This is a genomic window from Maribacter sp. Asnod2-G09 (assembly GCF_045063795.1).
Lineage (GTDB): Bacteria > Bacteroidota > Bacteroidia > Flavobacteriales > Flavobacteriaceae > Maribacter.
This window is the reverse complement of sequence record NZ_JBEFOA010000003.1, coordinates 403,699-461,369: the sequence shown is the minus strand read 5'-3', so window position 1 is coordinate 461,369 and position 57,671 is coordinate 403,699. Positions and strand designations below refer to the sequence as shown.

Here is a 57,671-nt window from a genome sequence, read left to right as displayed (position 1 = left end):
TTTAAATAAAGACCTAGCAGTATTCCATTTATCTTCATTGATGCAATACTTTATTTTTGGTGGTTCTAGTTCCCCTTTTATCAGTCCCGCATTTTTCAATTCCTTTAAATGTTGAGAAATTGTAGATTGAGCTAAAGGAAATACGTCTACTAAATCTCCAGTAAAACAGCTAGATTGATCTTTTAGATATTTTAAAATGGCAATACGTGTGGGGTGGCCTAAAGCTTTAGCTAATAGCGCTAACGCTTCGGTATCTTCTTTATATTCTATATGTTTTATACTTCTCTTCATAATTACTATCGCAAATGTACGATGAGTAGTTATGTGGAAATATGACCTAGGTCATAATAGAAGATTTATAAGATATTAATTTTCTTAAATTGAAAATGTTTGGGATGGTTTGGTTGTTTTTAAAAGAAGCTAGATTTTTATATAGTTATTTAAGTTATAAATCTAAATACTAGTTTTCATAGCATAGTTTAAGGTTGTAGTTGAAATGAACCTGCATATAAACTAATGCTATATCAGAAGTCAAAAGTGAAGTGAAAATTACTTAGAAATTAAATGTAGAAAATCAAAATTACGGTTGATGTGAGCTTAAGAATCAATATTCTTCTGCATAAATAATTCGCATATTGTGTTTGCAATTTTTTCAAAAGAGTAGGTGAGGGATTTAGAACTTGGGAAAACACTAATTCTAAAACCTGAAAATCTGCTCAATTGAATGAAGAATTATGAGATAATTTATTTAATGATTGTTTCAAAATGGACTTAGAAAAAAGAATAAAGCCACGACCACGCTACATTTGGTCGTGACTTTATATCTATTATTTAATTTCTACCAGCCATTACTCCACCATCGGTATCCCAAATGGCACCGGTAACCCATGCGGCTTTATCTGATAATAAAAAGACAATACTATTGGCAATATCTGCAGCCTCACCAAAGCGACCTATCGGGTGAAAATTATTAAAGCCAACTAAGGCTTCTTTAGCGGCCTCTTCGCCTCCAAAAACACCATGATATACCGGCGTATTTACTAGGGCAGGAGATACTGCGTTTACACGAATATTATCATCTGCCAATTCCATAGCTAAATGTTGTGTTAAAGAGTGTAAACCAGCTTTTTGCATGGAGTATGCCGATGAGGGAGTAGCTTTTACAGCTTGTTTTGCCCACATAGATCCAACGTTTACAATGGATCCTCCTTTAGTTGCTTTCATCTTTTTAGCTACACTTTGTGTTATAAAAAAGAAACCTCTATTTAGGTCTTGGTAAGAATTGTAATCCTCCATAGTGTGATCTAAAAATGGTTTTGGTCCAAATATACCTGAGGCGTTTACCAAATAGTCTAAGTTATCTAAAGTGTCAATTTTAGACACCAAGGCGTCTACATCAGCAGTGTTGGATATATTAGCTGTATGTTTTATCAAGTTTGGTGCATCTGCGATTTTATCAGTATTTCTGCCAACAACATGTACAGTTGCACCACCTTCTAATAATGCATTTGTAGTTGAATTACCAATACCACTTGTACCGCCAATTACTAAGGCTACTTTGTTTTCAAATTCTTTCATTGCAATTATGTTTAATTATTAAAAAAAATAGACAGACAAGTCTGTCTTTGTAAATTCAAATTTTTTTAGGCTATTATTTTTTCACATAAATTTTTAGATTCATGAATTGGCCAGTTTTCTTGGTGAAGATGACTTTCACCAACTGCACTTTCATATAACAAGTAAATTTGTCTTGCTAAAGAATTGACTTGTTCACTTTTAATTTCACCTAAATTATTAGAGATTAATTTTGAAATAAGCGTTATGAAATCATTTTTTTGAGATTGTATTTCATTTCTAATCATCTCATTATCCTTTGGTATTTCTGATACGGTCTTTATGCACCAACAACCATTAAAATCTTTGTCTTGATAAAACAATTCAAGAAAGTCGAAAATCGCTAAAATTTGAGTTCTTCCTTGTGGTTTAGAACTTATGAAACTTTTAAAATCTTTAAGAAAGTTCATATTCTTATACTGTAGGTATGCTACACAAATCTCCTCTTTAGACTTAAAATGATTGTAGAGGGTTGCCTTGGCGATGCCAGCTTCGGCAATAATTTGATTTATACCGGTAGAATTATAACCATTCTTATAAAATAAAAATGACGCAGTTTCAATAATCTTATTTTTAACCTCTGCATGTTTCATGATGCAAAAGTAATCAAATATTTTGAATACAGACAAGTCTGTCTATTATTTCGTTTATAAGATTTAATTATCCAAAAAAAGTAATGATGTTAACAAGTAGAAGTTGCTACGAATACTGCTGTATGATATTCTTGTAAAATTATTTTATCCCTTTTATTAGAATAAAGGTTTAATAACTTTAAACAGCTTCTTTCTTTTCAGACAGATATTTCCAATAACGCTTTGGTACATGTTGAACATGTAGTTTGTTATTAATACGAGATTTTATAGTTGTGCTTTTGAAGTAATTATTCCAAAGATCTTGATATTCATATTCAGCATCTGTGAAAGCAGCACTTTTCTCCATCCTATTGGTATGAATATCAGATAAATCTAATGAAATGATTTCAACAGTATTTAAATCATAGAATAGTCCGTATTTACGTTTAACATCATAAATAATCCATTGTTGGTCGGCGTAACGATTTCTAAAATGCTTAGAGATTAAAGGCAGTACATCAAAATCTGGTTCTATGTTCGCAAAATAAACATCGTCTTTTGTTAATTGAAACCGTACAAATGCTTCCATACGATGCTTTTCTCTTCCGACCTTATGTGCAAGTTGATTTATCTTTAAAACTCCATCATCACTAAAATCAGTTGCTCCCTTGTGTTTACTTCCCATTAACTTTTGAATATAACGGTAGATTAAAGCTTCCATATTATTCTGTTCGCTCAAGAAGGCAAAATAAATATTTTTAATAGCAGTATTACTTTTGTTCCGTACTCCGTTCCAAACCCGTTGTGCTTTTTCAATATTTGTAAAAATAGTTTCTGTTTCAGCAAAAAGTCCGCTTTGTAATTGCCCTTGTTTCTGAATATCGGCATGTGTAAGCTTTTGTTCAAAGCCTATAAATACAGCAGTTAAAAAACCATTAAAACTACCATCGTAAACTAACGTTTTTGAAGCATTCATAATAACCAGTTTTAGAAGTTGAAGAAAAAGATTCGTGATACAATTTTTAGTCTTTTTTTAATCTTAGTTTTTAATAATACCATTTGGTATCCTATTGCTAATATTTGACTTTGACTACGGTCAATAACAGTATTTGAAATTGAAATATTTGTCGAATTCAATGTGTTATTAATATTTTCCATAGTCATTTGTTTTGATTAAATTATTAGTTTAGTTAAATAAGGATAATTGATTGTTGTATTGATTTTTGAATTTACTATTTTGAGATTGAAGAATCATTCCTTTTATGGTAGCTGCGTCTAAATCTCTACGTTCCCAATCAGAGGAGTTACAGATGATAAAATACTTTGCACGATTTAGTGCAATACCCATTTTTTTTAGATGATCCCAATTTAAACGACGGTATTTTCTTCCGCTTATAATTTTATGAACAGAGCTCATTCCTATACCCGGAATTCTTGCTAACATTCGTGGTTCTGCCTTATTAATATCTATAGGAAAATGATTTAGATTTCGAAGTGCCCACATCAATTTGGGATCGATATCCATATCTAAATTCGGATTATCGGCATCTAAAATTTCATTGACACTAAAGCCGTAAAATCGAAGTAACCAATCTGTCTGATATAATCTATTTTCTCTGAGCATTGGTACTTCAGAACCCAAAGAAGGTAATCTACTGTCTGTGGAGATGGGTACGTAACCAGAATAGTATACTCGCTTCATCTTATAGTTTTTGTAAAAATGAGTTGCAGAGTACATGATATCTTTGTCGCTTTCGCCAGTAGCACCGACAATCATTTGGGTACTTTGCCCTGCAGGAGCATATTTTGCAGTGCTTTTAATGATTTTGCGTTCTTCTTTATAGCGTATAATTTCATTCTTCACCTTCAACATCGGTTTAATGAAATCTTCATGTTTTTTATCAGGAGCTAAAAGTTTAAGGCCGGAGATAGTGGGGATTTCAATATTGACCGATAAACGATCAGCATATAAACCGGCCTCATACATTAATTCATCACTTGCACCAGGTATAGATTTAAGGTGAATGTACCCGTTGAAGTTTTCTTCTTCACGAAGTTTTTTGGCAACGGCTATCAAACGTTCCATAGTATGATCGGCACTTTTAAAGATGCCAGAACTTAAGAACAGCCCTTCTATATAGTTTCTTCTATAAAAATTAATGGTCAAATCGACTACCTCATGAATTTTAAAAGCAGCTCGTTGAATATCATTGCTTTTACGCGTAACACAATAGGCGCAATCAAAAATGCAATGATTGGTCAATAGAATTTTTAATAGAGAAACACAACGACCATCTTCTGTGTATGTATGGCAAATACCATTACCCGTATCACCTAAACCATTATCCTTGTTTTTGCGGTTACTACCACTACTTGAGCAAGACACATCGTATTTAGCTGCATCTGCCAGTATATTTAATTTTTCTTTTATCCTATTAAAATCCATAGTAATTGGTAATTAATCCAAAATTATGGAAATATTCCTAATTATGGAAATAATCCAAATAATATTTTGGATATAATCCATAATCACTATATTTGAAATATAAAGAGGTATAAAAATCTTTATTGAAGCGGAAAAGAATATGGAAAACGAACTGACATTAAAGCGATTTACCGATTTAAGAAGAGAACTGGGTTATACTCAAGCAGACTTTGCTGCACTAATTGGCGTTTCTAATACAACAGCAGATATAGAGCGTGGTAGAACCAAGCTTTCTGGTAAAGTTGTTTTAGAGTTGTTGAAACAATTTAAAATTAATCCGCTTTGGTTGTTTGGAGAAAGTGAAGAACAGTACTTAGAGACTTCTAAGACAAGTGTAATACCAAAGGTAGTAACGGTAGATTCTGCCAATAGGGATAACATGGTTTTGGTGAATGCAAAAGCAGCGGCAGGATATCCACAAAATATTTCCGATACCAGTTGGTATCAACAATTACCAGCTTTTGATTTGCCTATTCCGGAATTTAGAAATGCAACCTATAGAGGGTTTCAAGTAGAAGGTGATAGTATGTTACCTAATTTGCATCCGGGAGAATGGGTTTTGGCTAGGGCAATTGAACATATAGATTACGTGAGTGCAAATAAAATGTATGTTGTTGTACTTCAAGATTCCATTATGGTTAAGAAAGTAGAAAAACGACCGAACTCAAATAATATTACCCTAATCTCTTTAAATGAAACCTACCCGCCTTATGATATTAAACCATTTCAGATTCAAGAAATATGGGAGGTGAGTAGTAAAATTACTTTTAATGTAGATGCAACTACCGATAATAGTCTTTTACGTCAGTTACAAGAATCAATGAAAGAGTTAAAAGATCAATTACAACACGTTAAGAAGGTTAATTAAAAGTATAGCTTTAATATTTTTTAATATACATACCACTCTCTTTTAATTTAAAACCTAAGCTTTTATAAAGTGAAATTGCTGCAGTTCTGTGGTGACCACTGAATAATAGCACATCGTCAAGTTTAGACTTTTCTGCCTGTTCTAAAAGTTTTTCCATTAGCTTTCTGCCAATACCTTGACCTCTATATTCAGAAGAAACGACCACATCTTCAATCATTCCTTTGTGTCCAGAGACCACTTTGTATTTTGCCATCATAGCGATACCAATTAATTTATCATCGTCTAAACAAATTACAACATCTGTGGTATTGTAATCAGAAAGAGCGGTTGCCAAATCTAATTGCGTTAACTCAGCATTTAATTGCTTATAGAGTTCAGTAAGTTGAGATTGTAGGTCTGCTGTAACTTCGTTGAAAGTGATTAGTTTAATATTCATAGACTAAGTTGCTTTAAGAACCTAAAATTACTTCATTTTAGGTGAATAGCTTAATCTGTCGATACTTTATAAAATGATTATATTTAAAAGAATGTAAACCCGACCATTTTATGAGAGTTCTTCTATTAGTCATCGTATTACTAATTTCAATCGCGGCAAGCAGTCAAGTCGATGATGAAAAATTACGTATTGGCTACACTGCTGCAGCACCTTTTATAGTTGAAAGCGGAGAGCATGTTGAGGGACTTAATGTCTGGTTATGGAAAAGGGTAGCTAGTGATTTGAATATTGAATATGAGATGATACCTATGGAGTTTTCTCCAATGTTAGATTCTCTTCGCACTGGCGGAATTGATTTAAGTATTAATCCGCTAACCATTACCAGTCAGCGTAGTAAAGAAATGGAGTTTACACATTCTTTCTATGCATCAAATGCCACAATAGCTATTGCCCAAGTTTCTTCTTTTGATAGATTGAAGTCATATTTAAGTGGTTTTTTAAATGTCGGATTTCTAAGCGGTTTACTTATATTATTGTTTATTATTTTTCTATTTGGAGTTTTAGGGTGGTTGTTTGAACGTAAGAAGAATCCGGAGGCATTTAGACCTGGAAGAAGCGGACTATGGGATGGTATGTGGTGGTCTGCTGTAACTTTGACTACTGTAGGTTATGGCGATAAGGCACCGGTTACAAAATTTGGTAAGATAACCGCCTTGGTTCTTATGTTTGGTGGTCTTCTATTTATTTCAGGATTAACAGCGAGTATAGCATCGAGTTTAACCGTAAATCAACTTACTAATAACCCTGATGGTTTTAATGAATTTAAGGGTAGGGCAGTGGGTACTATAACTAACTCTGGTACTGAAAACTTTTTGTCTGAACATTTTTTTAAAGATATACATACGTATCCAAATGTGCCAATTGGTTTAAAAAATTTAGATCAAGGTAATATAAAGGCTTTCATATACGATGAGTCTATTTTAAAATACGCTATTCAAAGAGATTCTACTTTGCATAAGTTAGAGTTGCTACCAGTAAAATTCGATATACAGTTCTATGCCTTCGGACTCCCAAAAACACATGTAGAATTAGAGCAACGCATTACTCAGCGAATTCTTGAAATTATAGAAACCGAAGAATGGGATATTGTTTTAAATGAATATGGCTTAGCAGAATTTTAGCCTTTTCGGCGTTCAAGCAATACCATCATCATCAAGCTTAAAATGATAATATCATCATCATTACCGTTTAGTTTTTTTACTTCACTAACCTTAAAGCGACGACCAACTAATGATTTTTCTTTTGACAATCGAACTACAGTCTCATTGTTACCGTTGATTACCAAATAAGCTGGGTTCAAAAATAATCCTGTAAATAGGTTAATAATAGGTATTTGACCCACTAAACCATCCATTACTTTTACCCAAGCATTCTCTTCTCTAATCGTATACTTTAGTTGTTTGTTCTCGTCAAAAACTTCGTAATGTGCTTTCCATAAAGAAGCCCAACCTTTGCGACCAATTTTTCCAAATTCCTTACCAGACGGGTCAGAAAAAGAATAACATGCCGAGAAGTCTATCCATCTATCCGCTTTTATATTATAAAGTAAGTTCGTTTTGCTATCATTTTGATAAACACCAACAGCCTCTTTAAATTTAAATAGTTTCTGTTTTACATAGGCAACCATATTGCCATTTGCATCAACAGCAGAAAAATCGTTGGATAGTGTACCAATATGGAATTTGAAATCTAATGGGAATTTATAATCTTGCATAAAATGGTTTTCTTAGGTGTAATGGTTAAACTTTAATTGAATAATTATATTTTATTAGTTACCCTTAACTTCTCCCATTGATATAGAAAACGGACCAAGTTTATGTTGCGTAGGTAAGAAAACACCGCTTTCTGTTTCAATCCAATCTTGCCATGTCGCTTCAACACCACCAATTGGGATGATTTTTGTCCAAAGTTTAAAACTCTTAGGTCTTCCGCTAGGCTCTATTATCCATAGATATGAATCACCAGGTGTATCGCCACCTTGTGTGTACGTAACAAGCAGCGCTTCAGAACCATCTTCCAAATGAACTAAATAACGTTCGGTACCACGATCAAACGCTTTAAACGGTGCTACTAACCAAAAAGAATCATTATTAAAATAGCTTTGTGCTTTTTCAATTAACTCTTGTGATTTCTCATAAGGCGCAGGTTCGTTATTGATTGTAGCAATACTAGAATGCGGAGTAATCAAATCTAAGTTTACAATAACGTCATCATAACCTACTGTAACTATTTGCTTTTCGCGATCCCATTTATAGGTATGATCACCTCGAAAAGACCATTCTAAAACTTTAGTATTATTGAAATTTTTGTAATTAAGGGCATCAAACATTCTATACGCCAAAGCATCAGCTTCGGGTCCAGATTCACCTGTAGGTACGGGTTCATTATATAAGTAATATAAGACACCATAGCCTATTATAGCTAGTAATATTAAGATACCAATTAACTTAAATAATTTCTTTAGCATAATGTATTCAAATAACTCATTAATAATAGATTGTAACAAAAAATGTAATCTATAATAATTACATTTAGTTTAGACTAAAACCCAACTGCAGCATCGTCTCCACGTTTATCGGCACCCCCTTCAAGTTTACCATTTGCTAAAACGCGAATAGCATCAACTTTACCGATTATAGGGGTTCTTTCTTCATTGATGATATATCCTTTGGTCTTTAGTTCTTCTTTTAAGTCAACAGGGAATCCGTCTGGTTCAAAGATGACCATGTCTGGTAACCATTGATGATGAAATCGAGGAGCGTTAACAGCATCTTGCATGCTCATTTTAAACTCGTATCCATTTAAAATGGTTTGAGCTACGGCAGTAATAATTGTAGATCCGCCTGGTGTGCCAACAACCATCCATAACTTACCATCGCGTTCAACGATAGTTGGGGTCATGCTACTAAGCATTCTTTTCTCAGCAGCTATACTATTAGCTTCTGCGCCAACTAGACCGAACATGTTCGGTACACCGGCTTTAGCGCTGAAATCATCCATTTCGTTGTTTAAAAAGAAGCCTAGCTCATCTGAATACAACTTAGAGCCATATGCGCCGTTTAATGTAGTTGTTACCGAAATAGCATTACCTTCTTGATCAACAATAGAGTAGTGGGTAGTTTCCATACTTTCAACTATTTCAATATTGCCATGTTCTACTTCAGAAGACTTGGTAGCTTTATCAAAAGAGAAGTTTGCCATTCTTTCGGCAAGGTATTGATCACTTAATAATTTGTCATAAGGTATTTCAACAAAATCAGGATCACCTAAAAAGAAGTTTCTGTCGGCATAGGCTCTTCTAGATGCTTCGGTAAATAATTGCACCATTTTAGGGGAGTTGTGACCTAGTTTGGCAACATCGTATTTTTCCATCATCTTGAAAATTTGATTGATGGTTACGCCACCACTACTTGGCGGACTCATAGAAATTATATGCAGGTCTTTGTAGTTAAAAGTGATAGGGTCTCTCCATACTGCTTGGTATTTTTCTAAATCTTCTTCTGTAACATACCCGCCATTTTCTTGAATAAATACAGCAAGTTTTTGTGCAACTTCCCCTTTATAAAATCCGTCTCTACCATTCTTTGCAATGCTTCTAAAGGTATTAGCCAAAGCAGGATATTTAATGGTGTCGTTGGTTTTGAACGCGGTCGCAAACTTGGTACTGTCGCTATTTACTTCAATAAACTTATCGCGCTGGCTAGCCAGTCTTTTTTCTTGATTGGCAGTTACCACTACGCCACGCTCTGCCAAAGCAATCACAGGAGCCATAATTTCTTCAAGTGGTAGAGAACCGAATTTTTTGTGAACTTCAATAATACCAGCAACAGTACCAGGAACACCAACAGCGGTAGCCCCTAATGTACTTTTACCAGGTATTACGTTACCCAATGAATCTAGGTACATGTCTTTATGTGCAGATAAAGGTGCTTTCTCGCGGTAATCTAAAGATCCCGCTTCGCCATTTGCTTTTCTATATACCATGAATCCGCCACCGCCTAAATTACCTGCAAAGGGATAAGCGACAACTAAAGCCATTTCAGTAGCCACCATTGCATCAAAAGCATTACCGCCTTTTTGCATAATATCGCTTCCTATTTTAGAAGCTTCTTCACGTGCCGAAACTACCATTGCTTTTTCTGTAACCGTACCCGTTGGTACTGTAGGATTCTCTTTGCAACTGCTGAAAATTACAAATGCAGTAAGCATTAATACTAATTTTAGTTGGTTCATAGTTAGTTAAATTTATAGTTTAGATAATTGAGTTTAAAATATTGGTTAATAGATTTTAATATTATTTTTTATTTAGTAAGTGAAGTGTACTTTTGTTTTGAAAAAGTAATCAGTTCTTCGAAGAACTCGGTAAACTCCGCTTCAAAGGCATCATAGTGTTCTTCGAGATCTATAATGGCAAAATTCATTTTAGATTTATTATTTGTTCTACGATTCATACCATTTAGTACACGAGCGATTCCATCCATTTTAGAATAGTTGAATATCCAATTATCGGTAATCATATAGGGCATCATTTTTTTGACACCGATAGGTAGTATCTCGTAATTTTCTTCTAAAAGGTCATAGAAATTATCCACAAAAACATCCAACGGTACATCAGAATACTTTGACCAATTTTTAGCTAAAAAGTGGTCATAGTAGATATCAACGATAACTCGACTGTAATGACTGTAGTTTGCATGAAGCCTTTTGCTGCTGATTTTTGGTATCGCATGGCTATCGGTATAGGTGTCTATATGACGGTGAAGTTTTATGCCTTTCTGTACCCTAATCGGAAGATGGTCAAATTTATTGGCACGAATGCTATCGGCTATAAAGTTGCCTATTGTAATATCTTTATCATTAAAAGACAGGTAAATATGAGCTAAAAAATTCATTCGCCTAAATTATGCTTAGTAGTTCGAATTTACAAAGAAGGGCAATAGTGATAAGTATGATACGTTTATATTTGCAAAAAACTTATTAAGATTATATGACACTAATAAAATCTATTTCAGGAATACGAGGAACAATTGGAGGTAAACCAGGAGACAATCTTACACCTATTGATGCAGTAAAGTTCGCTGCTTCTTACGGAATTTGGTTAAAAGACTATTCTAAAAAGGATAAATTAAAAGTTGTTATTGGTCGCGATGCCCGGTTATCTGGCGAGATGATGCAGAGCCTTGTAGTGTCTACTTTGGTAGGTTTAGGTATAGATGTAGTCGATTTAGATCTGTCTACAACACCAACCGTAGAGATAGCGGTACCAATGGAAAATGCAGATGGGGGAATTATATTAACAGCAAGTCATAATCCAAAACAATGGAATGCCTTAAAGTTGTTGAATGAAAAAGGAGAATTCTTAGATGCTGCTCAGGGAGCTAAAATTCTTGAAATAGCAGAAAAAGAAGATTTTGATTTTTCTGATGTTGATGATTTAGGAGTTATAAATAAGAACGACAGTTATATTGATATACATATAGATGAAGTTTTAAACCTTTCTTTGGTAGATGCCGAGGTGGTTAAAAAAGCGAAATTCAAAGTAGTTGTTGATGGAGTGAATTCTACTGGTGGAATTGCAATACCAAAGCTTCTAAAGGAATTCGGAGTAGAAGTGGTTGAGTTGTATTGCAAACCAACGGGTCATTTTCCACATAATCCAGAGCCATTAAAAGAGCACTTAAAAGACATTTGCGATTTAGTAATTAAAGAAAAAGCTGATTTCGGTATCGTAGTAGATCCAGATGTTGACCGTTTGGCATTCATTAGTAACGATGGCGAAATGTTTGGTGAAGAATATACATTGGTCGCTTGTGCTGATTATGTCTTAGGTAAAACAAAAGGTAATACGGTTTCTAACTTATCATCTTCTCGTGCATTGCGCGATATTACTCAAAAGCATGGTGGTACATATGAAGCTGCTGCGGTTGGTGAAGTTAATGTAGTTACCAAAATGAAAGCGAATAACGCTATTATTGGTGGAGAAGGTAATGGAGGTATCATATATCCAGAAAGTCACTACGGTAGAGATTCATTAGTAGGTACTGCTTTGTTTTTAATGTTAATGGCTGAAAAAGGTGGTACAGTAGCAGAATTAAGAGCTAGCTACCCAAGTTACTTTATGAGCAAAAAGAAAATTCAATTGACTCCTGGTTTAGATGTTGATGGAATTTTAAAATCTATGGCTGAAAAGTATGCAAATGAAGAGCTGTCTACTATTGATGGTGTAAAAATTGATTTTGCAGAAAACTGGGTTCATTTAAGAAAATCGAATACCGAGCCAATCATAAGAATTTACACAGAAGCTAAAAGTCAGACCGAGGCTGACGGCTTAGCAGATAGAATTATTGGAGAAATAAAATCTATAGCAGGTTTATAAAAATCAAATTTGTCGATAAAAAAACCGGAAGCAGTTCAACTGCTTCCGGTTTTTTATTTTCTGTTATTTTAACTTACATCAGCAAAAGCTGCTGGTTTTTTACCTCTATGTTTCCAACGTTTGTGGGTCCATAGATAGTATTCAGGTTTTTCTCGAATTTGCTCTTCGGTCAGCCTTAAGAATTTGTTTGTTATTTCATGTTCTTCGGTCTCTTTGCTATTTATAGCGATAGGGGTAAACTCCGCTTTATAGTAACCGCGCTTAACTTTACTTACTTTTAAAAATACCGTTGCCAATCCCGTTTTGCGTGCGAGCGCTTCGCCACCATTAAATATGGGTACAGTAATACCCATAAAGTCTGTCCAATAATGAGCTCTGTGCGCTTGTGGCGACTGGTCGCTTACCATGCCGTAGGTAGCACGAACATTATTGCTAAAATTATGAATGACTGTTTTAGCGGTCTGCCCTTGTGTAATTAAAGTTGTATTCCATCTAGCTCTTGTTTTTCTAATGAAATTATCAAAATAAGAGTTGTTTATTTTTTGGTAAACTGCATATCCTTTAGAGTTTACGTAGTTATTGATGCTTACGTTCCATTCCCAATTGGCATAATGTGCGCATAAAATAATAATGCTACGTTCTTTTTCGATTTCCAGTAAAACTTCAGGATTTACAAGATGGTATTTTTTAGCGACAGCCTCTTTACTAAGGTTCATGGTCTTGACCATTTCTAAAAACATATCACAAAGGTGTTTGTAGAATTCCTTTTCAATATGATGAATTTCATCTGCAGACTTATCTGGAAAAACCAAATTCAAATTCTCTTGCACCACTTTTCTTCTATAACCGAATACGCGATATATGAAGAAACAGGCAATATCAGATAAACCATAAAATAAGCGATGTGGCAAAATAGAAACAACCCATAAAAAGGGATAGATCAAAACAAAGGCCAGTAGTTGCATTTTCAAAAAAAATTATGGGCAAATATAGTTATATTTGACGCCAAATAAAGGGCAGATAATGTACAACATTGATATAGCGACCATAGCAATAATAGCGGCAAATGTATTAGTGTCAATGAAGGGATTCAATGATACTACTTTTTTTGAACGCTACAAATTTAGTATTGGGGCAATTAAAGCGGGTCAGAAAGAACGTATGGCAACATCGGGATTTCTGCATGTAGATATTTCACATTTATTGTTTAATATGCTTACGCTTTATTTCTTTGCGGGCGTAGTCATCAATTGGTTTGGAACAACTCAGTTTTTAATCATTTATGCCGTAAGTCTTATTGGTGGTAGCTTGTTGGCATTAAGTTTTCATAAAGACGAACCTTATTATTCTGCGGTTGGTGCAAGTGGTGCGGTAACGGGTATATTGTATTCGGCGATTCTCTTACAACCAAACATGCAATTGGGTATTATGTTTATTCCAATTCCGGTTCCTGCGTATGTTGTGGGTATTGGTTATTTGCTTTATTCTATTTATGGTATGAAAAAGCGATTAGGCAATATTGGACATACTGCTCATTTTGGAGGAGCGATTGGAGGGTATGCCTGTACCTTATTATTCATGCCTAGCTTATTGCAGACAGAAACTCTAATGGTAGGTTTGCTGGCATTGCCAATACTACTATTATTGGTACTTGAGAAAATGGGTAAGATTTAGATTACTTTCCTGTTTTTTAACCGATAAAGTGTATTATTAACCCTAATAAAGTGTATTTCATCGTATTTCTCTGTGTATAGACAACAAGAGGGCAATTCGGGGCGTTAGTGCAAAAACCCCGATTAAAATGAAATCAAACCTATCTGTAAGAAAAGTATGGCTAATGGCTATAACCGCTTCGCTTTTTATAGCAAGTTGTAGTGATGAAACCACCATTTTTGAAAACCCTGAAGATAATTTAGTAAGTGAAACCGACCAATCTAAGCTAGATAATAGTGTAAACTTTGATCGTGCCGGTGTTTTAGACATTTTTGAAGATCCCATCGCTAGCGCAAAAAGGTCGAGTATAACAGGTAAAGATGCAGAAGCTGGCGATTATCCACTTTCTTTAGTTGCTCAAATTGCTCCTCCATCATTTGCAAATGGAGAAAATTTAGCTGCTACCCATGTTGCCTTAGATGGTGATTATGGTTATGTGTCTTACAATACTGTAGGTCAAGATTATGTTGGTGCTATTGATGTCATCGATATTAGTGATCCTACCAACCCAAGAGTTACATCAAGAGTGTACTATACAAATGCAGATTTGAATTCTATAGCTTATGATAATGGTTATATATATGTCGCAGGTGGCGTAGATGCTGAGCAATCTGTTACCGCAACGGCAAATTCATTAGTAGCTAAAATTGCTGTTAGCGGAGGTAGAATGAATACTTCTAATATCGCTTACGGTTTTCAAGAGGGCTTTAATGCAACAGATGTTAGAATTATAGATAACAACGTTGTAGTAACAAGTGGTCAAGACGGCTTGGTGGTTGTTTATGATAAAAATGATTTAACTACTTTAAATGAAGCTCCTTTTTCAGATTTACGTGCTGTAGCGTATAGTGGTAATGAAATCGCTGTTTTAGATGCTGCACAAGGTGTAAGCTTCTTGGATCAGAATTTAAATACCCTTCGTAGCATAGCTATAGAATCTGATTTCGGTATTGATGCCAAACGTACTTTAGATTATTTAAATGAAAATATAGTTGTTTCGGAAGGAACAAAAGGAGCCGGAGTATATAATGCCACATCAGGAAGCTTTGTAGAATACTTGCCTATTTTAACTAGTCCTGAAAACGCTGAACCAGGTGAAATTGTAACTAATGGCGTTGCAGTGAACGAAAATGTGCTTTTGATGGCTAACGGTGCTGGCGGATTAAGTCTTTCGGAAACTAACGATAATAGTACTGTAGGTGTTGGTGTAATTGAACTAACAGGTTCAATAAATTATGTAGCAACAAAAGGTGATTATATCTTTGCGGCATCTGGTAAATCAGGATTTCAGATTATTAAACTTAATAGACCTAGCGATAGCTTGGCAGAACGTTGTTCTGAATTGCAGAGCTATTCTGGTAGTGCAAATTTAAACGTCAATAGTGGCGATGATTTTGCATTTAGAGGGTCAAAAAGATTTAATAATATGAATATTGGTGGCAATTTGTTGCTATGTGGATCTTGGACTGTTAGAGAAGGTATCAATATCAATTCAGATGGCTTGTTTGAAATGAATGGAACTATAGTAGTTGGAAGAAACTACAGCAGAAGAAATGTTGCAATAAACGCTGGAGCAACCTTAAGAGTTGAAGGTAATCTAACTATATATGGTGATTTAATTCTTAATGAAGGAGCGACTATAGAGTTTCTAGGTGATGATTCTGTAGTGAATATCTTTGGTAGTGTTACTAGAGGAGCAAATACTACGGTTGAAGGTACTTACAGAGATGTTAGAGGTGCATTCTAATTTATCAAATATTAAGATATAAAAAAGCCCGAACATTTAATGTTCAGGCTTTTTTATGTTTTGTTTCGAAATCTAGTTCAGTAACTCTGCAACCTTAGCTTCAAGTGCAGGACCTCTTAAATTTTTAGCAACGATTATTCCGTTTTCATCCAATAAGAATGCAGCAGGTATTGCATCAACATTATATAGTTTAGCGATTTTATCATCGAAATAAGCAATGTTTGAAATATGGTTCCAAACCAATCCGTCTTCGGCGATTGCTTTTTTCCACGCTTCATCGGTTCTATCTAAGGAAACACCCAGAACGTTTAATCCTTTGTCGTGGTATTTATTATAAACAGCAACGATATTAGGGTTCTCAGCTCTACAAGGTCTACACCATCCGGCCCAGAAATCGATTAAGGTTACTTTTCCCATAACATCTTTCAAGGCAAGTTCAGTACCATCAGGACTAGGACCTGAGAAATCAGGAGCTTTAGCGCCAATACTAGAGTTTTTACCTGCTGCTTCAGAAGCCTTTAGTTTTTCAATGCCTTCTAAAATTTGTTTTCCTGGTTTAGAACCTTTAATTTCTTCAGATAATGTCTTGTAAATTTCTTCAGCTTCTTCTAATTCAACTGCCTTAGTCGCAACTGCTCTATCTAATACTAAAGCAGATATTAACGCTTTAGGGTGCGCTTTTACATAGTCCAGTTCAAAAGTTTTGTACTCTTCTTGTAACTCTTTCATTTCATCTTGCAAAGCCAAAGCCGATTCACCAGATGCTGCTTTCATGTCTTGTTGTATAGATTGCGCCTGCATTGAAATTTCTCTCGATTGCTCCATGTAGTCTGCGAAAGTGTCATTTTGAAAAGTTCCGCTTATATCAGCGAAGCCCATACTGTCTCTTTGTGCGCTAAATTGTATTTCTCCGTTTTCAAGAATTACAGCAGTATAGCCGGGTAGTTGTTCAACAAAGATGTAATGAAGTTCAGGAATATCAGATTTTCCAGTAAAAGTAAATTCGCCATTTGTGGTGGTAGCGGTATCAACTTCCATTGGTTGATTGTTTTCTCCTATTTTTTTCAAGAAAACACGAGTGCCATCAGTCATTTCGCCTCTAAGCTTACCGTTAAGGGTAAAGCTTTCTGGCTTTGAATTACAGCTAAACAATAAGACTCCTGCAAGCAGTATTAAAATACTATGTTTCATATATTTCACTTAGGTTAAGTTGCAAATGTACTTATATATAGGATATAAAAAAAGACCTCTAACGCAATGGTTAGAGGTCTTCATTATATTGTTTTAATTAAGGCTAAAACTGGTAACGAATACCTAGTCCGATATCGAAATCAAAATTATCAGAGAATCCGTCATAGCCAATAACTCCTAATTCTGGTCTAAAATCCAAAGATAGAATTAACGGAATGTCAAAATTGTACTCTATGCCGACATCACCTGCAGCAAAAACGAATAAACCGCCATCATCACCAGGAAAATCAACACTTCCTAAACCGCCACCAACGCCGTAGTACCATTGAAAATCACCTTCAATTGGGCGTACCCACTGGTAAAGACCGGCTATTTTAAACGCATTAAAATTTCTGCTATCTCTCCATCCGAGGTCAAATTCAACCCTTGTGTCGCGAGTAAGAGATTTTTGATAACTGATTTCAGCACCGAATCCGTCACTGTCTCCTAATCGTAATCCTAATGCATGATTCGATATTTCTTGTGCAGAAAGCGAACAGGTTGCCATAAAAATGAATAATGTAATACCTTTTAAAATCTTCATATAGTTATTCTTTTTTGTGATGAAAAATGAGCCGATTTGTAATGTAGCTCACACAATAAAACTTAATTTAGCAATCAAAATTGTGTTACGTTGGATAATAATTCGCTGTCAAAGTTACGACAAGATATAGAGGGAGAAGTACGATTTGATAATCTTACCAAGACTATTTACGCTACAGATGCATCTGTATATAGAAAAATACCTTTAGGGGCTGCTTTCCCAAAAAGTGTTGATGATATTAAAAAAATTATACGATTTGCCAATCATGAAAATATTGGTCTTATCCCAAGAACTGCAGGTACATCTTTAGCTGGGCAATGTGTAGGTGATGGTTTAGTTGTTGACGTGTCAAAACACTTTACAGAAATCATAAGCCTAGATCAAGAAAAGAAACAAGTAACTGTTCAGCCAGGTGTAATTAGAGATGAGCTTAATCAATATCTAAAACCTTTCGGGTTGTTTTTTGGTCCTAATACATCAACTTCAAATAGATGTATGATCGGTGGTATGGTCGGTAACAATTCATCGGGTACAACTTCAATACAATACGGGGTTACCAGAGATAAGGTCATCTCAATGAAAACCATTTTATCAGATGGTAGTGAGGCTGAATTTGGAAGAATAACAGCATCAGAATTCAAGCAAAAGCAGCAAGAACAGACGCTTGAGGCATCACTTTATAATAGTATATTTAAAGAACTAGATAATAATGATATAGCTTCTGAGATAGCAGCACATTTTCCAAAGCCAGAAATACATAGAAGAAATACAGGTTATGCTGTAGACGAGTTATTGAAGTCTGATATGTTTGGTGGTGATTTATCATACTTTAATATGGCAGAATTGCTATGTGGTAGTGAAGGTACATTAGCTTTTACAACAGAAATTACGGTTCAATTAAATGATTTGCCGCCAGCATTATCGGCAATGGTCGTTACGCATTATACGTCTTTAGAAGATTGTTTAATGGATGTTGTTCCTGTTATGAAACACCCATTGCAATTGTGCGAAATGATGGATAAAGTCATTTTAGATTGTACGAAGAATAACCGTGCCCAATTAGCAAATCGGTTTTTTGTAGAAGGTGATCCCGCAGCATTATTAATGCTGCAAGTATCAGCGCATACAGAAGCTGAATTGAAAGAGGCTGTTGCTTCGTTACAAAAGACGATAGCGAAATCGGGACTCAGTTATGCCAATCCTGTATTATTTGGAGATCAAATACCAAAAGCAATCGAATTGCGTAAGGCAGGTTTAGGTTTGCTGGGTAATATAGTAGGTGATATGAAAGCTGTGGCCTGTATAGAAGATACTGCGGTAGCTTTGCCAGACCTTAAAGATTTCATAGCAGAGTTTTCTGTAATAATGAAGGGTTATGGTCAAAGCGCGGTATACTATGCTCATGCAGGGGCAGGTGAATTGCATTTAAGACCTATTCTAAACCTAAAGAAATCGAGCGATGTAGGTCTTTTTAGAGACATTACAACCGATGTTGCTAAACTAACTAAAAAATATAAAGGTTCGTTTAGTGGTGAACATGGCGATGGTATTGTTCGTGCAGAGTTTATACCATTAATGATAGGTGATAAGAACTATGAACTTTTAAGAAGAATTAAATCTTATTTTGATCCTAAGGGCATATTCAATCCCGGTAAAATTGTAGATGCTTACCCAATGGATAAGTCATTTCGATATGAGGTAGACCGCAAAGAACCAGAGATTAAGACATTAATGGATTTTTCTGATAGTGAAGGTATACTTAAGGCTGCAGAAAAATGTAATGGTAGTGGTGACTGTAGAAAGACCCATCATATGAACGGTGGTATGTGCCCTAGTTATCATGCAACCAAAAATGAAAAAGATACCACGAGGGGTAGAGCTAATACGCTAAGAGAGTTTTTAACGAACCCGAATAGCACAGCAAAGAATAGTTTTGATAGTCCTGAAATTAAAGAGGCGTTTGACCTTTGTTTAAGTTGTAAAGCATGTGCAAGCGAGTGCCCTAGTAATGTAGATGTAGCCACTTTGAAAGCAGAGTTTTTATATCAATATCAAGAAGCAAATGGCTATTCTTTACGAGGAAAATTGTTTGCTTATAACACTAAGTTAAACGGATTAGGAAGTAAGGTTTCTGGTTTGACAAATGCTATTTATGACTCCAAATTTCTAGGCGGATTGTTAAAAAAGATGAGCGGAGTAGCCAAAGAACGTACTTTGCCTAAGGTTTATAGCTTTAATTTCGATAAACACCTTCAAGAATATGGTAATCAAAATACTAAGTCTAAGAGAAAAGTAGTTTTATTTATAGATGAATTTACTAAATACTTAGATATTGAGGTTGGTAAGGATGCTATTGAGCTATTAACCAAACTTGGCTACGATATTGAATTGTATTATGCAGAAAGCGGTAGAACATTTTTATCAAAAGGCTTTTTAAAACAAGCTCAGAAGTTGGCAATTAAGAATATTCAAGAATTAAAAAAGTTCGCAGAAGCTGGTTTGCCAGTTTTGGGTTTAGAGCCTTCGGCAATTTTATCTTTTAGAGATGAATACAAACGTATGACATCAGATAAAGACATGGCTCAAAAAATAGCTGATAATTCATTTTTGATAGAAGAGTTTCTAGCAAAAGAAATAGCAGAAGGCAATCTAAATTCGTCTGATTTTACAGCTGAAGCTAGAGATATAAAAATTCATAATCATTGTCATCAAAAAGCGTTGAGTAACCAGAAGGTAACTTTTGATGTATTGAATCTGCCAACAAATTATAAGGTGACCATTATAGCATCTGGTTGTTGTGGTATGGCTGGTTCTTTTGGATATGAAGAAGAGCATTATGAAACTAGTATGAAAATTGGCGGATTAAAATTATTCCCTGCGGTCTATAAATCAACTCCAGAGACAATTATCGCTGCCAACGGTACAAGTTGTAGGCATCAAATATTTGATGGTACAAAGAGAATAGCACAGCATCCGGTAAGTATATTGAAAAAAGCTTTGGTGTAATAACTAATCTGTAAGTCCGTCTTTCTCTTTTTGATTATTTAATTCTCTTGTCTTTCGTTGTGTAATTGTTTCAATAAGCTCATTCATATTCATAGACTTAAGTTCTTCGTCCATGTAGAACGTAGCAAGCTTATCGTTTTCGTAACGGTAAAGTTTCCAACGTTTAAAAGAATATTCAAGGGCGGTCATGTGTTTTACCCAATCTCCAGAATTTAGGTAAAGACATTCTCCCTTCTTCGTTTCAAAAAGTTGTTTGTTCGGTGCATGGCTATGTCCGCATACAACATGGTCATAACGCTGTTTAATTGCCATTTTGGCTACGTTTTTCTCGAAAAGGGCTATTTGCTCAGGATCACGATCCCCATTTTCCAATTCCGGATTTGAGAAGGGTTTGTTCTTCTTGCCAAAAAGGTTCATCGTTTTGGTTTTGAGTTTTGCAAGTTTTAAGAGCAAGTCAAAACCTGTACCTCCATAATTTAAAAGCCATTGAGAGTGTCGAAATGAAAAATCGAAAATGTCTCCGTGAAAAAAAAGCGTATTTTTTCCGTTCAGTTTTAATGATAATCTATTAGAAACTTTTATTGCTCCCATATAAATCTCATCAATCTTACGAAAAGGTTCATCGCGGTTACCGGTGATATAGTGTACATCAGTACCTTTTGAAGCTAGTGAAAATATTTTCTTGACTACTTTTAAATGAGAAGGAGGAAAGTAATTGTTCCGCATTTTCTTAGCGTCTAGTATATCGCCATTAAGAATTAATATTTTTGGGTCAATACTAGATAGGTATGTTAGTAATTCTTCTGCATGACAGGCATAAGAACCTAAGTGAATATCAGAAAGCACAACTATTTCAAGACGTCGTTTTTTCAAGGGGATAAATTTTAGGACAAAATTAAACCTAATTGCATATGCAGTAGTTGCTTACTGGGTCAACAATTTTTAATCATAAGGTTAAATTATCATTATCACAAATGAGTAAGGTTAAGCTAATATTATGCGCTTTTAAAATTTTTCTTTCCAGCATTTAACATTTACCTTTGAAGTCGGTTGATTGGTAAGTATTGCAATCAGTATTATATCATTTAGAATGCATTTATTATGGCTGGAAATACCTTCGGAAATATATTTAGGGTAAGCACTTTTGGAGAATCTCACGGAAAAGCAATCGGAGGAGTTATAGATGGCTGTCCGTCAGAAATAGAATTAGATTTTGATGCCATACAAAATGATCTTAATCGTCGTAAACCAGGGCAATCAGCTATTGTTACTCAGAGAAAAGAGCCAGATGAAGTAGAGTTTTATTCTGGAATATTCGAAGGTAAAACTACAGGAACGCCAATTGGCTTTGCTATTCATAATACAAATCAAAAATCTAAGGATTACGGACACATAAAAGATTCGTACCGACCATCGCATGCAGATTATGTGTATGATAAGAAGTATGGTTTTAGAGATTACCGTGGTGGTGGTAGAAGTTCTGCTCGTGAAACGGCAAGTAGAGTAGTAGCCGGTGCTATTGCAAAGCAGTTTTTAAAAGGAATAGAAATTCAAGCATTTGTATCTCAAGTAGGAGATATGAATTTAGGTAAGCATTATACCGAATTAGATTTATCTTTAACAGAATCGAATGATGTACGTTGCCCGGATGTAGAAATGGCAGCAAAGATGGAAGATTATATCAAGTCCATTAAAAAAGACGGTGATACCATTGGCGGAGTTATTACCTGTGTAGCCAAAAATGTACCGATTGGTTTAGGAGAACCGGTTTTTGACAAACTTCATGCTGAATTAGGTAAGGCAATGTTATCTATAAATGCTGTAAAAGGCTTTGAGTATGGTAGCGGTTTTGAAGGTGTTAAGATGAAAGGCAGTGAACACAACGACCAATTTAATAATGACGGTTCTACAAAAACCAACTATAGTGGTGGTATTCAAGGCGGAATAAGTAACGGAATGGATATCTATTTCAACGTAGCTTTTAAGCCGGTTGCAACCGTAATTCAAGGCTACGAAACAATTGATAAAGAGGGTAATACCATTAAAACACAGGGTAAGGGTAGACATGATCCTTGCGTAGTACCTAGAGCAGTGCCTATAGTCGAAGCGATGACCGCATTGGTTTTGGCAGATTACACCCTATTAAACCGGTCTATTAAATTATAGGTTGCGTTTTTAGCACTTTTCCCTGCAAAATACTATCTTACTTCCCTAAACTAATTTATATATGAGGAAGCTTGAGTTGCATTGGCAAATTCTAATAGGAATGTTAGCGGGGGTTTTATTTGCTTTAGCCATGGTTCAATTAGAATGGGGACCAAAATTCATTTCAGATTGGATCAAGCCTTTTGGTAATATTTTCATCAACTCATTAAAGCTAATCGCCGTTCCGTTAATTTTAGGTTCATTGATTAAAGGAGTATCTGATTTAAAGGATATCTCTAAACTTTCTCAAATGGGTGGTCGTACTATAGGAATCTATATCGCCACCACAGTTATCGCGGTTACTATTGGTTTAGGTGTCGTAAACATTGTAAAACCAGGTGCTTCAATAAGTGAGGAAACACGTATTGAACTAGTTGAAAATTACAAAGGTGATGCAGATGCCATTAAAACAAAAGCAGATAAGCAAAAAGAAGCCGGACCTTTACAGGCTTTAGAAGACTTAGTGCCAAGTAATATTTTTGCGGCAGCTTCTGACAATGGCAATATGTTACAGGTTATATTCTTTGCCATTTTCTTTGGTATAGGTTTAATATTGATTCCAGAAGAACAGGCAACACCGGTTAAAAAGTTTTTTGATGGCTTCAATGAGGTAATTCTGAAAATGATAGACCTTATCATGTTAGCAGCACCATTTGGTGTTTTTGCATTATTAGCAGCTTTAGTGGTGGAATCACCTAGTTTAGATTTATTTAAGGCATTGGCATGGTACGCTTTCTGTGTTGTTTTGGGGCTATCGTTAATGTTAGGTGTATATCTACTTTTAGTTTGGGTGTTTACGAAAACATCTCCAAATACATTTATGAAAGGTATGTCTCCGGCTCAACTACTAGCATTTTCAACGAGTTCAAGCGCAGCTACCTTACCAGTAACCATGGAAAGGGTAGAAGAGCATTTAGGTGTAGACGAAGAGGTAACAAGTTTTGTGTTACCAATTGGTGCTACTATAAATATGGATGGTACTAGTTTGTATCAGGCTATTGCCGCAGTATTTATTGCACAAGCTTTTGGAATGGATTTAAGTTTGTCAGCGCAATTAGGAATTATAGTTACAGCAACCTTAGCTTCTATAGGTAGTGCTGCAGTTCCTGGAGCTGGTATGGTAATGTTAGTCATAGTTCTGGCGCAAGCAGGTATACCAGAGGCAGGCTTAGCATTAATATTTGCTGTAGATAGACCTTTGGATATGTGTAGAACGGTTATAAACGTATCTGGTGATGCAACCGTATCAATGATGGTAGCGAAATCTGTAGGCAAATTACATGAACCTAAAGTCAAGAATTGGGATGATAATTATAAAAAGTAAAATTATTTCTTTTTAGATTTTTTTTTATCCAATTTATCGGCACCTTCGGTGGCATCTTGATAATCAAGGTCGTCATCTGCAACGTTTTTATAGGCTTGAATCCATGCATTTCTAAATATTCTCGTTACTGTTGGCCAAATCTTTGTTTTTACGTTGTTTAAATCCCCTTCAACGGGTATTTTGGTAGCAAGGGTATCATTCTTGTGATTTTTGAGAACAAACTTAAAAAAGCCTACAAACCCTTCCCAAAGGGTTTTTAGAAATCCGTCGTCTTTACCTATTAGCTTTGCATTCTTTAAAATTGGTTTGAAAGAACCTTTCATGTAGCCATCGGCAATCGCTAGTTCTCCGAATAAATCGAAAGAACCTTCGTCAAAGTCAATACCAGCATAATAGTTGGTAAAGTCGTTAAGAGCCTTTGCATTTGCATTTTCTAGGCTAAAAGATAAATCCATATCGGGAATCTCCTTTACCAAATTCATATCGCCATCTAATACCATTTTTCCATTACCAATCGATGTTGCTGTTGCATGAATGTTAGAGGGCAATGTTCTTGTTTTTTCCACAACATTTCTAAGGTTAGACGCCGATAATTGTACGTTAGACAGGTTTAAGTCAATATTTGGGTCTGCTTGTAGTTGTAAAAAAGCGAATTTTCCATTTTCAATCGTCAGTTGGTTGATGTCGATAGGGACTAAATCAGTAAGGGCTTTTGACCAATCTTCGGTATTGGCTTGACCGGTAGTGTCTTGTTGATCTTCAAATACGTAAATTACTGTTGGTTCAGTCATTTCAATCTCACTGACGATTTTACCATTAAAAAGCGCATTCCATTCAATAGAGATATCAGTTTTCTTAAAATCTAGAAAGGGAATTTCGGTATTCGCATTTACGGTGTTTAAGTACATACCATGTATGGTATAGGCACCACGAATTATGGATAAGTCGATATCATCAACTTGACCATAATACCCGGGTATATCGGCGAGAACATTGTTTACATAGTTTTTTACAAGGTAGGGGAGCGATAAACGAATTATGATAAGTACTATTATAATAGTTACTGGTACTACATATCTTTTCTTCTTGTATCGTTTTCTTTTTACTTCGCTCATGTAATTCAATGTTTAATATAAACATCGAAAAGATAAGTTTTTGAATTATAAAAGCTTGAAGTAATAAGTGATAGGGATAAAAGTATTGGTGTAAGGATTAAAAATAGTTTAGCAGCGAAGTTTTATAAGAAATTTTAAATGAATTTGCTCTTTAGTTCTTCCGTAGGAATCATGCAAGCCTCCTTTTTACCGTACCATTTGTATCGATTTGCAGCAATAAAATCGTATACGATATTTCTGAAGGACTCTGGTAGCCATAGTAAAATAGAAGAAATAGTGCCCAGTCCTTTCAAATCTTTACCAATTTCGAGAGCAGCTGTTGATTTAGTGTAATAAGCAATGTTAGGCTCTATTAGAATAATGGAATCGATTTCATTAGTATCAATATTACGTTCATCTAATAACTTTTTTCCTGTTTCGCTTTGTATGGCAGCATATCTAAAAATATCATTTTCATCTCGTTTTATAGCAAACTGAACACTGCTGTTGCATAAGTTGCAAACACCATCAAAAAGAATGATTTTTTTATTTGAATTCACACTGTAAAATTAAAACAATAATTAATCAATATCTCACAACAGTTTTATAATAAAAATAGTAGTAATCATTCGAGAATAAGTTGAAATGAATACTATAGTCAGTATTAATAGCTTTAACTGAATCGTATACGATTTTTTATAACTAACTGTAATACAGTATTATTTTTTCCTTTCAACCATTTCTAGCTGGTCTACACTTACGTTTGTCGTAAATATGCCATAATTAACAATAGCCTTGCCTTTTTCAAGAGAATCAATGCTACCCACAGCTTTACCATCTAACATTCGAACACGGTCACCTATGTTGAAAACAGGTCTTGGTTTATTCTTTTCTTTAAAGATGGCTTTTTTCTTTTCCACCTTCTTTTTCTCACGAATAACCTTTACTTCTTTTTGAACTTCTTCGGCGACTTTTGCTTTTTTAACACGTTCGGCTTTGGCTTGATTAGCAGTCTTCTTCTTTCTTTTGCTATTCTCGGTTTCAACGATTCTCAATAACTCAGATACTAAAGGACGTTTCTTATTGTCTTGAAAATATTTGTCGGCAGCAACATTTACTTTGTTGCCCAATTGTATCATACGTTGGTCGTGGTCGTATAGCTCTTGGTAGTTCTCAAGTTTAGACTTGATTTTAGCATTTAGCTTTTCTAATCTTTCGTTTTCATCTCTTGCTTTAGACTCCTCTTCTTTTAATCTTGAGCCGGTTTCAGCCATTTTACTGCGCTCTTTCTGCAGTTTGGCAATGGTAGCATCGAAACGAACCTTGCCACGCTCTATTTTCTTCTTCGCTTTATTAATAAGCGAGTAGGGGATTCCGTTCTTCTGCGCCACCTCAAACGTAAATGAACTACCGGCTTGCCCTAAAATCAGTTGAAATGTAGGTTCTAGAGTTTTGCCATCAAAAAGCATATTGGCGTTGGTTACATGTGGTAATTCATTCGCCAATGCTTTTAGGTTTGCATAGTGTGTGGTAATAACGCCGTACGAACCTCTTTCATAAAAGACTTCTAAAAAGGCTTCTGCTAAAGCACCGCCTAATTCAGGATCACTACCAGTACCGAATTCATCGATTAGGAATAAAGTGTTATTGTCGCATCGCTTTAAGAATTGGTTCATGTTCTTTAAGCGGTAACTGTACGTACTTAAATGATTTTCAATACTTTGGTTATCTCCAATATCCGTTAAAATCTTTTTAAAGAAGCAAACTTCACTTCTTTCGTGAACGGGAATCAACATGCCGCTTTGAAGCATTATTTGAAGTAAACCAATAGTTTTCAACGTAATACTTTTACCGCCTGCGTTAGGTCCAGAAATTACGATAATTCTATTTTCTTCATGCAATTCAATGGTCTGCGGATATGTCTTTTCATTCTTGCGCTTATTGTTCAAAAACAATAGCGGATGGTATGCATCTCGCAAATACAATCTATTGTTTGAATTAATTCTAGGCAGTAGGGCATCAATATCTTCTGCGTGCTTAGCTTTTGCAGCAATAACGTCCACTTGAGTTAAAAAATCTTGATAATCGCTTAAAAGGGCTCTAAATGGTCTTATCTGATTCGTAAGCTGCTTAAGAATACGCTGTACTTCTTCTTTTTCTTCAAACTCTAAGTTATTAAGCTCTCTACTGTATTTCAAAGCAGCTTCAGGTTCTATGTAAACGATGCTTCCAGTCTTTGATGTGCCCATAACGGCACCCTTAACTTTCTTGCGATACATGGCTTTAACTGCTAAAACACGTCTGTTCTCAACAACAGATTCCCTAATCTCATCTAAATAATCAGATGCTTGGTAGGTATTCAAGGCAGAACCAAAGCTTTGACTGATTTTTCCGCGAACTGCGTTTATTTGCCTTCTGATCGTAAACAACTCATCAGATGCGTTGTCTTTTACTTCACCAAAACGATCGATGACATTGTTGATTAAAATCGGAATTTCAGCGTTCTGCTCCAGTTTCAAAGCAAAATCATGGAATAGCGGATAATACTCCCTGAACTTTTTAAAGAATTTTTGGTGTTGTGCAACAGTAGTGCAAATGCTTGCAATTCTTTTAAATCCCTGTAATTCTAAGGTTGTATTTTCAATCTTAAGAAGCTTTAGGTCAGCATTTATTGCATCGAAACCATGATTGGGAATACGGTTTTCACTAATGAGAGAAGATAGATATTCGGCTGTTTTGCCAAGTTCTACTTTAATAACTTCGTCAGTGATAAATGGTGCAATTTTTAATGCAGCTTCTTTACCTAATTCTGTATGACAACGCGCAGAAACTTGTTTTAATACAGAAGGAAATTCTAAGTCTTGTAATGTTTTGGAATGTATGTTAGCCACGTTATGTTTTAATGAGCTGCAAAGGTACGCATTGACAATGAAATTTTATAAATGAGTAAAGTGTCGGACTCATAAAATGCAGTGTAAATACTAATTATTAATTTATGTTGGGTGAAATTAACCATAGTTCTAGGAATTTGGGTATTGTCTTACAGCAGGGTTAACAGTAACTTTGATATATAAAAAGAATGAGCATCATGAATATTGATTTGGTTAAGAGTTGGAAAAATCAGTTGCAGTCAGAATTTGACAAACCCTATTTTAAAGATTTAATGCAATTTGTTAAACGTGAATATGAGGAGCATACGTGTTATCCGGAGTATGCTGATATATTTTCTGCTTTTAATCACTGTGAATTTGAAGACACCAAAGTGGTTATCATTGGTCAAGACCCATATCATGGTCCTGATCAAGCAAATGGTTTATGTTTTTCGGTAAAAGATGGTATTAAGCATCCTCCTTCACTAATCAATATTTTCAAAGAAATTGAGAGTGACCTAGGTATTCCTTACCCTGAAAGCGGTAATCTTGAACGTTGGGCTAAACAAGGCGTTCTGCTATTAAATGCTACGCTTACGGTAAGAGCTCATGAAGCCGGAAGCCATCAAAAGCAAGGTTGGGAAGTTTTTACAGATGCCGTGATTTCAAAACTATCAGAAAATAGCGCACACATCGTTTTTATGCTTTGGGGTGGTTATGCTAAGAAAAAGGCAAAACTTATCAATGCAGAGCGACATTATTTGTTGACATCCGGACACCCTTCGCCATTAAGTGCCAATCGCGGATATTGGTTCGGAAACAAACATTTTTCATCTTGTAATAAAATATTAGATGATTTAGGCAATAAAAACATAAGGTGGTAAGTTAGATATTTATTAAACACTTTTTATTTAGATTGCGCTTTGGGGCGCAATGTTAAATTCTAACTTAAATAACAGCTCAAATGGATAATTTAGAAAGGTTAAATACTATTTTATTAGTAGACGATGATGATGCGAGTAACTTCTTACATTCCATCTTTATCAATAAATTGGATATGGATGTGAATGTCAATTCTGCTCTTAACGGTCAAGAAGCTATAGACTTCATTCTTGGAAAAGGTCAAGAGCAATTAGAATTGCCATGTATGGTCATGTTAGATTTGAGAATGCCAGTAATGGACGGGTGGCAGTTTATGGATGCTTACGAAGAGTTGGTACCTAAAAAATTAAAAGATCAAATTACCATTGTTCTTGTTACCATAAGTGATAATAAAGAGGATAAAGTGCGCGCAACCGATAATAAGTATATCGCTGATTTTGCACAAAAACCACTTTCTGATGAAACTTTTAAAGCCTTAATTCAAAAGCATTACAGCTTAGCGGCTATCTAAATATCACTTTAGAATTTCAGAAACTGGAATTAATTTATCTATTAAATTAAGTTCCTTCAGCGTATTTTGAACTTTAATCAATGTAGATTCCGATAGTTGTTTTTGGCTCCATTCGGTAATTTGCAGCCATTCTTGTATGTCTTCTAATTTTTGATGGTACCGGTTTGCTAACGTAGAATCAATTCTCGGAATTTGTTTGAATTCAACCGTATACATGTTGATGATTTCAAGAATATGCTTTAATATGCCCTCATTTTCCTTCAAAAATGAATTAGTCCCGACTAAAACAAAACATGGCCATGGTGTAGGGCAATTTCCTAAATGCTTAAAAACACCACTATCCACAAGCGGCTTTGTTGTAAAACGCTCCCACATAAAATAATCTGCAGTGCCAGAAGACAAACCTTCAACGGCCCCATCGAGATTATTTATTAAATTAAATTTCAAATTATCAGTGTCCCAGCCCATATTTGTGGCTTGAACGTAAGACATTAGGTGGCTTCCGCTACCGTAACGACTAATTGCAGCTGTAGTGTCTTTTAAATCGCTAAGAGAGGTGTAAGCGCTATTCGCGTCTACATGAATTCCCCAAAGTAGGGGCGAGGCAATGTATTCTTGAATAATTTTCACTTGATTGCCTTCAGTTATGCTTTTTACGATCCCCTCGGTTAAGATAATAGCAAGGTCGGTATCCTCATTTTTAAGCATTTCGCTCATTCTACCAGTACCTTCAGGTACTTCTGTCCATTCTAAATTGATGCCTCTTTCTTTAAAAGCGCCTTCTTCTATAGCTAAATGCCACGGAAGGTTAAAATGTTCGGGTACACCAATAATCTTAACGGTTTTCATCTAATTTATTTTTAAGGTATTCGTAAATAGCATATTGTGAGCGTATATCATCTTGACCAGGAGCCTGAGCAACCTTTTTATTAGAGTTTTCTATATCTAACACACGTGCTTTTTGGTTGTCATTGAGCTGTAGCGTTAAAATATGTTTTAACTCATCAAAAATATCAGGGTCTAGAATAGGGGTCAACACCTCTATTCTTCTATCTAAGTTTCGGGTCATCCAATCTGCAGAACCAATATACATCAATTCATCTCCGCCATTTTCAAAGAGGTAAATTCTGCCATGTTCTAAATAACGATCTACAATACTGGTGATGAAAACATTGTCTTTCATTCCCTCGTTTGGATTGTCATTAGCAGTTAGATAGCAACAAAAACCTCTAACTATAAGTCTAACATCAACACCGGCATTCACAGCTCTGTATAAGGCCCTGATCATATCAGAATCTTCAAGACTGTTCATTTTAGCGGTAATGGCAGCTTTTTTACCTTCGCGAGCAGCATTAATCTCGTTCTGAATAAGATTTAAAAAGGTAATTCTTGTCGTAAAAGGCGATACCAATAAGCGTTTCAATTTTGGTACTATGATTTTTCTTTCCAATACCTGAAATACCTGACCCAAATCTTTCGTAATCTTCTTGTCAGCAGTAAAGAGTCCGTGATCACAGTAGATTTTAGAAGTTTTAGCATTGAAATTACCAGTGCCGATGTAGGCGTAGCGTTTTATTTTATCTTCTTCGTTACGGTAAACCATTGCTATTTTAGAATGCACCTTTACTTGCGGAATGCTAAAAATCACTTTGGCACCCTTTTCCTCGAAAATACGACCCCATTTAATATTGTTAGCCTCATCGAACCGAGCTTGGGCTTCAACAAATAGGGTGACTTTCTTGTTATTGTCTAATGCCGTTAAAATAGCATCTGCAAGAGAAGATGATTTTGCAATGCGATAAATAGTCATTTTTATTGCACTTACCTGAGGATTTGTAGCTGCGGCGGTCAAAAATTCTTCGACAACTTTAAAATCTTGATACGGAAAATGTACCAATCGGTCTTTTCTTGCAATACTTTCAAAGATATTCTTATTATAACTTAACTCTGGATGTGGTAAAGCTGGTTTTTCTTGGTATTGTAAGTGTTCTGTGCCTTTCGGAAGCGGAAAAGAAAAGAAGTCAGATAAATTGTGATATGCTCCGCCAGGTGATAAATCTACCGAACCCAACTTGAAGTCCGTCTTTAATGCATCTATTAACCAGCTAGGCATAGTTTCATCGTAAAGTAAACGGGTTGCCTGGCCGTATAAGCGCTTATCCAACGAATTATAAATTTTTTCAACTAATTCTAGGTCAGAGTAGTCATCTTCTAAATATAATTCGGCATCCCTAGAAAGTTTGATAGAGTAGCATGAATCAATTTCTTTGTTAGGTAATAACTTTTGAATGTTCAACCTAATAGCATCATCTAAATAGCAAAATTGATGTCCGTCGCCCGGCAAAGCCATAAAACGCTCTTGGTTTTCTGTCGGTATTTCAACAATACTGTATTTGTTACCTGAGTGTGTAACTGCTAAATAAAGCGCTCCATCGGTTAATGCTAAGTTTTCTTTATGTACAGAACAAAATTCTTCAATGCTTTCATCAAAAAGCGTTTCTAAGAATAGTTTTTGTTCGTTTGTAAAGTTAGATGTGTTGCGAACATATATACGATGTTCTTCAAGTTCAGAAAGGGTAGCTTTAATTACTTTACCGAACTCAATCTGTTGCTCATTGATTGTTTTTAATATGTGTTGTAACGTGCTATTTGCTTTAAACATTAGTTTCTTTCGAAACTTTTTGTCTAGATGTTTAATTTGGCGAAGTTGAGATACACGTACTTTAAAGTACTCATCTAAATTAGAAGAAAAAATAGCTAAGAATTTTAATCGTTCTAATAACGGCGTGTCTGTACTTTTAGCTTCAAGCAAAACGCGTTCATTGAAATAGAGCCAATTAATATCTCTATGCTTCAGGTTGTCTTTTTTCATGATAAGATTTGCGTAAAAATAAGCAGTACAATAGTAAATTATTGTAAATGTATGTTAAGCCAATCGTTTCAAGCAATATTCAATAAGATTATCGACAGATTCGGCAGGTGTAGCAGAAAATTCGCCGGTAGATCTATTTGCTACTACACAGTTTAATGATACTGCTTCATGACCTAATAGCTGTGCAAGTGCATAAATACCCGAGGTTTCCATCTCAAGATTGGTCAATTTTAAATCATTGTAACCGAATGTAGATAATTTCTCCATCAATTCCATTTGACTAGGTTTTATTCTCAAATGTCGCTGTTGTGGTCCGTAAAAGCCTGTGTTTGTTGCGGTGAATCCTAATCGTATACGATTATCGCTAAACAATTCTCCTAACTTTTCAGAATAAGAGAGTACATATGGTCTTGCTTTATTTGCATTCCAAGAAGTGTGGGCGATAAATTCATCTTCTATTTTTGGATAGTTGATTTCATCATGCTCATAGAAATGTAAAAGACCGTCAAAACCAATTGAATATTTACTGATCAAGAAAGAATCAATAGGAATATCTGGTTGTATGGCACCAGTAGTACCAATTCTTATAATATTTAAAGATGTATGATTTTCTTTAAGAGTTCTTGTTTTGAAATCGATGTTTACCAAAGCATCTAATTCGTTTAAAACGATATCGATGTTATCAGTACCGATTCCTGTAGAAATCACTGAAATACGTTTACCGTTCAAATGACCGGTATGTGTATGAAATTCACGCTTGCCCTTTTTAACCTCAATAGTATCAAAATGTTTAGATACCTGATGCACCCTATCTGGATCACCAACGGTTATAATGGTGGTTGCAATATCTTCTGGTAATAAGTTAAGATGGTAGATGCTACCATCTTCATTGATGATAAGCTCAGCAGGCTTTAGTTGCATGCTATAATTTTAAAATTCGGTTCGTAGAAGTGTTATAAAGAAAGTTGTACTTTAAAGCACCGCCTAAATAAACATCGTTTTCTTGAATGCAAGAATAATAACTCGTTTGACCATCTAAAATCTCTTTACCTTTTTTCGAAAGGCGAACAGGGTTTAGACTTGTAATCAAAGGTTTTAGCCTAGTAAGGGCACGGTCGTATTGCGTGTTAGAAAAACCTAAGTTGCCTTGGTTTTTCAGTAAAACATCAATGTATTCCTTTTTTGATTTCGGTTTCTTATCAATGGCAAGCTGTAGAATGGTATTTTCCATTTCATTTAAGCCATTGTTAATACTTGGAAAACGTTTTAAATGCGATTTTACGGCATCACCAAGATAATCGAATTGGTAATCGTTAAAATCGGTAAGGTTTTCTAAACGTATCGGATTATTGCTGCAGTACAATTGCCAAACATAATCAGCATACTCAGTATCATCTTGTGTTAATACCTTTTTATTCTTGTATAAACCTAATAATTGATCGTTGGTAAGCTCATTAAGGCTGTACATTTTATCGGTACCATCTTCTTTACCACTGCACACTAAAGATATTTGAGCATATTTTCTGTGTGTTAATAGCCAGCTAATAACGGCAAGCATATTTACCTGACAAAAAAGATCATACTCGAACCAAAGAACGATATGATCTTGTTGTTTATGGTTACAAAGAGACCTATATTCTTTAAGGGTCTTTTCGATAAACCAAGATTTTGAAACTTTATAGTTTTTATGGAGAAACTCGAAACGAGCTTTCCAAAATGTTTCTGAACCGACATTAGGTAGTGTTTGTCCTTCACATAGCATTTCGCGCCAAGTGATGACATCGCCATCTAAGTTTAATTTTTGAAGACGTTCGGTGAAAACATCTCCATTGGTAATGTGCAAGAGAGAACTCATACCAGGATTGATTTTAGTTTGATTAGATTAAAAATAATACTAATAACAACGTTATAAAATTATTTAACAGAAAACAAATGGAACTTTCAAGGTAGTGATTTTTACTAAATTATCCGCCTACACGTTTAACAGAGAAGCCTTTATCTTTCAATATTGCCATAATTTTGTCTCTGTAATCGCCTTGAATAATAATTTTACCTTCTTTAAAACTACCGCCAACGCTCAATTTGGTCTTTAATTCTTTGGCTAATTTCTTAAAATCTTCATCGGCACCAGTGTATCCTTCTAGAATTGTAATTGGTTTACCCTTTCGCTTTTCGTACTTGCAAATGATAGGGTCATCTTGAAGCCAAATAGCATTATCCGCTTTTTTTTCAACGGGAGTTTCTTCTGGTTCGTGCTCTGGAAATAGATTTTTTAACTGGTCTTTAAGATCCATATAGACTATTTTTTGATTAATCCTAAATCGATTAATCTTTCATGTAAAAATTCACCAGCAGTAATGTCTGAATACAATTTAGGGTGTTCATCATCTATACAGTTCTCTAAACAGTTTAAAGACATTTCACTCACTGGATGCATAAAAAATGGAACGGAGTATCTTGAAGTCCCCCATAATTCTCTTGGTGGGTTCACCACCTGGTGTATCGTAGATAACAATTTGTTATTAGTAAGGCGAGATAGCATATCACCTACATTGATCATTAATTGATCAGGTCTTGCAATAGCATCTACCCATTCGCCATCATGGTTTTGAACCTGAAGTCCTTTACCATGCGCTCCCATTAACAAGGTAATTAAGTTAATATCGCCATGCGCTGCAGCTCGCACTGCGTTTTTAGGTTCTGAAGTTATAGGTGGATAATGTATAGGACGTAAAATTGAATTTCCATTTTTAATATAATTGTCAAAATAGAATTCATCTAAATTTAAATGTAAAGCTAGCGCGCGTAACACGTATCTCGCTGTTTTCTCTAGCATTTTATAGGTTTCCTTTCCTACTTTATTAAATTCAGGTAATTCTTTAACCATTACATTGGCAGGATATTCCTTTTCCAGCTCATCATTATCCTCAACATATTGTCCGAAATGCCAAAACTCTTTTAAATCGCCTTCTTTTCTGCCTTTAGCATGTTCTTTACCGAATGAGGTGTAACCACGTTGACCACCAATACCTTCAATCTGGTATCCGTCTTTTACATCCTCTGGTAAATCGAAGAATTCTTTAATATCACTATATAGGGTATCTACTAATTCTTCAGACAAAAAATGTCCGCTTAAAGCAACAAATCCGATTTCTTCAAAGGCTTTTCCAATTTCATTAATAAACTTCTGTTTTCTTTTTGGGTCTTCCGAAAGAAAATCCGACAAATCAACACTAGGTACTAAGCTCATATTATAAAGATTTTACGTAAAATTAATAATTATTGTCGATTTAATAGCGTTGTTGTATTCTATACTTTCTAGATACATTTTTGTTACATTTATAATTTAATATCCAAAACTGACTAATCAATGAATTATACCGATTTTAAAGTAGCTAAAGATGTTAAGTTAAAGCTTTATAAATCAATGCTTAAACCTCGAATGGTAGAGGAGAAAATGTTGATTCTTTTACGACAAGGTAAAATCTCTAAATGGTTTAGTGGTATTGGTCAAGAGGCAATATCTGTTGGTGTTACTGCTGCCTTAAACAGCGATGAGTACATTTTACCTATGCATAGAAACTTAGGTGTTTTTACAACAAGAGATTTGCCGTTGTATAGGTTATTTACGCAATGGCAAGGAAAAGCAAGCGGATTCACCCAAGGTCGCGATCGTAGCTTTCATTTTGGTACTCAAGAGTTTAAGATTGTAGGTATGATATCTCATTTGGGTCCGCAATTAGGTGTTGCAGATGGTATAGCCCTAGCACATAAATTAAAAAATGAAAAGAAGGTAACCGCTGTTTTTACAGGAGAAGGAGCCACAAGTGAAGGTGATTTTCATGAAGCTTTGAATGTAGCTTCAGTTTGGAGTTTACCCGTGCTTTTCTGTGTTGAGAACAATGGCTACGGATTATCAACACCTACCAACGAACAGTTTAAATGTGAGAACATCGCAGATAAGGGAGTTGGCTACGGTATGGAATCGCATATCATTGATGGTAATAACATTCTCGAAGTGTATTTCAAAGTAGCTCATTTAGTTAGGGATATGAGAATTAACCCGAGACCGATCTTGTTAGAATTTAAGACTTTTCGCATGCGCGGACACGAAGAAGCTAGTGGAACAAAATATGTGCCTCAAGAGCTTTTAGATACCTGGGCAGAGAAAGATCCATTAGAAAATTTCACACAATATTTATTAGGTAAGAACATCTTGACAGATGAAAGTATAGCTAAATATAAAGCAGATATTCAATCTGAAATCGACGAACATTTAAAAATAGCGTTTGCCGAAGAGGCAATTATACCTGATCAAAGCAAAGAATTAAGTGAGGTTTATCAAAAATTTGATTTAAAAGAAGTTGAGCCAAGTAAATTTATCACTAATATTCGTTTGGTAGATGCTATATCTGAAGGATTAAGGCAGTCAATGAAGAAATTTGACAACCTCGTTATCATGGGGCAAGATGTTGCCGAGTATGGTGGTGTCTTCAAAATTACTGATGGCTTTGTTAATGATTTCGGTAAAGAGCGTGTTCGTAATACGCCTATATGTGAATCGGCAATTGTATCTGCTGCAATGGGCTTATCTATAAACGGAATGAAGGCTGTTATGGAAATGCAATTTGCAGATTTTGCAAGTAGTGGTTTTAATCCCATAGTAAATTATTTAGCTAAAAGTTATTATAGATGGGGAGAGAATGCAGATGTTGTAATTCGTATGCCTTGCGGTGGCGGAGTATCTGCTGGTCCGTTTCACTCACAGACAAATGAGGCATGGTTTACCAAAACTCCCGGTTTAAAAGTAGTATACCCAGCATTTCCGTATGATGCAAAAGGCTTATTGGCAACTTCGATAGAAGATCCAAATCCGGTATTGTTTTTTGAACATAAAGGTTTGTATAGAAGTTTGTATCAAGAAGTGCCCGTTGATTATTATACCTTACCATTAGGGAAAGCTAGTCTTTTGAAGCAAGGTGATCAAATAACCATTGTATCTTATGGTGCAGGCGTTCATTGGGCTTTAGAAACATTAAAAAAGAATACAGAAATACGTGCAGATCTATTAGATTTAAGAACGTTACAACCATTAGATGTCAAAGCAATTTACGATTCGGTAAAGCGAACAGGTAAGCTAATTATATTACAAGAAGACAGTCTATTTGGTGGCATCGCTAGTGATATTTCAGCAATGGTGATGGAAAATTGTTTTGAGTATTTAGATAGCCCCATAAAAAGAGTAGGTAGTTTAGAGACTCCGATCCCTTTTAACACAAAGCTTGAAGAGCAATACCTGGCAAAGTCTAGGTTTGAATCTGATTTAAAAGAACTTATCGCATATTAAGTAAATCCGTTAAGAAATATGTTAAAAGAGGTAATAGGTATTTATATTTAGCAGCATCTTTGCAATGTTATTTGGTCGAATAAATAGAATTAATCCATCCAAAAAATAACAAGCAACGTATATAGATCAAACCTAAATTTTTTACTTATGAAAAAAATAATTTTACTATTTAGTATTGTACTTTTTGTAACCTCATGTTCAGTGTCTAAAGATGCTCGAGGAAAAAGAAATTTACTAAGTGGCACATGGACTTTAAATGATGTTTCCTTTGAAGGTAATACCGGTAATGTAAAAGCGGTATTATTTAATGACGTAGAAGATATATGTCTAGAAGGCAGCGAGTGGTTCTTTCGTGACAACAATAGTACTGGGAGATACACAATAAACCAATCTACATTTTGTACTGGTGGTGACCGTTATATAAGATGGTCTGTTGTAGAACGTGAAGAAAACTACACAAGCCAGTTACAGTTCAAATCTATCAACGAAAAAAATCAAGATATTTCTGGAGGTGCCGGTTATCGTTTAAATATTGAAAACCTTACCGAAACAGCTATGACATTAAAATCTAATGTTATGGTAGAAGGTGCGCCAATTAATGTTGTTTACCAATTCAGTAAAAAATAAACCTACTTAAAATTTAAAATAAGCATATGAAAACAATGATATTACGCAGAACAAGTTACATTCTAGCTCTTGCCTTGGTAATGAGCTGTAGTACTGTTAAAAACGCAAATAAAACACAAAAAGGTGCCGTAATAGGTGCTTCAGGAGGTGCCGTAATCGGTGGAATCTTGGGGAATAATGTTGGTAGCGGTAATAATACGGCTCTTGGTGCCATTTTAGGTGCTGCAATAGGTGGTGCTGCCGGTGGTTATATTGGAAATAGAATGGACCGTCAAGCAGAACGTATTGAAGAAGAAATACCTGGTGCAGAAGTAAAGCGTGTTGGTGAAGGTATTAATGTAACATTTAACGAAGAAGCTGGTGTGTATTTCGATACCAATAAATCTAATGTTCAAGGTACATCTGCAGTTACTCTAGATAAACTAGTAAGTATTTTTAAAGAATATCCTCAATCTAATATTTTAGTTGAAGGTCATACCGATAGTGCAGGTGCTGAGGAGTATAATTTAAACTTATCTAAGCAAAGAGCAGAATCTGTTACGAGCTATTTAATAAGTCAAGGTATAGATGCTAGTCGTTTTGATACCAAGTGGTATGGTGAAACACAACCAGTAGGTGACAATACAACTACAGCTGGTAAAGCTAAGAATAGACGTGTTGAGCTAGCGATCGTTGCTAGTGAGTCTTTAAAACAAGAAGCACAAACACAAACGAACTAAGAGATACAAATTTTAGTATTGAGTTAAAATAAAAGCCCTGCACTTGCAGGGCTTTTTTGTTTTTGGTGTAACTTCCATGCAGTGAAAGAACACGGCATACTTATTATTGGAGGTGGACTAGCGGGTTTGACTGCTGCTATTCATTTGGCTTCAGAAGGATTGGATGTTGCTGTGATTGAAATGCAGCAATACCCGCATCATAAAGTATGTGGCGAATATGTGTCTAAAGAAATTGATCCGTATTTAAAACGGTTAGGAGTAGACCTAAAGGTTGCAGGAGCTAAAGATATTTCACAATTTCAAATAAGTACAGAAGACGGGTTTATCGTTGAGACCGATTTACCATTAGGTGGATTCGGCATAAGTAGATATGCGCTTGATAATTTGCTATTTGAACGAGCAAAGGAGCTTGGCGTTGTTTTTTACTTTGAGAAGGTCATAGCAACCGCATTCAAGAATGATATTTTCACTATTACAACCAAGTCTAATAGCTATTCTTCTAAAATAGCCATGGGAGCTTATGGTAAACGATCAGTCTTAGATAAAAATTTAGATAGGGCATTCAGTAAGAAAAAACAATCGTGGCTGGCGGTAAAGGCACATTATGAGTTTGAAGATTTTCAAGAAGACCTAGTGACGCTACACAATTTTAATGGCGGTTATGGCGGACTCTCAAAAACGGAAACTGGAGTGGTGAATTTCTGTTATCTAGTAAATTATGAAAGTTTTAAAAAATATAAAGATGTTCAAAGTTTCAATGCTGCAGTAGTAGCAGAAAATCCATTTTTAAAACAGTTTTTATCAAATGCAAGTCCTGTTTTTGAACAACCTATGACCATTGCCCAAATTGCCTTTGATCAGAAAGATAATGTCGTTGACCACATGCTTATGTGTGGCGATACTGCAGGTCTTATTCATCCACTTTGTGGTAATGGTATGGCAATGGCTATTCATAGCGCTAAGATTGCTTCTGAACTAATATCAAAATATATTAGGGAATCAGATTACAAACGTAGCGACCTAGAACACGATTATAAAAAGGCGTGGTCAAAAGCTTTTAGTGCTCGTTTATGGTTTGGTAGAAAATTACAGTCCGTATTAATGAATAAAAGATTAGTTTCAATGGGAATTAAATCTGTCGGAAAATCAAAATCAATATTGAAGTTTATTATTTCTAAAACCCATGGAGAATTAATATCGTAATGGTAGATTTTACACAAAGAAGTAGCGAAGTGGAGATCATGGATACCTTTTCTGGTACGACTAATGAGCTAGAAACCATTCTGCAAGACATCAATAGGGTAAATAGGCTACTTGGGGGTTATGGTATCACCTTAGACGCTGTATTTAAGTTACTTGAAAAAAATAAACAAGAATCGTATACGATTTTAGATATGGGTTGCGCCGAAGGAACCATGCTTAGAAAGCTGGCGTTGGCTGCTAGAAAGAAGAATATAAAACTCAAATTGATTGGAGTAGATTTTAACGAACAAGGATTGCAATTAGCGCAACAATATTCATCTGATTACCCTGAAATTAGTTACTTGAATACCGATATTTTAAAAACTGATTTTTCTGAATGGAATGTTGATGTGGTTATGACGACATTAACCTTGCATCATTTTACAGATGAAGGAGTTGTCGAGTTTGTAAATCGCTTTGTAGAAATAGCAAACTTGGGTGTAGTAATTAATGATTTAGAACGGAGCCCCGTTGCCTATTACTTGTTCAAAGTATTTAGTTTGTTTTTTATCAAAACTGAAATTGCCAAGAAAGACGGATTATTATCTATCCGTAGGGCATTTATAAAGAAAGAATTATTGCATTTCGCTGATAAAGTTACCAATGCGTCGCATCATATTAAATGGAAATGGGCTTTTAGATATGCATGGGTTTTACAAAAGAAATAAGTAGATTGAAGATTAAGAGCAACTATGAATCATACAAGAATTGTTAGTGTTACGAAAGAATTGCCACCGTATTCAAAAGATACCAAGGATATTATTCCCCTTGTTGAACTTTGGTTGAGCGGTCAAGAGGAGCGTTTTTCACGAAAGGTCGTTAAGATATTTGAAGGTGCTGCAGTAGACAAGCGATATTCTATTATGCCACCAGAAGATGTATTTGTAACCACTTCTTTTGAGGATAAAAACAAGATTTATAGTGAAGAAGCCAAGCGAATGGGTACGAACGTACTTCGAAACGCGCTACAAAAAAGTAATTGGAATGCTTCTTCAATCGATTATATCATTACTGTTAGCTGTACTGGTATTATGATTCCTTCTTTAGATGCTTATTTGATTAATGAGTTGGGTATGCGTCAAGATGTGGTAAGGCTTCCGGTGACTGAAATGGGTTGCGCTGCAGGAGTCTCAGGTCTTATATATGCGCACAACTTTTTAAAATCAAATCCTGGTAAGCGTATTGCTTTGGTTGCTGTTGAGGGTCCCACTGCAACATTTCAACTAGAAGATTATTCGATGGCCAACATGGTGAGTGCTGCAATATTTGGAGATGGTGCGGCTTGTGTGCTATTATCGTCAGAAGAAGATGCTGTTGGTCCGAAGATAATAGGGGAAGAAATGTATCATTTTAAAGATGCTACCGAAATGATGGGTTTTGATTTAACCAATCACGGATTAAAAATGATTCTTGATCCGGCTGTACCTGAAACGATAGCTAATCATTTTGCAGAAATCGTACATCCGTTTTTAGAAAAATATGGTAGTGATATTCAGAATGTTGATCATTTAATATTTCATCCCGGAGGAAAGAAAATAGTGCAAACCGTAGAATCACTTTTTGGTGCTTTAGGTAAGAATATTGACGATACCAGAGAGGTATTACGACTTTATGGGAATATGAGTAGTGCTACTGTTTTATACGTGTTAGAGCGTTTTTTAGAAAAAGAAATAGCAGCAGGCGAACAGGGGCTGATACTGAGTTTTGGTCCCGGTTTCTCGGCACAACGCGTATTAATAGAATGGTAGTATAATCAAAGAACAACTATGAAAAATACCTATTGGGCTTTAATATTGGGAGGAAGTAGCGGACTCGGACTCGCTACCGCTAAGAAATTGGCTAGTCACGGTTACCATATTTTAATCATGCACCGAGATCGACGTGCAGCCATGGATGAGATTGAAAAAGGATTCGATGAAATTCGTGCCTTTGGTAATCAATTAATAGCGATGAATGTAGATGTATTGAATGCTGAAAAACGAGCAGATATCATTTCTAATATTCAGCAACAGTTACCAGAAGGTCATCAAATAAAAGTATTGGTACATAGTGTCGCAAAAGGAACGCTTAAGCCTATGTATTCAGAAAGTAGACCAACCTTGGTCGACACCGATTTTAGAATCACTTTCGATGCCATGGCGTTGAGTTTGTACGATTGGACAAAAGCACTGGTTACGGCAAATTTATTTGCAGATGATACACGTATAGTTTCATTTACAAGCGAAGGAAATACCAAAGCATTACCAAATTATAGTGCCGTTTCGGTGGCTAAAGTAGCTTTAGAAGCATTGACCAGAAGTATTGCATTGGAATTTGCACCAATCGGTATAAAAGCAAACTGTATACAGGCAGGTATCACGATGACCAAATCGTTATCTATGATTCCCGGTTACGAGCAGATTAAAGAAAATGCGCTAAAAAGAAATCCACAGAATCGCTTAACTACTCCCGAAGACGTAGCAAATGCAGTGTATTTATTAACGATGGATGAAGCAAGTTGGATTACGGGAACTGTTATAAAAGTTGATGGCGGCGAAAGTTTGATGTAATAAGGAAGATGATGAAAAAATCTTATAATTGGATATTGAAGCAACTACCATATTCAGAGCCTTTTCTATTTGTGGAAGAAATTCTGAATATTAATGATAAAGGAGCTGAAGGTAATTATACGTTTTCATCAGATGCGGATTTTTACAAAGGGCACTTCAAGAATAATCCCGTAACACCGGGAGTGATCTTAACGGAATGTTGCGCACAAATTGGCTTGGTCTGTTTAGGTATTTATTTATTAGGTCAAAAGACCGAACTACAAAATATAGGCATTGGTATGAGTAGTTCTCAAATGGAATTTCTGCAACCCGTATTTCCTGGAGAACGGGTCAAGGTAGTTTCTGAATTGGTATATTTTAGGTTTCAAAAGCTAAAATGTGAAGTGAAAATGTATAATGAAGATGATAAATTGGTCTGTAAGGGAGTTTTGGCAGGCATGATAGGTATAGTGAATGAATAGACGCGTAGTTATTACAGGCTTAGGAGTATGTGCGCCAAATGGTGTAGGTCTCACCGATTTTACAAATGCATTGTTAGAGGGTAAAAGCGGACTTCGACATCAACCAAATCTAGAGAAGCTAGATTTTGGGTGTCAGGTTGCTGGTGAACCTTTAGTGAAAGATAAGCTCATAGATAATTATTTTACCCCGTTAGAACGCAGAGGATTAAATGCTACCGGAATTGTATACGGAGTAATTGCCGGTATAGATGCTTGGAAAGATGCCGGATTAGAAAAAAACACAACCGATGAACCTAGCTGGGATCGCGGAATCATTTTTGGTACCGGAATTTTAGGCGTCGATAAGTTTAGGGAAGCCATTCATTTAATAGATGAAGGAAATGTACGTAGACTTGGTAGTACTTCGGTAATACAGACCATGGCAAGCGGCATAAGTGCCTATTTAGGCGGATTATTAGGTTGTGGAAATCAAGTCACAACAAATTCCGCAGCATGTACAACAGGTACAGAAGGTATACTAATGGCGTACGACCGCATTAGTCAGGGTAAGGCAGAAATCATGTTGACCGGTAGTTGTAGTGATAGTGGTCCGTATGTATGGGGCGGTTTTGATGCCATGCGAATTCTGCCAAGAGGTTATAATGACAATCCGACGAAAGCAAGTAGACCCATGAGTGCCACTGCAGCCGGATTCATACCTGGTAGTGGAGCAGGAGCATTGGTGTTGGAGTCCTTAGAAAGTGCACAAAAACGAGGTGCACATATATATGCTGAAGTATTGGGAGGTGAAATTAATAGCGGCGGACAGTTAGGCGAAGGATCTATGACCGCACCAAATAGTATGGCAGTACAACGTTGTATACGAAATGCCGTGACTAATGCAGGTATTGAAGCCTCGGATATTGATGTCATTAACGGACATTTGACTGCAACAACCAAAGACGGACTAGAAATAGAAAACTGGAGCAAAGCGCTAGGAAGAGCACATGACGATTTTCCGTATATCAATTCATTTAAAGGTTCGGTAGGTCATTGTTTGGCAGCGGCTGGTAGTATTGAAAGTGTTGCTACGGTATTGCAGTTTAAAGAGCAGGTAGTGTTTAAGAATGTGAACTGTGACGATATTCATCCAGAGATTTCTAAAATGATTTCAGAATCTTGTATTCCGAGGGAAACAAAAAATCATGCCCCGAAAGTAATCGCAAAAGCAAGTTTCGGATTCGGAGATGTAAATGCTTGTGTTATATTTAAGTCGTTTTTAAAAGAATAATTAAAACTATAATAATACCAAAGAGTATTTTAATTGAACTTATATATGCTTAAAGAAGAAAAATACCAAAAATTAAAAGATATCATTAAAATATATCTTCCCGAAGACGTAGCGATTACTGATATTAAGCAAGACAGTCACTTCATGAATAATCTAAATATCAATTCTGCAAATCTTGTAGATATTGTACTAGATGTAGAAGACGCTTTCGACATTCGCTTAGAAAATGATGACATGGATCAAATGCAAACGGTCAATGATGCCATGGCGATTATCGACGCTAAGCTAGCGGAAAAGTAACATCTTAAAATAGCTTTAAAAAGAGCTATTCTTTATCCTTAATTAGCATTGACGCTAAAATTCCCGATACCAATGCCACTGAAATAACAGTTAGCGATACCCATTCAGGTAAATGTATGTAATGAGAGAATAACATTTTTAGTCCTACAAAAGCAAGAATAACGACCAAGCTGTAGTTGATGTACTTAAATTTCTCTAGCATTCTAGAGATTAAAAAGTACATAGAACGCAAACCTAAAATAGCTAAGATATTCGAAGTAAAGACGATAAATGGATCAGCTGTAATGGCTAGAATCGCAGGTATACTATCTAAAGCGAAAAGAATATCGGTAAGTTCAATAACAATAAGGGCTACAAATAGGGGAGTTGCGGCATTTACACCCATTCTTTTTATAAAGAAATCATGACCATGCATATTAGAGGTAACAGGATATATTTTCTTAATTTGTTTAAATACAAAAGAGTTTTTAGGGTCAAAGTCATCATCATCTCCTTTTAGCATATTAAATGCTGTATATAATAAGAATACACCGAACACATAAATGATCCATTCAAACTTGGTGATTAGAGCAACTCCGAAAAATATCATCAATGCTCTAAATACAATTGCACCAAGAATACCCCAAAACAATACGCGATGTTGGTATAATGGCGGAATCTTAAATGAAGAGAATATAACGGCAATTACAAAAACGTTGTCAACACTTAGTGAAAGTTCAATAAGATAACCGGTAATATACTTTAGTACGGCATCATTGGGTGTTAACCCTGTTGGGTTGTCAATAATTTCTGCACTGAACAACCAATAGATAACGCCACTAAAGGCAAATGCTACGGTAACAAAAATGGCAGTCCAGATTCCTGCTTCCTTAGATTTAATAACATGTTCATCTTTATGAAAAACACCTAAATCTAATGCAAGAAATATAAGTACAAAAGCAATAAAAACAATCCAGACTATCATATATAATATTTCAAGATGCAAAGGTATTAAAAATTGACTTTACCTATTTCAATTCTTTATAATGTTGGTGAAATGACACCAATTTATTTAAGAATTCAATACTATGGCAAATTTGAAAAACAATCTCTTTCTTAATAGCTGTTTTTACTCAAAATAGTAACCTTAAAAAAAAGATTGTCAAATTAACCTGTATCCCTGTTAAAAAACAGAGTTCAGCAGCTTTATTCAAATTAGCAAAATTGTGGTGTATTTTTAAGATGCTTGTTTAAAATATTGAAAATCAATCGTTTTAAACGGGTGGTTTAGGCTTATTGTACAAATTGGACAAACGACCTTCTTTATCCGATTAACTACTATTTTATTTCATATTCAAAGGGAAATCGGAATTTTTAGCTTAATTTTAAAGTAGAACAAGCTATTAAAATGAAAAAACTAACCATTTTTTGTGGTTTTTTGCTATGCTGTATTTTGAGCATGCAAACTGCCCAGGCACAAGACTCTTTGCAGTCAGATGCTAGAGTAAAACAACGTATGCTTTTAAATCAATTCGAGTCTGATTATGTGCTAACTGCTTCTGAGCGTGTGGCATTAAAGCAGAGTCGTATCGCATATCAATTGAGAATGAAAGAAATATTAGATACTATTAATATTTCTGATTCAAGAAGAAAGCGCTTAAAACAAGAGTTGAAGAAAAACCCATTTTCAGAACGGGTTCAAACGGTGATTGCCAATCACACGGTTTCTGAAGATAACATAAAACAATAAAAAAAAATGCAGTCTAATGAGACTGCATTTTTGCTTTTCTTTTTTCCAATTGTCGTTGTAAATCTTCAATAGATGAGGCTATTGCAGCTTCAAAACTACCAGAAGACGACTGTGCGAACAGGCGAGGACCTGGTGCACTCAAGCGTATATTACATACCATACCTGAATCGGGGGAAGAGGTATTCTCCTTTTTAAAGAAAACATCGGATCTTACAATAAAGTCGAATTTATCCAATAATTTCTCTAATTTCTCAGCAGCCATTATCTCTAATCGGTTGCTTGCTTTTACATCGTCGTATTCAAAATTGATATTCATAAGCTAAAAGTTTAGTTTAAGGTACTCATTTCAGCAACGCTTTACAATTAAAAAAATCTTAATATTTATTGCTGTAAGAGTTAAGGTTTATTAATCCTTTTGTTTCTACAAGGTTAGCTAAAATGTGTTGTATTTAAGGTAAAGTTAAACTTACAGAAACATAGCTTAAATATACTCCTATTTTCTTATCTTGAAGTAAAATTCCCACAATAACATTTTTAAATCTACAGCCATGGAAAATGTAAAGGATAAATCTTCGTGTTTAGGAAAATTGGAACGGTGTAAAAACACTATTCAACATTTTAAAATTAGGGTAGATTCATATTTATATGAACCTTCTACTGTGGCATTATTTGAAACTAAAGTGTATTTAAAAAATAAGATTTCAAAACTTTCAGAGGCAAACAAGAAGCTGTTAGAATTTTTAAGGTCAACAAAAGAAGTATTGCCTGAGCAGTACAAAATGGTCAATTTTCATATTCGGGAAACTTCTGAACTAGAATTTGATTTTATGGAATATACCTTAAAATTTAGAAAACCGGTAAATTTAAGACAGTACGTTTAAATACCTATTTCTTAGGTAATTGGTAAAAGACAGCATTATTTTCCTATAACATTCATGTTTATGTATCATTTAAAAAAAATGTTACTAATTTAGACGTAGAACACTAATGCAATACATATGAAAATTTTTATGCAGCTAGCTATATGCTGCACATTTTTCTGTACAGGTTTGTTGTACTCTCAAACGAACGATTCTACAAAAGTAAACCCTAAAGAAGAAGACGAAGGTCCGGTGATGTTTCAATTCGAACCTAATTATGAAACAGCAGTAATGCTTCATAGAGCGGCACTACAAGAAAAAATTAGAGGATTGGATACCTTAGATATTTCTGATCGTAAGCGTCAACGATTAATCAAGGCATTATATAAAGAATCTCGAAACTTTAATTTCAAGAAATCGGTTTTGGTTAATACCGAATTTGAAGAAGAGGAGTTTGAAGATTAACTTTCGTATTTTGGCATAGATTTCGTGGGGTATTAGGTGATTAATAATAATACTTATGAAAAGCTCCTTTATAATACTATTTGTCTTTAGTTTATTGTTTGGCTGTTCCGCTACAAAAACGGTCATTAGCGATTCTCATGCTATTCATAGTTTAGTAGCGTCAAAACAAATAGAATTTATAGCAACATCTGCCAACCCAACAGTTACACAGAGTTTAAATGCGGTTGCAAATAGCTGACTCATTCCACCCGGTAGTACCATTTCACGTATAGATTTAATGGGTAATGGTAATTACCTAAAGATTTTTGGCGATAGTGTATCAGCAAACTTGCCTTATTATGGAGAACGCCAATTTGGTGGTGGTTACGGTTCTACTACGGGAATAGAGTTCAACGGATTCCCCGAAAATTACATTCAAGAATTTAATGTTAATAAACAAAAGTATACCATAAGCTTTCAAGTGAGTGACACATCTGATCGGTATACTATTTATATTGATATCTATCCGAACAAGTCAAGTGTTGTTTCTGTAAACATGGCAAATAGAAATGCTATTCAGTATAATGGTAACGTAAATGCTATTAAAGAAGACGAATAAGGTATTCATTTAAAGGTATTTGACCCTGTTTTTAGGCTTTTAATGTTAAGAAGAGGCTAAAAAGGGAAGGTTTTGCCATAATCTTCGTTATTCCCTACTGAGAATAATACCTTTGCACCTCAATTAAGTTAAATAGTAGAATTTAATAGTATGAGTAAAGTAAAAGCAGATAGTCAGGTAAAAGTACATTACACAGGTAAACTAAGCAACGGTCAAACATTTGATAGTTCAGCAGGTAGAGAGCCATTAGATGTAAAATTAGGACAAGGTAGCTTAATACCAGGTTTTGAAAAAGGATTGCTTGATATGGAAGTTAATGATAAGAAAACTATCGTTATCGCTAAAGAAGATGCATACGGTGAAAAGCAAAAAGAGCTTTTTCAAACTGTTCAAAAATCAGATTTACCACAAGATATGGAGCCAAAAGTAGATATGGCACTTATGGCAACAAATGCAGATGGTAGCGAAAGACAATTACGTGTTGCAGAAGTAAATGAAAATGATATCGTTGTTGATGCAAATCACCCATTAGCTGGTGAAGATTTAACCTTCGAATTAGAATTGGTTGAAGTACAATAATACGTATCGTATATGATAAAAAAAACCGCCTATTAGGCGGTTTTTTTGTTTCTAAGCATATCGGTTTCATAGTGCTAAATAGTATATTTGAATATGCATTTAAGAATAGTATATTTTTTGATTTTAGGGGTTGTATTGGTTGGTTGTAAAGAACAAAAAACAAAGACAACAGCACCCGAAGCCATAGAGGCTATTGCAGATAAGGTTTCTACATCAACCTATGAAGATTTAGAAGGTAATCCTATAGAAATAAGCGATTACAAAGGTAAACGTGTGTTATTGAATTATTGGGCGACTTGGTGCAGACCTTGTATTGAAGAAATGCCAGATATGGAGAAAGCTCGGACGATACTAGAAAAAGATAATTATGTATTTCTATTTGCATCTGATCAGTCTGTAGAAAAGATCAATAAGTTTAAGGAAGCACGCGGATTTCAATTAGAATTTATAAAATTCAACGGCGTCTATGCAGAAGAAAATGTGAGTGCCTTGCCGGCAACATTTATATATAATGAAGTAGGGGAGCAGGTGCTGCGTTTTGATGGCGGATTGAAGTGGGATAGTCCTGAAATGATAGAAAAACTTAGAGCGGTAAAGTAATGCGTAACCCAACGAATACCTTTTTTATTTTTATTGCATTAAGTCTGATACTTGGTTGCAAAGAAGAATCTAAAAATATACAACCGAAAGTACCGGTAAGTACGATTTTAGAAATGATTTCTCCTGCTGGTGATGCTAGTGCATTGCCACACCTCATGTCAAATAAAGACGTTGCTTTGCTTTCATGGGTAGAAATTTCTAATGATACCGTAGCGACAATGCAGTATTCAGAATTAATCGATGGCGAATGGCAAGAAGCGCAAAAAATACATAGTGGTACAGATTGGTTTGTCAACTGGGCTGATTATCCTATGATTACTGAAAACAATGGTAATTTATGGTCTCACGTTTTAAAGAAATCCACAGAGGGTACGTATTCGTATGATGTAAAAATGAATGTGAAGCCAAGGGGAGCAGCAGATTGGGAGACCGATTTAGACCTGCATACCGATGGCACACCCACAGAACATGGCTTTGTAAGTATAGTACCTTATAATAGCAATTTCTTCGTCAATTGGCTTGATGGTAGAAATACCGTAGAAAATGAAGCAGGCGAACGCGGGGCGATGACCTTACGTGGCGGAGTAGTTTCTACAACAGGTGAATTGTTAGAAGAATATGAATTGGATAGCAGAACATGCGATTGCTGCCAAACGACTGCTACGATAACAGATAACGGTCCGGTTGTGATCTATCGTGATCGCTCAGAAGATGAAATCCGTGATATTAGTATTGTGCGTCAGGTAAAAGGGGAGTGGACGGCACCTAAAGTAATACATAAGGATGATTGGCAGATAAAAGGGTGTCCGGTAAACGGACCAAAAGTAGATGCCTTAGGTAATAATTTGGTAGTAGCGTGGTTTACGGGAGCTTCAAATAAACAAAAAGTACAGATCGCTTTTTCTACGGATGGAGGTGCGGAATTTTCTAAGCCGGTTTCCGTTGCAGAAGGTGCAATAATGGGTAGAGTAGATGTGCTTTGGATGGATGAAGATCAAGCTGTTGTAAGTTGGATGGAAGCTGATGCCAAAACTGCATTATTTAATGCCATGATCGTAAATAAAAACGGAACAACTTCCAAAAAACAATTGATAACTGAAATGGCAGATTCTCGTAAATCGGGATTTCCTCAAATGGAAATAGTAGAAGAAACCCTATATTTTGCTTGGACCGAGCAAGTTGGTGCAGTTACGCAAATACGTACTTCAAAGATGTCAGTTGATGGTTTTTCGTTTAATTAACCGAAATCAATTCAATATCAAAAATTAAAACAGAACCACCAGGTATACCATTAAAATCAAAACTACCATAGGCTAAGTGAGATGGCACTAAAAGTACGCCGTTTCCGCCTTCGTTAAATAAGGGAATACCTTCTGTCCACCCAGCAATTACTTGATTAAGACCTATAGATAATCCTTCTGCGCTTTGGTCAAAAACAGCACCATCTAGAAAATATCCTCTGTAAGCTACAGTTACATTAGAAGACGCAGATGGTTTTGCACCATCGCCTTGGTTTTCAATAATATAGTGTAAACCAGAAGCAGTGGTTTGTGACTCCAGCTCGTTAGCAATTAAATATGCATTTATCTCTTCTTCATTGATCGCGGTAAAATCGATAGCCTCAAGAGGTGTTTGCTTGTCATCGTTAGATCCACAAGAAATCATAGTAGTAACAAGAAGAAGTATTGCAAAGTATTTCATTTTATATTTATTTTTTGGAGTGTAGTTGTTGCTTAAGTATTGGGTATTGATTCATAATGGTCTTAACCATTATTATGAAGGGTAGGGTATAGCAGTTATGCAATAAAGGTATTTACTGAAAAGCGAACGCTACAATTCTTGTAGAGGTATTTTTGAAATTTTATGGCATGAGATTGCGAATCAAAAATAACGGCTTCGGTAATACTGTTCGCTAAAACAAGATGCCCAATAAGGTATTCTACGTAGTAGGTGTTGTTTTCAGAAAGAAGAACAAAATTTGGTTTGGTCGTCACGCTATTTATTTTACGATACTAAAATAAAGCATTTATTTATGTGATCCTAATTTTTTTGAAATTCCTTGTAAAATGGTTCTTCTAGTAGGGTTAGGGTGGCAAATATTTTATTCAATCTGCTACATGCATTAACTCATATGAAGATAGTGCTAGAAAATAAAATTTTGATAATTTTCAATTCTTGGCATCATAGTTGCATCTTATCTAGTAATTATTAATATCAAATTATATTACATTTATGAGTACAGGAACAGTAAAATTCTTCAACGATGCTAAAGGCTTCGGCTTTATTACAGAAGAAGGTTCAACGAACGATCATTTCGTTCACATTTCAGGATTAGTTGACGAGATTCGCGAAGGCGATGAAGTAGAATTCGAACTAACCCAAGGAAAAAAAGGTTTAAACGCAGTTAACGTTAGAGTTATAGAATAAACTTCAAAAAGTCCGTCAGCAATGATGGACTTTTTATTTGGTATAAAACCCAAATACGGAGTTAGGCAACCGTTTCTATTAAATGCCTACTATCTTTATAGATATCTCAAGGTAAGTGCAATCTTGTAACGCCTTGTTAACCACAAGTAATACCATTATTAACTATATATTATAAACACTATGTTAGATCAATTAAAGCAAATGGCAATTGAAAAATTGCAAGAAACAATGAGCGCAAATTCTTTAAATTCTGAAGCAACTAGCGGAGCTGCGGAAGAGGGAGCATCTTCACTAATAGACGGACTTATGGAAAAAGTAGGTGCTGGCGATTTAGGAGCAGTAACCAGTTTGTTTTCAAATGACGGAAATGCAACTGAAGACAGTGGTATCGTTCAAAATTTGAAAGGGAAACTAGCTGAAATACTAGAGAGCAAAGGCATGAATGCTGAAGAAGCACAAGCAGAAGCTAGTAATGTAGCACCAGGCTTGGTAGATAGCCTTAAAGAAAAGTTTTTATCTGACGAAGCATCAGATTCCGCTTTTAGTTTAGAAAGTCTTAGTGGTTTAGTTGGTGGCGATGCCGGCAGCTTACTTGATAAGGCGAAAGGGCTTTTCTAAGAGAAATTACTTTTCTCCATAGTACATATGAAACCGTTCAGCAATGAGCGGTTTTTTTGTTTGAAAGCTTTATATGGTTTTTTGTGTATTAAGTCTAATTTTTGAGGAAAATCCATTTTTTAACACAATCAATTGTAAAATGACACGTTAATTCAATAAAATAATTGGTTTATGAAAATTTCATTGAGTTCCCAAAAAGTAGCTGTTTTATCCGAATTGGAAAGAAAAAGAAAATCGGTAGAAGAATTGTTATTGAAGATGGAATCTTATTTATATGAACCGCAAACCCAAAGTCGCTTTCAGAAAAAAGAAATCTTAAAATCCAACATAAGTCGTACTGCGGATAGTACCGGATCGTTATTGGAAATTTTAAGGATGAACGATATTTCTATTATGGAAAGTATGGATGATGTAGAACGCCAAATAGAAGAATGTTATGAGTTGGAATTAGAAGTGGCAAAGTATGTTTTAAACAGATAACCTAAACCGTATATATTTATGAAAACCGCTCAGAAATGAGCGGGTTTTTTGTGCCTATTTGTTGTTTGCTAGGTATTTAGGATGTAATAGGGTAGTGACAATTTTTTTGAAAGAGGGGAGTTGGTACACTAAAACGTGTATACAAAAGTTGTATATATAATCACAATATTAAATGACCTTTTCATGGAGACTTTATTACCTATCTTAAAAACAACTGATTACCGTAAAGATGAAAGACTACAGTTTAAAGAATTTTTATTTAATGACAGTATAGCTCCTGTGGTGGCTTATGGTAAAGATAGCGGTAATGCCATGGTGTATGAAAGTGCTTTGGATGAAACAGATTTGTATAATAGATTTCCGGGAATAAAGAAAGAGGCTCTTGCGAATTTAAAAGCAATAGATGTAGACTATCAAATAACAGATGCAGAGGGGTCAAAAATACTATTTGTCGAAGGCAATGAATACGCCAGTGAAAAGATATTGGATAAGGATTTTATGATCAAAATTGCGGCAGAGCTGAAGTGCGATACGCTGATGGTTGGTATACCTTTTAAGGGTGTGTTGATGGCTATTGATTCTAATTCAGAGATGCGTTTAAAGCTACCAGTGATCGTAAAACAGTACTTTGAGAATCCGCAGCAAGACCCCATTTCAGATAAAGTATTTTTGGTCCAAAATGGGGAAGTGGTCGCCATGGGAGGAGAGAAATTACCAGAAAATATATCTGATCAAAATTTTGTGATTTCTGAGAATAAGGCGCAAAACTATGGTATCGAACTAAAAAGTAAAAATATAGAAGAACTGGTAACCGATATAAATACATCTTTTCAGCAGGTTATGCTTATGATATTGCAACGTAAATCTTTTGGTGGTGAAATAACCTTTAAATTAAGTAAGGCTATTGTTAAAAATGAAACTTTAATAAATAAATGCAATTCTATCATAGAGCAGATTGAGAAGAACGAGATGCTACAAACCATTTCTCAGGCATTGGCATCAAGTAAAGTACAGTTTAAGTTTTTGCATGATGGTATACTAATAGCTCCAACAGCTACAGCTATACCAATTGAACCCAAGCCAATAAATTCACCAAAAGAAGTTGTCAAAGAAACCATTAAGAAAATAGAACCAGTTGCTGTAAAGAAAAAAGCACCGGCGACGACCAAGAAATCTAAACCATGGTGGAAATTTTGGGCAAGTGAAGAACAAGAAACTCCAGAAATGATTAAAGCTGCAGAAGAAAAAGCAAAGCTAGATGAACTGAAATCTGGTACACAAAAAGATTTCGATAAGTCTGATCATAATAAGTTTATGCCAAAATAACTTAAGTTTTTGAATGTTGACAATTGCGATGAAATATGCATATAATAGTGGGGTCTTAAAAAAGTCTATTTTACATAATATAAATTATAGTACAATTGAAGTAGTTTCGTGTATAGCGCATTTCAGCGCTATTTTACATAGTTACGTTATAAATCCCGCAGGAGAATTATAACAAAGTAATTATGTAAAAACGAAACTACGGTAAGTTCAACTATATTCTAATTAAGGCACCCGCTTCATTTCGACACCAAATAATATCAGCCACTGGCTAATCTTATTTGTCACGAATTTAAAAGCTAGCCTTTTTAGAATCATTTAAAATTTGAGTATTCGAGGAAACGTGTGCAAGATTTTTTTCTACAGTATTCTCGTCAGCTTGCCGCAACAGCCAACGGTGGTATTTTGGAAGGTCTGGTTGACCTTTTAAAATATGAGTGAGACGGTGCGCTGGCATAGCGAGATAATTTCTTAGCCCTTGCTAACCTCGCGTCTTGTTTGAATTTTTTTTTAATGTATTCCTAACATTATGTAAAATAGGATTTCAACATTGTAATCCCCGTAAGATTTTTATTTATCTTTTTTTCTTGATACGGAAAAGTATTATTTGAGCGAGATTATGCCGCTGGTGAAACTAACGATATTCTTTATTCTTTTCTATTGTTTTTAAAGGTATTAATGAATCTACGAATTCAAGGCTTACAATTCCGATAGTTATCGGAATTTAGAAACGCCAGCCAGCGCTACATTTCGCCAAAAAAGGTAATCACTCTTTATCCCGTGGCTCAGTCGATATATTTTACGACAAATATAATTTTGGCGCGAGTAGTAGCATTGACTGGTGCTTTGATGTAACATATTGCTTAATAATCCACCGCATCAACTCGCCGAAAAACAAATGCTCCTTGTGTCGCTTGTATTTTCTCGTGCCCCAAAAATATGGCTGCTCCCCTCACCTATAGTTTTACCCAAGTTCTCTAAGTCCACTTTTCCACTGCCTTATCTGGCTAAGCGTAATTTCTATTTTACATAATATTTTTAGCCAATAGAACTTTAACAAGTTCTTCAAACAGTATTTATAGATGTCTTTAAATTTCAACATATATTACCTAAATAAATCTTTATGTTTTTAAATTGCTTATTTTTCTTTACAAAACTTCAGCTGCTAAATCTCATTCTGTTCAATTTATATATAGTTTGTTCCTAGCTTACTACAGTTTTTTATTAATTCTTGACGAATTAAAAGATAAATGAAAATAGTCTGTAATAACTTAATCTTCAGTAATCTTCAAAGAATCTTTATTAGCCCAACAAAAAATAATATAATATTCATAATAAAATATTTATAATTAACCCTCTAGGTTTTCTTTTCGGTCTTAGTTTTATACAAAGTTGGTGTAATGTTAATATTTTGTTATTTTTCAGTTTATTGAAAATTTACACTAAAGTATCTTTACAATCGTTTAATATTAAAAATCTAACTTCTCATCAGAATGTACCATATGCAGAAACTAATAGTATTCCTAATTTTAGGTTTTTTAAGTCTCCCAATAGCGGGGCAATGGCAACAACTTGAAAAACCGGAGGGCGGCAGACTTGAAGCCATAATCAATGTCGGAACAAAGCTATTTATCTCAGCTGATCTTGGTGGTTTATATAGTTCAACGAACAACGGTGAAAGTTGGAATGCTATACAAAATGACCTTCCAATAGGATACGATGTAGTCTCATTTTTTGAAGCAAATGGTACATTGTTCCTTCAGACTGAGACCATAGGTAAAAATTTGTATATATCCACTGATATTGGCGAAACTTGGGTCAACACTAATTTAACTTTTGACCAGTCACTTCAAGTTACAGGAATCGCAACAGATGGTAGTAAACTCTTTCTTTCAGTAGAAACTGGATTGTATATTTCAGTTGATGGCGGTATTAATTGGAATTTCAAGCCTTATTCGCAAATAGACGGATTTACATTTGATCTACTATTTTTTGATAATAAACTGTACAGAGCAGCATTTACGAAAATATATGTTACAGATAATGAGGGTACTAGTTGGTCTGAAGTGCCATTTGACGCTGGGCCAAATGGCATAAGACATCTTTTTGTCCATAACGACCGAGTTTTTATAGCAAACAATTCACGTATATATTCAACAGATAATTTCGAAACATTCGAATATCGGTATTATGATAGGTTTGGCAGTAATAGTATTAAGTCTTTTGACAATATAATTTACATAACAAACTCAAACGGTGAATATCGATACTCAAGTGATAATGGTGTTACTTGGACTACTGTAGTTGTGGACAGTATCGGAAGACCTTTAAGCGACATATATAAAATAGGGTCAAAAATAATTGTTTCTGGTACTGCTGGGTTGGTTGAGTCTGTAGATAATGGTGTAAGCTGGGTTGCAAATAACAGCGGTGTATTAGCCTCGTCTACTACAGCAGTAAGTTCTAACGGAACCGAATGGATATCTAGTATGGCCGGTATTGGCATCATTAAATCTGAGAATAGTGGAGTATCTTGGACGACATTGAATGGAAACTTACCGGAAGAAGTTCTTAGGGTAAATTCTTTTAGTTCTGTTCAATTTGTTGGTAATAATATAGTCGCAAAATATGGTAAGAAAATTTATGTATCTACAGACAATGGGCTTACGTACAATAACTCTTATGAAGTAGGCCCGTTAACATCAATAGGGTCATTGAGTTTTGATGGCAATAGACTCTTTGCGTTCTTAAGTTCTAGTGAAATAATAATTTCAGAGGATATGGGCGTGACATGGGTAAAACATGACTTTGGTTTTGAAACTAGTTCATCAATATATAACTCACCAGTTTTACAGGGCAATACAATAGTTGGTATTGGTAATGCTAATAGCTTAATAATTTCAAACGATTATGGCGTAACTTGGTTAGAAAAACAATTGGATATCGGTAGCGTAGGTAACGACCGTATTCGCAGCATCGAGTTTTATGATAATAAGCTTTACATTCTTACCGTCAATAATTTTTATGAATCTTCTTTAACCGGAGATGACTTGAAAGAAAATATTGCA

Annotated in this window: 60 protein-coding genes (2 of these 60 only partly in view); 33 read left to right on the top strand and 27 right to left on the bottom strand. The window is 35.2% G+C overall.

The features are described from left to right. The 5 genes from ACJJVT_RS05980 to ACJJVT_RS05960 form a co-directional block, all read right to left on the bottom strand. A protein-coding gene (locus ACJJVT_RS05980; protein WP_405397228.1) for an ArsR/SmtB family transcription factor crosses the window boundary here: on the bottom strand, positions 1–291 show its 5' portion. The gene continues 15 nt to the left of window position 1, outside the view; 291 of the gene's 306 nt are visible here — the first part of the coding sequence; its start codon is at positions 289–291; its stop codon lies beyond the left edge, outside the window. 540 nt (positions 292–831) lie between these two features. Next, a complete protein-coding gene (locus tag ACJJVT_RS05975; protein WP_405397227.1) occupies positions 832–1,578 on the bottom strand; it encodes an SDR family NAD(P)-dependent oxidoreductase in 747 nt (248 codons plus the stop codon). A gap of 65 nt (positions 1,579–1,643) precedes the next feature. Beyond that, the gene (locus ACJJVT_RS05970) at positions 1,644–2,207 is read right to left on the bottom strand and encodes a TetR/AcrR family transcriptional regulator (RefSeq protein ID WP_405397225.1); all 564 of its coding nucleotides are present in this window, start codon (positions 2,205–2,207) and stop codon (positions 1,644–1,646) included. A 178-nt stretch (positions 2,208–2,385) separates the two neighbouring features. Then, complete coding sequence (locus tag ACJJVT_RS05965) at positions 2,386–3,162, bottom strand: TIGR03915 family putative DNA repair protein (RefSeq protein WP_405397224.1); 777 nt, start codon at positions 3,160–3,162, stop codon at positions 2,386–2,388. Between the two features lie 210 nt (positions 3,163–3,372). Continuing rightward, on the bottom strand, positions 3,373–4,632 hold the full coding sequence (locus ACJJVT_RS05960) for a putative DNA modification/repair radical SAM protein (RefSeq protein WP_405397223.1): 1,260 nt from the start codon (positions 4,630–4,632) through the stop codon (positions 3,373–3,375). A 139-nt stretch (positions 4,633–4,771) separates the two neighbouring features. Between ACJJVT_RS05960 and ACJJVT_RS05955 the strand changes: the two genes are divergently transcribed. After that, positions 4,772–5,539, top strand: a complete 768-nt coding sequence (locus tag ACJJVT_RS05955) for an XRE family transcriptional regulator (RefSeq protein ID WP_405397222.1) — start codon at positions 4,772–4,774, stop codon at positions 5,537–5,539. Between the two features lie 10 nt (positions 5,540–5,549). On the opposite strand, the gene ACJJVT_RS05950 is transcribed toward ACJJVT_RS05955, so the two are convergent. After that, a complete protein-coding gene (locus tag ACJJVT_RS05950) occupies positions 5,550–5,975 on the bottom strand; it encodes a GNAT family N-acetyltransferase (RefSeq protein WP_405397221.1) in 426 nt (141 codons plus the stop codon). Between the two features lie 110 nt (positions 5,976–6,085). Here ACJJVT_RS05950 and ACJJVT_RS05945 point away from each other — a divergent pair, with 110 nt between their 5' ends. Continuing rightward, positions 6,086–7,156, top strand: coding sequence for a transporter substrate-binding domain-containing protein (locus tag ACJJVT_RS05945; RefSeq protein ID WP_405397219.1), 1,071 nt, complete (start codon positions 6,086–6,088; stop codon positions 7,154–7,156). On the opposite strand, the gene ACJJVT_RS05940 is transcribed toward ACJJVT_RS05945, so the two are convergent. The 4 genes from ACJJVT_RS05940 to ACJJVT_RS05925 all read right to left on the bottom strand — a co-directional run bounded on the left by ACJJVT_RS05940 (position 7,153) and on the right by ACJJVT_RS05925 (position 10,927). After that, positions 7,153–7,749 carry a hypothetical protein gene (locus ACJJVT_RS05940; protein WP_405397217.1) on the bottom strand — a complete coding sequence of 199 codons (597 nt, stop codon included), beginning with the start codon at positions 7,747–7,749 and terminating at the stop codon, positions 7,153–7,155. The genes ACJJVT_RS05945 and ACJJVT_RS05940 overlap by 4 nt on opposite strands. Positions 7,750–7,803: 54 nt before the next feature. Further along, the gene (locus tag ACJJVT_RS05935) at positions 7,804–8,502 is read right to left on the bottom strand and encodes a hypothetical protein (protein WP_405397216.1); all 699 of its coding nucleotides are present in this window, start codon (positions 8,500–8,502) and stop codon (positions 7,804–7,806) included. Positions 8,503–8,576: 74 nt separating this feature from the next. Next, positions 8,577–10,268: a gamma-glutamyltransferase gene (ggt, locus tag ACJJVT_RS05930; RefSeq protein WP_405397214.1), complete on the bottom strand. Its 1,692-nt coding sequence runs from the start codon at positions 10,266–10,268 to the stop codon at positions 8,577–8,579. A gap of 68 nt (positions 10,269–10,336) precedes the next feature. Further along, a complete protein-coding gene (locus tag ACJJVT_RS05925) occupies positions 10,337–10,927 on the bottom strand; it encodes an ACP phosphodiesterase (protein ID WP_405397213.1) in 591 nt (196 codons plus the stop codon). Between the two features lie 95 nt (positions 10,928–11,022). Between ACJJVT_RS05925 and glmM the strand changes: the two genes are divergently transcribed. Next, positions 11,023–12,411: a phosphoglucosamine mutase gene (gene glmM / locus ACJJVT_RS05920; RefSeq protein ID WP_405397211.1), complete on the top strand. Its 1,389-nt coding sequence runs from the start codon at positions 11,023–11,025 to the stop codon at positions 12,409–12,411. 68 nt (positions 12,412–12,479) lie between these two features. Here glmM and ACJJVT_RS05915 read toward each other — a convergent pair whose 3' ends face one another. Continuing rightward, positions 12,480–13,376 (bottom strand): lysophospholipid acyltransferase family protein, encoded by an 897-nt coding sequence (locus ACJJVT_RS05915; RefSeq protein ID WP_405397209.1) that lies wholly within the window; start codon positions 13,374–13,376, stop codon positions 12,480–12,482. Between the two features lie 58 nt (positions 13,377–13,434). On the opposite strand from ACJJVT_RS05915, the gene ACJJVT_RS05910 reads away from it, so the two are divergent. Together ACJJVT_RS05910 and ACJJVT_RS05905 are read left to right on the top strand one after the other, a co-directional pair. Beyond that, positions 13,435–14,085, top strand: coding sequence for a rhomboid family intramembrane serine protease (locus ACJJVT_RS05910; protein ID WP_133672838.1), 651 nt, complete (start codon positions 13,435–13,437; stop codon positions 14,083–14,085). Between the two features lie 127 nt (positions 14,086–14,212). After that, complete coding sequence (locus ACJJVT_RS05905) at positions 14,213–15,871, top strand: hypothetical protein (protein WP_405397207.1); 1,659 nt, start codon at positions 14,213–14,215, stop codon at positions 15,869–15,871. Between the two features lie 72 nt (positions 15,872–15,943). Here the strand turns inward: ACJJVT_RS05905 and ACJJVT_RS05900 are convergent, their stop codons facing one another. After that, the gene (locus ACJJVT_RS05900) at positions 15,944–17,062 is read right to left on the bottom strand and encodes a redoxin domain-containing protein (RefSeq protein WP_405397206.1); all 1,119 of its coding nucleotides are present in this window, start codon (positions 17,060–17,062) and stop codon (positions 15,944–15,946) included. A 103-nt stretch (positions 17,063–17,165) separates the two neighbouring features. Further along, positions 17,166–17,645 carry a hypothetical protein gene (locus ACJJVT_RS05895; RefSeq protein WP_405397205.1) on the bottom strand — a complete coding sequence of 160 codons (480 nt, stop codon included), beginning with the start codon at positions 17,643–17,645 and terminating at the stop codon, positions 17,166–17,168. A gap of 90 nt (positions 17,646–17,735) precedes the next feature. Here ACJJVT_RS05895 and ACJJVT_RS05890 point away from each other — a divergent pair, with 90 nt between their 5' ends. Further along, entirely contained in the window at positions 17,736–20,651 is a 2,916-nt protein-coding gene (locus ACJJVT_RS05890; RefSeq protein ID WP_405397203.1) for an FAD-binding and (Fe-S)-binding domain-containing protein, read from the top strand. Positions 20,652–20,654: 3 nt separating this feature from the next. Here ACJJVT_RS05890 and ACJJVT_RS05885 read toward each other — a convergent pair whose 3' ends face one another. Further along, positions 20,655–21,524: a UDP-2,3-diacylglucosamine diphosphatase gene (locus ACJJVT_RS05885; protein WP_405397202.1), complete on the bottom strand. Its 870-nt coding sequence runs from the start codon at positions 21,522–21,524 to the stop codon at positions 20,655–20,657. A 228-nt stretch (positions 21,525–21,752) separates the two neighbouring features. Between ACJJVT_RS05885 and aroC the strand changes: the two genes are divergently transcribed. Together aroC and ACJJVT_RS05875 are read left to right on the top strand one after the other, a co-directional pair. After that, the gene (aroC, locus tag ACJJVT_RS05880; protein WP_405397201.1) at positions 21,753–22,817 is read left to right on the top strand and encodes a chorismate synthase; all 1,065 of its coding nucleotides are present in this window, start codon (positions 21,753–21,755) and stop codon (positions 22,815–22,817) included. A gap of 61 nt (positions 22,818–22,878) precedes the next feature. Continuing rightward, complete coding sequence (locus tag ACJJVT_RS05875) at positions 22,879–24,180, top strand: dicarboxylate/amino acid:cation symporter (protein ID WP_405397199.1); 1,302 nt, start codon at positions 22,879–22,881, stop codon at positions 24,178–24,180. A gap of 2 nt (positions 24,181–24,182) precedes the next feature. On the opposite strand, the gene ACJJVT_RS05870 is transcribed toward ACJJVT_RS05875, so the two are convergent. The 3 genes from ACJJVT_RS05870 to ACJJVT_RS05860 all read right to left on the bottom strand — a co-directional run bounded on the left by ACJJVT_RS05870 (position 24,183) and on the right by ACJJVT_RS05860 (position 28,165). Next, complete coding sequence (locus ACJJVT_RS05870; protein ID WP_405397197.1) at positions 24,183–25,295, bottom strand: DUF748 domain-containing protein; 1,113 nt, start codon at positions 25,293–25,295, stop codon at positions 24,183–24,185. Between the two features lie 134 nt (positions 25,296–25,429). Beyond that, complete coding sequence (locus tag ACJJVT_RS05865) at positions 25,430–25,834, bottom strand: thiol-disulfide oxidoreductase DCC family protein (protein WP_405397195.1); 405 nt, start codon at positions 25,832–25,834, stop codon at positions 25,430–25,432. Between the two features lie 159 nt (positions 25,835–25,993). Continuing rightward, positions 25,994–28,165 (bottom strand): endonuclease MutS2, encoded by a 2,172-nt coding sequence (locus ACJJVT_RS05860; RefSeq protein ID WP_405397193.1) that lies wholly within the window; start codon positions 28,163–28,165, stop codon positions 25,994–25,996. Between the two features lie 197 nt (positions 28,166–28,362). Here ACJJVT_RS05860 and ACJJVT_RS05855 point away from each other — a divergent pair, with 197 nt between their 5' ends. Both ACJJVT_RS05855 and ACJJVT_RS05850 read left to right on the top strand, forming a co-directional pair. Then, positions 28,363–29,028, top strand: a complete 666-nt coding sequence (locus tag ACJJVT_RS05855; RefSeq protein ID WP_405397191.1) for a uracil-DNA glycosylase — start codon at positions 28,363–28,365, stop codon at positions 29,026–29,028. An 80-nt stretch (positions 29,029–29,108) separates the two neighbouring features. Continuing rightward, positions 29,109–29,537 (top strand): response regulator, encoded by a 429-nt coding sequence (locus ACJJVT_RS05850; protein WP_405397190.1) that lies wholly within the window; start codon positions 29,109–29,111, stop codon positions 29,535–29,537. 3 nt (positions 29,538–29,540) lie between these two features. Here ACJJVT_RS05850 and ACJJVT_RS05845 read toward each other — a convergent pair whose 3' ends face one another. The 6 genes from ACJJVT_RS05845 to ACJJVT_RS05820 all read right to left on the bottom strand — a co-directional run bounded on the left by ACJJVT_RS05845 (position 29,541) and on the right by ACJJVT_RS05820 (position 35,659). Continuing rightward, a complete protein-coding gene (locus ACJJVT_RS05845) occupies positions 29,541–30,386 on the bottom strand; it encodes a substrate-binding domain-containing protein (RefSeq protein ID WP_405397189.1) in 846 nt (281 codons plus the stop codon). Next, a complete protein-coding gene (ppk1, locus tag ACJJVT_RS05840; protein WP_405397188.1) occupies positions 30,373–32,409 on the bottom strand; it encodes a polyphosphate kinase 1 in 2,037 nt (678 codons plus the stop codon). The genes ACJJVT_RS05845 and ppk1 overlap by 14 nt, the downstream gene beginning before the upstream one ends. Before the next feature lie 54 nt (positions 32,410–32,463). Beyond that, a complete protein-coding gene (locus ACJJVT_RS05835) occupies positions 32,464–33,330 on the bottom strand; it encodes a nucleoside phosphorylase (protein WP_405397187.1) in 867 nt (288 codons plus the stop codon). 1 nt (position 33,331) lies between these two features. Next, the gene (locus ACJJVT_RS05830; protein WP_405397186.1) at positions 33,332–34,264 is read right to left on the bottom strand and encodes a DUF1835 domain-containing protein; all 933 of its coding nucleotides are present in this window, start codon (positions 34,262–34,264) and stop codon (positions 33,332–33,334) included. Between the two features lie 109 nt (positions 34,265–34,373). Further along, positions 34,374–34,703, bottom strand: a complete 330-nt coding sequence (locus ACJJVT_RS05825) for a translation initiation factor (protein ID WP_405397184.1) — start codon at positions 34,701–34,703, stop codon at positions 34,374–34,376. Positions 34,704–34,708: 5 nt separating this feature from the next. After that, positions 34,709–35,659: an isopenicillin N synthase family dioxygenase gene (locus tag ACJJVT_RS05820; RefSeq protein ID WP_405397182.1), complete on the bottom strand. Its 951-nt coding sequence runs from the start codon at positions 35,657–35,659 to the stop codon at positions 34,709–34,711. Between the two features lie 120 nt (positions 35,660–35,779). Here ACJJVT_RS05820 and ACJJVT_RS05815 point away from each other — a divergent pair, with 120 nt between their 5' ends. From ACJJVT_RS05815 to ACJJVT_RS05770, 10 genes are all read left to right on the top strand, one after another. After that, positions 35,780–37,756 (top strand): thiamine pyrophosphate-dependent enzyme, encoded by a 1,977-nt coding sequence (locus tag ACJJVT_RS05815; protein WP_405397181.1) that lies wholly within the window; start codon positions 35,780–35,782, stop codon positions 37,754–37,756. Positions 37,757–37,903: 147 nt separating this feature from the next. Further along, positions 37,904–38,383 (top strand): membrane lipoprotein lipid attachment site-containing protein, encoded by a 480-nt coding sequence (locus ACJJVT_RS05810; RefSeq protein ID WP_405397180.1) that lies wholly within the window; start codon positions 37,904–37,906, stop codon positions 38,381–38,383. Between the two features lie 26 nt (positions 38,384–38,409). Beyond that, positions 38,410–39,102, top strand: a complete 693-nt coding sequence (locus ACJJVT_RS05805) for an OmpA family protein (protein ID WP_405397179.1) — start codon at positions 38,410–38,412, stop codon at positions 39,100–39,102. Positions 39,103–39,183: 81 nt separating this feature from the next. Next, entirely contained in the window at positions 39,184–40,305 is a 1,122-nt protein-coding gene (locus ACJJVT_RS05800) for an NAD(P)/FAD-dependent oxidoreductase (RefSeq protein WP_405397178.1), read from the top strand. Continuing rightward, on the top strand, positions 40,305–41,012 hold the full coding sequence (locus tag ACJJVT_RS05795; RefSeq protein WP_405397177.1) for a methyltransferase domain-containing protein: 708 nt from the start codon (positions 40,305–40,307) through the stop codon (positions 41,010–41,012). The genes ACJJVT_RS05800 and ACJJVT_RS05795 overlap by 1 nt, the downstream gene beginning before the upstream one ends. Before the next feature lie 24 nt (positions 41,013–41,036). After that, positions 41,037–42,092: a type III polyketide synthase gene (locus ACJJVT_RS05790; RefSeq protein ID WP_405397176.1), complete on the top strand. Its 1,056-nt coding sequence runs from the start codon at positions 41,037–41,039 to the stop codon at positions 42,090–42,092. An 18-nt stretch (positions 42,093–42,110) separates the two neighbouring features. Next, positions 42,111–42,893 (top strand): enoyl-ACP reductase, encoded by a 783-nt coding sequence (locus ACJJVT_RS05785; protein ID WP_405397175.1) that lies wholly within the window; start codon positions 42,111–42,113, stop codon positions 42,891–42,893. A gap of 11 nt (positions 42,894–42,904) precedes the next feature. Beyond that, the gene (locus ACJJVT_RS05780; protein ID WP_405397173.1) at positions 42,905–43,354 is read left to right on the top strand and encodes a 3-hydroxyacyl-ACP dehydratase FabZ family protein; all 450 of its coding nucleotides are present in this window, start codon (positions 42,905–42,907) and stop codon (positions 43,352–43,354) included. After that, positions 43,347–44,624, top strand: coding sequence for a beta-ketoacyl-[acyl-carrier-protein] synthase family protein (locus ACJJVT_RS05775; RefSeq protein WP_405397172.1), 1,278 nt, complete (start codon positions 43,347–43,349; stop codon positions 44,622–44,624). Before ACJJVT_RS05780 ends, ACJJVT_RS05775 begins: the two co-directional genes overlap by 8 nt. A gap of 45 nt (positions 44,625–44,669) precedes the next feature. Next, positions 44,670–44,924, top strand: a complete 255-nt coding sequence (locus tag ACJJVT_RS05770; protein ID WP_405397171.1) for an acyl carrier protein — start codon at positions 44,670–44,672, stop codon at positions 44,922–44,924. Positions 44,925–44,949: 25 nt separating this feature from the next. On the opposite strand, the gene ACJJVT_RS05765 is transcribed toward ACJJVT_RS05770, so the two are convergent. Further along, positions 44,950–45,888, bottom strand: coding sequence for a TerC family protein (locus ACJJVT_RS05765; RefSeq protein WP_405397169.1), 939 nt, complete (start codon positions 45,886–45,888; stop codon positions 44,950–44,952). A gap of 423 nt (positions 45,889–46,311) precedes the next feature. Here ACJJVT_RS05765 and ACJJVT_RS05760 point away from each other — a divergent pair, with 423 nt between their 5' ends. Then, positions 46,312–46,653 carry a hypothetical protein gene (locus ACJJVT_RS05760; RefSeq protein WP_405397168.1) on the top strand — a complete coding sequence of 114 codons (342 nt, stop codon included), beginning with the start codon at positions 46,312–46,314 and terminating at the stop codon, positions 46,651–46,653. A gap of 13 nt (positions 46,654–46,666) precedes the next feature. Here ACJJVT_RS05760 and hpf read toward each other — a convergent pair whose 3' ends face one another. Then, a complete protein-coding gene (gene hpf, locus ACJJVT_RS05755; RefSeq protein ID WP_405397167.1) occupies positions 46,667–46,969 on the bottom strand; it encodes a ribosome hibernation-promoting factor, HPF/YfiA family in 303 nt (100 codons plus the stop codon). A 232-nt stretch (positions 46,970–47,201) separates the two neighbouring features. Here hpf and ACJJVT_RS05750 point away from each other — a divergent pair, with 232 nt between their 5' ends. The 7 genes from ACJJVT_RS05750 (at position 47,202) to ACJJVT_RS05720 (ending at position 50,996) form a co-directional block, all read left to right on the top strand. Then, positions 47,202–47,534, top strand: coding sequence for a hypothetical protein (locus tag ACJJVT_RS05750; protein ID WP_405397166.1), 333 nt, complete (start codon positions 47,202–47,204; stop codon positions 47,532–47,534). Between the two features lie 117 nt (positions 47,535–47,651). Then, a complete protein-coding gene (locus ACJJVT_RS05745; protein WP_405397164.1) occupies positions 47,652–47,978 on the top strand; it encodes a hypothetical protein in 327 nt (108 codons plus the stop codon). 55 nt (positions 47,979–48,033) lie between these two features. After that, entirely contained in the window at positions 48,034–48,216 is a 183-nt protein-coding gene (locus ACJJVT_RS05740; RefSeq protein ID WP_405397163.1) for a hypothetical protein, read from the top strand. Between the two features lie 3 nt (positions 48,217–48,219). Then, on the top strand, positions 48,220–48,576 hold the full coding sequence (locus ACJJVT_RS05735; RefSeq protein ID WP_405397534.1) for a DUF4251 domain-containing protein: 357 nt from the start codon (positions 48,220–48,222) through the stop codon (positions 48,574–48,576). A gap of 150 nt (positions 48,577–48,726) precedes the next feature. After that, the gene (locus ACJJVT_RS05730; RefSeq protein WP_405397162.1) at positions 48,727–49,155 is read left to right on the top strand and encodes a peptidylprolyl isomerase; all 429 of its coding nucleotides are present in this window, start codon (positions 48,727–48,729) and stop codon (positions 49,153–49,155) included. 93 nt (positions 49,156–49,248) lie between these two features. Next, positions 49,249–49,755 (top strand): TlpA family protein disulfide reductase, encoded by a 507-nt coding sequence (locus ACJJVT_RS05725; protein ID WP_405397160.1) that lies wholly within the window; start codon positions 49,249–49,251, stop codon positions 49,753–49,755. Further along, complete coding sequence (locus ACJJVT_RS05720) at positions 49,755–50,996, top strand: hypothetical protein (protein WP_405397158.1); 1,242 nt, start codon at positions 49,755–49,757, stop codon at positions 50,994–50,996. Before ACJJVT_RS05725 ends, ACJJVT_RS05720 begins: the two co-directional genes overlap by 1 nt. On the opposite strand, the gene ACJJVT_RS05715 is transcribed toward ACJJVT_RS05720, so the two are convergent. Both ACJJVT_RS05715 and ACJJVT_RS05710 read right to left on the bottom strand, forming a co-directional pair. Next, entirely contained in the window at positions 50,989–51,456 is a 468-nt protein-coding gene (locus ACJJVT_RS05715) for an FKBP-type peptidyl-prolyl cis-trans isomerase (RefSeq protein WP_405397157.1), read from the bottom strand. The two genes, ACJJVT_RS05720 and ACJJVT_RS05715, sit on opposite strands and share 8 nt — an antisense overlap. Positions 51,457–51,551: 95 nt before the next feature. After that, entirely contained in the window at positions 51,552–51,749 is a 198-nt protein-coding gene (locus ACJJVT_RS05710) for a hypothetical protein (RefSeq protein ID WP_299317330.1), read from the bottom strand. A gap of 238 nt (positions 51,750–51,987) precedes the next feature. On the opposite strand from ACJJVT_RS05710, the gene ACJJVT_RS05705 reads away from it, so the two are divergent. The 5 genes from ACJJVT_RS05705 to ACJJVT_RS05685 all read left to right on the top strand — a co-directional run. Next, positions 51,988–52,182: a cold-shock protein gene (locus ACJJVT_RS05705; RefSeq protein WP_276492808.1), complete on the top strand. Its 195-nt coding sequence runs from the start codon at positions 51,988–51,990 to the stop codon at positions 52,180–52,182. Between the two features lie 180 nt (positions 52,183–52,362). After that, entirely contained in the window at positions 52,363–52,800 is a 438-nt protein-coding gene (locus tag ACJJVT_RS05700) for a hypothetical protein (RefSeq protein WP_405397155.1), read from the top strand. 183 nt (positions 52,801–52,983) lie between these two features. Next, on the top strand, positions 52,984–53,280 hold the full coding sequence (locus tag ACJJVT_RS05695; protein WP_405397153.1) for a hypothetical protein: 297 nt from the start codon (positions 52,984–52,986) through the stop codon (positions 53,278–53,280). 183 nt (positions 53,281–53,463) lie between these two features. Next, the gene (locus ACJJVT_RS05690; RefSeq protein ID WP_405397152.1) at positions 53,464–54,606 is read left to right on the top strand and encodes a DUF1444 family protein; all 1,143 of its coding nucleotides are present in this window, start codon (positions 53,464–53,466) and stop codon (positions 54,604–54,606) included. A gap of 1,499 nt (positions 54,607–56,105) precedes the next feature. Continuing rightward, positions 56,106–57,671, top strand: the 5' portion of a protein-coding gene (locus tag ACJJVT_RS05685) for a T9SS type A sorting domain-containing protein (protein WP_405397151.1). Its footprint extends 1,233 nt past the window's final position; the window shows 1,566 of its 2,799 coding nt (coding positions 1–1,566); its start codon is at positions 56,106–56,108; its stop codon lies off the right edge, out of view.

Excerpts from the sequence above, each read along its gene's own strand:
- ACJJVT_RS05975 (WP_405397227.1), bottom strand. The coding sequence starts at position 1,578 with ATGAAAGAATTTGAAAACAAAGTAGCCTTAGTAATTGGCGGTACAAGT.
- ACJJVT_RS05970 (WP_405397225.1), bottom strand. The coding sequence starts at position 2,207 with ATGAAACATGCAGAGGTTAAAAATAAGATTATTGAAACTGCGTCATTT.
- ACJJVT_RS05965 (WP_405397224.1), bottom strand. The coding sequence starts at position 3,162 with ATGAATGCTTCAAAAACGTTAGTTTACGATGGTAGTTTTAATGGTTTT.
- ACJJVT_RS05960 (WP_405397223.1), bottom strand. The coding sequence starts at position 4,632 with ATGGATTTTAATAGGATAAAAGAAAAATTAAATATACTGGCAGATGCA.
- ACJJVT_RS05955 (WP_405397222.1), top strand. The coding sequence starts at position 4,772 with ATGGAAAACGAACTGACATTAAAGCGATTTACCGATTTAAGAAGAGAA.
- ACJJVT_RS05950 (WP_405397221.1), bottom strand. The coding sequence starts at position 5,975 with ATGAATATTAAACTAATCACTTTCAACGAAGTTACAGCAGACCTACAA.
- ACJJVT_RS05945 (WP_405397219.1), top strand. The coding sequence starts at position 6,086 with ATGAGAGTTCTTCTATTAGTCATCGTATTACTAATTTCAATCGCGGCA.
- ACJJVT_RS05940 (WP_405397217.1), bottom strand. The coding sequence starts at position 7,749 with ATGCAAGATTATAAATTCCCATTAGATTTCAAATTCCATATTGGTACA.
- ACJJVT_RS05935 (WP_405397216.1), bottom strand. The coding sequence starts at position 8,502 with ATGCTAAAGAAATTATTTAAGTTAATTGGTATCTTAATATTACTAGCT.
- ggt (WP_405397214.1), bottom strand. The coding sequence starts at position 10,268 with ATGAACCAACTAAAATTAGTATTAATGCTTACTGCATTTGTAATTTTC.
- ACJJVT_RS05925 (WP_405397213.1), bottom strand. The coding sequence starts at position 10,927 with ATGAATTTTTTAGCTCATATTTACCTGTCTTTTAATGATAAAGATATT.
- glmM (WP_405397211.1), top strand. The coding sequence starts at position 11,023 with ATGACACTAATAAAATCTATTTCAGGAATACGAGGAACAATTGGAGGT.
- ACJJVT_RS05915 (WP_405397209.1), bottom strand. The coding sequence starts at position 13,376 with ATGCAACTACTGGCCTTTGTTTTGATCTATCCCTTTTTATGGGTTGTT.
- ACJJVT_RS05910 (WP_133672838.1), top strand. The coding sequence starts at position 13,435 with ATGTACAACATTGATATAGCGACCATAGCAATAATAGCGGCAAATGTA.
- ACJJVT_RS05905 (WP_405397207.1), top strand. The coding sequence starts at position 14,213 with ATGAAATCAAACCTATCTGTAAGAAAAGTATGGCTAATGGCTATAACC.
- ACJJVT_RS05900 (WP_405397206.1), bottom strand. The coding sequence starts at position 17,062 with ATGAAACATAGTATTTTAATACTGCTTGCAGGAGTCTTATTGTTTAGC.
- ACJJVT_RS05895 (WP_405397205.1), bottom strand. The coding sequence starts at position 17,645 with ATGAAGATTTTAAAAGGTATTACATTATTCATTTTTATGGCAACCTGT.
- aroC (WP_405397201.1), top strand. The coding sequence starts at position 21,753 with ATGGCTGGAAATACCTTCGGAAATATATTTAGGGTAAGCACTTTTGGA.
- ACJJVT_RS05875 (WP_405397199.1), top strand. The coding sequence starts at position 22,879 with ATGAGGAAGCTTGAGTTGCATTGGCAAATTCTAATAGGAATGTTAGCG.
- ACJJVT_RS05870 (WP_405397197.1), bottom strand. The coding sequence starts at position 25,295 with ATGAGCGAAGTAAAAAGAAAACGATACAAGAAGAAAAGATATGTAGTA.
- ACJJVT_RS05855 (WP_405397191.1), top strand. The coding sequence starts at position 28,363 with ATGAATATTGATTTGGTTAAGAGTTGGAAAAATCAGTTGCAGTCAGAA.
- ACJJVT_RS05850 (WP_405397190.1), top strand. The coding sequence starts at position 29,109 with ATGGATAATTTAGAAAGGTTAAATACTATTTTATTAGTAGACGATGAT.
- ACJJVT_RS05845 (WP_405397189.1), bottom strand. The coding sequence starts at position 30,386 with ATGAAAACCGTTAAGATTATTGGTGTACCCGAACATTTTAACCTTCCG.
- ppk1 (WP_405397188.1), bottom strand. The coding sequence starts at position 32,409 with ATGAAAAAAGACAACCTGAAGCATAGAGATATTAATTGGCTCTATTTC.
- ACJJVT_RS05835 (WP_405397187.1), bottom strand. The coding sequence starts at position 33,330 with ATGCAACTAAAGCCTGCTGAGCTTATCATCAATGAAGATGGTAGCATC.
- ACJJVT_RS05830 (WP_405397186.1), bottom strand. The coding sequence starts at position 34,264 with ATGAGTTCTCTCTTGCACATTACCAATGGAGATGTTTTCACCGAACGT.
- ACJJVT_RS05825 (WP_405397184.1), bottom strand. The coding sequence starts at position 34,703 with ATGGATCTTAAAGACCAGTTAAAAAATCTATTTCCAGAGCACGAACCA.
- ACJJVT_RS05820 (WP_405397182.1), bottom strand. The coding sequence starts at position 35,659 with ATGAGCTTAGTACCTAGTGTTGATTTGTCGGATTTTCTTTCGGAAGAC.
- ACJJVT_RS05815 (WP_405397181.1), top strand. The coding sequence starts at position 35,780 with ATGAATTATACCGATTTTAAAGTAGCTAAAGATGTTAAGTTAAAGCTT.
- ACJJVT_RS05810 (WP_405397180.1), top strand. The coding sequence starts at position 37,904 with ATGAAAAAAATAATTTTACTATTTAGTATTGTACTTTTTGTAACCTCA.
- ACJJVT_RS05805 (WP_405397179.1), top strand. The coding sequence starts at position 38,410 with ATGAAAACAATGATATTACGCAGAACAAGTTACATTCTAGCTCTTGCC.
- ACJJVT_RS05795 (WP_405397177.1), top strand. The coding sequence starts at position 40,305 with ATGGTAGATTTTACACAAAGAAGTAGCGAAGTGGAGATCATGGATACC.
- ACJJVT_RS05790 (WP_405397176.1), top strand. The coding sequence starts at position 41,037 with ATGAATCATACAAGAATTGTTAGTGTTACGAAAGAATTGCCACCGTAT.
- ACJJVT_RS05785 (WP_405397175.1), top strand. The coding sequence starts at position 42,111 with ATGAAAAATACCTATTGGGCTTTAATATTGGGAGGAAGTAGCGGACTC.
- ACJJVT_RS05780 (WP_405397173.1), top strand. The coding sequence starts at position 42,905 with ATGAAAAAATCTTATAATTGGATATTGAAGCAACTACCATATTCAGAG.
- ACJJVT_RS05775 (WP_405397172.1), top strand. The coding sequence starts at position 43,347 with ATGAATAGACGCGTAGTTATTACAGGCTTAGGAGTATGTGCGCCAAAT.
- ACJJVT_RS05770 (WP_405397171.1), top strand. The coding sequence starts at position 44,670 with ATGCTTAAAGAAGAAAAATACCAAAAATTAAAAGATATCATTAAAATA.
- ACJJVT_RS05765 (WP_405397169.1), bottom strand. The coding sequence starts at position 45,888 with ATGATAGTCTGGATTGTTTTTATTGCTTTTGTACTTATATTTCTTGCA.
- ACJJVT_RS05760 (WP_405397168.1), top strand. The coding sequence starts at position 46,312 with ATGAAAAAACTAACCATTTTTTGTGGTTTTTTGCTATGCTGTATTTTG.
- hpf (WP_405397167.1), bottom strand. The coding sequence starts at position 46,969 with ATGAATATCAATTTTGAATACGACGATGTAAAAGCAAGCAACCGATTA.
- ACJJVT_RS05750 (WP_405397166.1), top strand. The coding sequence starts at position 47,202 with ATGGAAAATGTAAAGGATAAATCTTCGTGTTTAGGAAAATTGGAACGG.
- ACJJVT_RS05745 (WP_405397164.1), top strand. The coding sequence starts at position 47,652 with ATGAAAATTTTTATGCAGCTAGCTATATGCTGCACATTTTTCTGTACA.
- ACJJVT_RS05740 (WP_405397163.1), top strand. The coding sequence starts at position 48,034 with ATGAAAAGCTCCTTTATAATACTATTTGTCTTTAGTTTATTGTTTGGC.
- ACJJVT_RS05730 (WP_405397162.1), top strand. The coding sequence starts at position 48,727 with ATGAGTAAAGTAAAAGCAGATAGTCAGGTAAAAGTACATTACACAGGT.
- ACJJVT_RS05725 (WP_405397160.1), top strand. The coding sequence starts at position 49,249 with ATGCATTTAAGAATAGTATATTTTTTGATTTTAGGGGTTGTATTGGTT.
- ACJJVT_RS05720 (WP_405397158.1), top strand. The coding sequence starts at position 49,755 with ATGCGTAACCCAACGAATACCTTTTTTATTTTTATTGCATTAAGTCTG.
- ACJJVT_RS05715 (WP_405397157.1), bottom strand. The coding sequence starts at position 51,456 with ATGAAATACTTTGCAATACTTCTTCTTGTTACTACTATGATTTCTTGT.
- ACJJVT_RS05705 (WP_276492808.1), top strand. The coding sequence starts at position 51,988 with ATGAGTACAGGAACAGTAAAATTCTTCAACGATGCTAAAGGCTTCGGC.
- ACJJVT_RS05700 (WP_405397155.1), top strand. The coding sequence starts at position 52,363 with ATGTTAGATCAATTAAAGCAAATGGCAATTGAAAAATTGCAAGAAACA.
- ACJJVT_RS05690 (WP_405397152.1), top strand. The coding sequence starts at position 53,464 with ATGGAGACTTTATTACCTATCTTAAAAACAACTGATTACCGTAAAGAT.